This window comes from Stenotrophomonas sp. 10L48 (genome assembly GCF_056395105.1).
In genome coordinates this window covers 171,810-228,025 of sequence record NZ_JBFTIX010000008.1, presented here as the reverse complement: position 1 = coordinate 228,025, position 56,216 = coordinate 171,810, and the positions used below count along the sequence as shown (strand labels likewise).

Here is a 56,216-nt window from a genome sequence, read left to right as displayed (position 1 = left end):
ACGTCCGACCTGCTGGCCTTCGCCCTTGTCTCGCTGGCCATGGTGCTGACGCCCGGGCCGAACATGATCTACGTGATCTCGCGCTCGATCTGCCAGGGCCGCATGGCCGGGCTGATCTCGCTGGGCGGGGTGGCGCTGGGCTTCGTGTTCTACATGCTGTGCGCGGCGCTGGGCATCACCGCGCTGCTGATGACCGTGCCGTTCGCCTACGACGCGCTGCGCATCGGCGGCGCGCTGTACCTGCTGTACCTGGCGTGGCAGGCGCTGAAGCCCGGCGGCCGCTCGCCGTTTGCGGTGCGTGACCTGCCGGTGGACGGCCCACGCAAGCTGTTCGCGATGGGTTTCCTGACCAACGTGCTGAACCCCAAGGTCGCGGTGATGTACCTGTCCCTGCTGCCGCAGTTCCTGCACCCGGACAGCGAGGGCAGCGTGCTGATGCAGTCGCTGGTGCTGGGCTCCACCCAGCTGCTGGTCAGCGTGAGCGTGAACGCGGTGATCGCGATAATGGCCGGCAGCATCGCCGGCTTACTGTCTGCGCGCCCCACCTGGCAGGCGGTGCAACGGTGGTTCATGGGCACGGTGCTGGCCGGCCTGGCCGTGCGCATGGCGGTGGATGGGCGGCGGTAGCGGTAGGCCATGCCCGGCGGAATGCGCACGGCACCATGAATAACCTTCCGCGCTGCGCGCTCGCCAGGCGTGGCCCGGCGCTACCGTAAAAACGAAAAACCCCGGCGTTGGCCGGGGTTTTCGCGACAGACCTGATTGGATCGATCAGAAGTTCATGTCGAAGGCAACTTCGCCCTTCACGCCCACCTGGTAGGCCGAGGCGCGGCGTTCGAAGAAGTTGGTCAGTTCCTGCACGTCCTGCAGTTCCATGAAGCTCAGCGGGTTGCGCACGTTGTACTTGCGCTCCATGCCCAGGCGATGGAAATGGTTGTCGGCGCAGTGCTGCAGGTACTGGCGCATGTCACGGGTGGAGATGCCTGCCACGCCACCGGACAGCACGTCCTCGGCGAACTGCACTTCGCACTCGATGGCCTCGGCCAGCATGTCATAGACATCCTGCTTCATCTTGTCGTCAAACAGGTCCGGCTCTTCCTCGCGGATCACGTCCACGCACTCGAAGGCGAACTCCATGTGCGCGCTTTCGTCGCGGAACACCCAGTTGGTGCCCGAAGCCAGGCCGTTGAGCAGGCCGCGCGAACGGAAGTAGTACACGTAGGCGAAGGCGGCGAAGAAGAACAGGCCTTCGATGCACGCCGCGAAGCAGATCTGGTTGAGCAGGAACTGGCGGCGCTCTTCGCGGGTCTCGATGCGCTTCAGGTCCTGGATCGAATCGATCCACTTGAAGCAGAAATCGGCCTTCTTCTTGATCGAGTCGATGTTCTCCACCGCGGCGAAGGCTTTGACGCGCTCGTCCGGATCCGGCAGATAGTTGTCCAGCAGGGTCAGGTAGAACTGCACGTGCAGCGCTTCTTCATACAGCTGGCGCGACAGGTACATGCGCGCTTCGGGCGCGTTCAAGTGCTGGTACAGGTTCAGCACCAGGTTGTTGGACACGATCGAATCGCCGGTGGCGAAGAAGGCGACCAGGCGGTGGATCAGGTGGCGCTCGCCCGGCGACATCTTGCTGTGCAGGTCGCTGATGTCGATCTGGAAGTTGATCTCTTCCACCGTCCAGGTGTTCTTGATCGCATTCCGGTACATGTCATAGAACTGCGGGTAGCGCATCGGGCGCAGGGTCAGTTCAAAACCGGGATCGAGCAGCATCTGCTTGGGCTTGTCGGCCATGGGTGTTTCCTTGTCTTCTCGGGTCATAACGCCGGGCATGGCCCGGCGCTACCTTGGTATTTCCGTAGTCGGGCAGCAGTGCCGACCAACGGTCGGCACCCACCGCGCGTTAATCCACCGCGCGGTGTTACTGGCAGGCTTCGCAGGCTTCCGGGTTCTCCAGCGAGCAGGCGATGGCCTCCTCCGGGCTGAACACCTTTTCCGGCGCAGCGCTGGCCGTGTGGCTGACAGTGGTCTTGGCGATCTTGGTGGCCGGACGCGAACGCAGGTAGTAGGTGGTCTTGATGCCCTGCTTCCAGGCGTACATGTACATGGAGGACATCGCGCCGATGCTCGGGCTTTCCATGAACAGGTTGAGCGAGGCGGACTGGTCGATGAAGGCACCACGGTCGGCGGCCATGTCGATCAGCGAACGCATCGGCAGTTCCCATGCGGTGCGGTAGACGTGGCGCAGCGTTTCCGGAATCTGGGTGATGGCCTGGATCGAACCGTCGGCCAGCTTGATTGCATCGCGCATTTCCGGGGTCCAGTGGCCCAGCTTCTTCAGCTCGTTCACCAGATAGCGGTTCACCTGCAGGAAGTCACCGGACAGGGTCTCGCGCTTGAACAGATTGGACACCTGCGGTTCCACGCACTCGTAGCAGCCGGCGATGGAGGCGATGGTGGCGGTCGGGGCGATCGCGATCATCAGCGAGTTGCGCAGGCCGTGTTCCTTGATGCGTTCACGCAGGGCATCCCAGCGCGCGGCATCTTCCGGCACCACGTTCCAGGCGTCGAACTGCAGCTCGCCGCTGGCCGCACGGGTGTCGGCGAAGGACGGGTGCTTGCCGCGTTCCTGGGCCAGTTCGACCGAGGTTTCCAGCGCGTGGAAGTAGATGGTCTCGGCAATCTTCTTCGACAGCGCGCGGGCTTCGGCGCCATCGAACGGCAGGCGCTTGCGGAAGAACACGTCCTGCAGGCCCATGCAGCCCAGGCCGACCGGGCGCCAGCGCAGGTTGCCGCGGCGCGCCGATTCGATCGGGTAGAAGTTCAGGTCGATCACGCGGTCCAGCTGGCGCACGGCCAGGCGCACGGTGTCGGCCAGCTTGTCGAAATCGAACTCGCCGTTGCCGTCGAAGTGGTTGCCCAGGTTGATCGAACCCAGGTTGCACACCGCGGTTTCTTCAGCCGAGGTGACTTCCAGGATCTCGGTGCACAGGTTGGACAGGTGGATCACGTTGCCGGCGCGCAGGGTCTGGTTGCTGGCGCGGTTGCACTTGTCCTTGAAGGTCATCCAGCCGTTGCCGGTCTCGGCCAGGGTGCGCATCATCCGCGAGTACAGCTTGCGTGCGGAGATGGTGCGGTTGGCCTTGCCCTGTGCTTCGGCCTGCAGGTAGGCGGCCTCGAAGGCTTCGCCGAACAGGTCGGTGAACTCGGGCACCACGCGCGGATCGAACAGCGACCATTCCTGGTCAGACTCGACACGCTTCATGAACAGGTCCGGGATCCAGTTGGCCAGGTTCAGGTTGTGCGCACGGCGCGATTCGTCGCCGGTGTTGTCACGCAGCTCGAGGAAGTCCTCGATGTCGGCGTGCCAGGTTTCCAGGTACACACAGGCCGCGCCCTTGCGCTTGCCACCCTGGTTCACCGCAGCCACCGACGAATCCATGGTCTTCAGCCACGGCACGATGCCGTTGGAATGGCCGTTGGTCGACTTGATGAGCGAGCCACGCGAACGCACGCGGGTGTAGCTGACGCCGATGCCGCCGGAGAACTTCGACAGCTGGGCGATGTCGCCGTACTTGGAGTAGATAGATTCCAGCGAATCCTGCGGCGAGTCCAGCAGGAAGCACGAGGACAGCTGCTCGTGGGTGGTGCCGGAGTTGAACAGGGTCGGGCTGGACGGCAGGTAGTCCAGGTTGCCCATGCGCTTGTACAGCGCCAGGGTTTCCGGCACATCCTCGCTCAGCGCGCTGGCGATGCGCAGGAAGAACTGCTGCGGGGTCTCGATCACCTTGCGGGTGTGCGGGTGGCGCAGCAGGTAGCGGTCGTACAGGGTACGCAGGCCGAAGTAATCGAAGTTCAGGTCCAGCGAGATGTCGATGGCATCGTTGAGCTTGCGTGCGTTGGTCTGCACGAAGTTCAGCAGGCGGTCGTTGATCAGGCCCACTTCGTGGCCACGACCCACCGACTGCGAGAACGCGTGGATTTCCTGGTTGGACACTTCCTTGGCGATGAAGTTGGCCAGCAGGCGCGCGGCCAGGCGGCCGTATTCGGGTTCTTCGCCGATCAGCAGCGCCGCGGTGCGGATGGACAGTTCGTCCAGCTCCTGGGTGGTGGCGCCGTTGTACAGGCCGGAAATGGTGCGGGTGGCCACGCGCATCGGATCGACGGCGTGCAGGCCCTCGGAGGAACGCTGCACCGCGCGGACGATCTTGTTCAGATCCACCAGCTCGGTCGTGCCATTGCGCTTGGTCACACTCATCGCGTTGGACGTCGGCGGCGACGTCAACAGGAATTCGCTTTCCTTCTCGATGGTGGCGCTGGTCTCGGTGGTCACGGCGTGTGTCCTCTTGGCGTGATGGATGGTGGCTCGGAGCATCGGGTGACGCGGCCCGGGACATGACAGCCCAGGGTGGCAGACCGGTGTCGCAGGAATTGAGACCCTGCGCCTGTGGCTGCCGCTGGCAGTGCTGACCGGTGCCGCTGCGGGCATGGAGGGCGTATCACCGGAGGGTCCGGCGATCCATTCCATGGACCCGGCGGCTTGGGGTCCCCACAACCGACAGCCACAAGATAGTGGGGGTAGTTGGGTCCGTCAACGCCAAATGTAGTGAAATTCGGCAATCCCTTGCGCCGCAAGGATCGTGCCATCGGCGCCCGGTTTGGACGCTTTGGACCTGCTGGAACGGGCTGCGCAGTCAAGCCCGAAACACGTCATCGCGGTGGCAATCAGCGCCCCACCAGCGGAACGATGACAGCTTCACATGACAGGACCACGCAGGCGAGGGACAAGTCTGTGGATAGGTGGTGGGCAGACAGTGGGCAGCCGGTGGACGGGGCAGCATCAGGTAGTGCCGACCGCTGGCCGGCAGCCCATGACCTGCGGAAGCACCAGGCGGATGCCGGCCAGCGGCCGGCATCCGCCCCGGTTGTCACGCCCGGTGCGGGGTACCCAGGTACTCGGCGCTCTGCATTTCGATCAGGCGCGAGGCCGTACGCTCGAACGCGCCCTGCAGCCGGGTACCGGTGTACAGCTCGACCGGCGAGGTGCTGGCGGTGCAGACCAGGTTGACGTGGCGGTCGTACAGTTCGTCGATCAGGTTGACGAAGCGGCGCGCGGCATCCTCGTTCAGGCGATCGAAGGCCGGAATGCCCCCCAGCAGCACGGTGTTGAACTCGTGCGCGATCTCGATGTAGTCCGACGGCCCGCGCGGGCCTTCGCACAGGGCGGCGAAGTCGAACCAGGCAATGCTCTTGCCGCGCGCGCGCACCGGAATCTTGCGGCTCTCGATTTCGATGTTGCCCGCCTTGGCCGGCTGGCCACCGCTCAACTCGCCCCAGCGCGTGGACAGCCAGGTGTCACTGTCGGCGGCCAGCGGCGCGCGGTACACCGGCGAACGGGTCAGCGCGCGCATGCGGTAGTCCTCGGTGCCTTCGGCGTACAGCTCCACGCAGTAGCGCTGCAGCAAGCCGATGGCCGGCATGAAGCTCTCGCGCTGCAGGCCGTTGAGGTACAGGTTTTCCACCGCCGTGTTGGAGGTGGTGACCAGGGTCACGCCCTCGGCGAACATCCGCTCCAGCAGGCGCGCCAGCAGCATGGCATCGCCGATGTCGGTGACGAAGAATTCGTCCAGCACCAGCACGCGCAGGTTGCTGCGCCATTCCTGGGCGATCTTCGCCAGCGGATCGCTCTGGCCCTGGTGCTCGCGCAGGCGCTCATGCACGCTGCGCATGAACCGATGGAAGTGGGTGCGGTACTTCTGCTTGATCGGCAGGCCGTCGTAGAACAGGTCGACCAGGAAGGTCTTGCCGCGGCCGACGCCGCCCCAGAAGTACAGGCCCTTGACCGGCTCGGGCTTCTTCCAGAACGAGGACAGGCGGTCCAGCCAGCCGTCCTCGGCGCTGTCCACCAGGGCCAGATGGATCCGGTCCAGCTCGGCCAGGGCCGCATGCTGGGCCGGGTCGTTCTGCCAATCGCCGCGTTCCACCCCGGCCGCGTAGCGCTGCGTCGGGGTCAGTTCCGCCTCGCTCATGCCGCCGTGCCCAGCCAATGCTTGACGCCGTGGGTGAGCGCGCCGCGCAGGTCGATCAGCTTGCGGTGGAAGAAGTGGCTGGTTTCGGGCATGCGCACCAGTTCATGCGGGGCATCGAGGGTGTCCAGCCACTGGTACACGGCCTGCGGGTCGACGATTTCATCCTGCTCGCCCTGGATCACCAGCCAGCGGGCCGGCGGCGCGATGCCATCGAAGTCCCAACGGCCCGCCGGCGGCGCGATCGAGATCAGCGCTTCGGGCTGCAGCTCGGCGGCAGCCTTCAGCGAAACGAATGCGCCGAAGCTGAAACCGGCCAGCCACAGGCGGTCGTCCGGGCGCTGCTGGCGGACCCAGGCGGTGACGGCCTTGAGGTCCTCCTGCTCGCCCACGCCATGGTCGAATTCACCGGCAGAGCCGCCGACGCTGCGGAAGTTGAAGCGCACCGTGGCAATGCCCAGCTCGCGCAGGGTGGTGGCGGTCATGGTGACCACCTTGTTGTGCAGGGTGCCGCCTTCGGTGGACAGCGGATGGCAGATGATGGCCACGATCGGCTGCACCGGCACATCGGCCTTGGGCAGGTCGACGAGCACTTCCAGCGGGCCAACCGGGCCCTCCAGTGCAATGCAGGCGGTTTCGCCGGGGGCGACGGGGAACGAGGGCGTGTGCATGGCACCATGATAGCGTCCCCCGCCGCTGCCCTGTGCCCGCCCCATGCTCTACCTGTCCCTGGCCGTGATCTGCAGTGTGCTGGTTTCGGTGTTGTTGAAGCTGGCTGGCCGTCGCCAGCTGGACGTTGCGCAGATGGTGACCTGGAACTACCTGGTGGCCGCGACGATGACGGCGGTGGTGCTGCAGCCGCCACTGGAGGCACTGCGCGGACCGCATGCGCCGTGGCTGTCATTGCTGGCGCTGGCGGTGGTGCTGCCCTCGATCTTCCTGGTGCTGGGCCGCGCGGTGGCGGTGGCCGGCATCGTCCGCAGTGATGTGGCGCAGCGGTTGTCGCTGCTGCTGTCGCTGGCGGCGGCGTTCCTGTTCTTTGGCCAGAGCGCCAGCACGTGGAAGCTGGTGGGGCTGGGCCTGGGCCTGCTGGCGATGGTGGCCATCAGCCTGCGTCCGCGCGGCCCGGCAGTGGCCGCTTCCGCCGGCGGCTGGGGCTGGCTGCTGGGTGTGTGGGCCGGGTTCGCGGTGGTCGACGTACTGCTCAAGCAGGTGGCGCTGTCGGGCACGCCGTCGATGGCGGCGGTGCTGGCCAGTTTCAGCGTGGCCTTCGTGCTGATGCTGGCGCTGCAGTTGTGGCGGCATTTCAGTGGGCGCAGCCGCCTGGCCTGGCGCAACCTGGGTGCGGGTGCACTGCTGGGACTGCTCAACGGCGGCAACATTCTTTTCTATGTGCATGCGCACCAGTCGATGCCGGACAGCCCGGCCACCGTGTTCGCCGGCATGAACATCGGCGTGGTGGTGCTGGGTGCGCTGGTTGGCGTATTCGCCTTCGGCGAGCCTATGAGCCGGTGGAACCGCCTCGGACTGGCGCTGGCGGTAGTCGCGATCACCCTGATCGCGCTGGGTTGATGCGCACAGTTCGCGCCGTTGCCGATAGCCGGTGCAGAAGATTCCGATCCTGCTGCGCATTTCGATTGATACGTTGACGCCGCTCACAGTGCAGCTCCGTCGTGATGGGCATCCCGCTGCCTAGACTCGACCGGACCTGCATCTGGAGAGAATGTGATGAAACACGTGTGCGCTCTCATGCTGCTGGCCGCAACCCTGACCGGTTGCAGCAGCATCGGAGGCTATCCCGATTTCAGCGGCGGGATCGGCTATCCATCACATGAACCGGCCTATCCGCGCTATCCCGCCTATCCGCCCCCCGTACAAACCCATCGCGGCGATTCAAGCTCGGAAGTGGTGAGCTGCAGCAGCCGCGACCAGCGTCGCGCGCATTGCCATGTACAGGTCTCACAGAAGGACAGCGTGCACCTGATCAACCGCGAGTCACATGCCTCCTGCCTGCAGGGACGCGACTGGGGCGTGGACCGCGGCACGATCTGGGTCGACAACGGCTGCCGTGCAACCTTCCGCATCGAGCGCTACTACTGGCGATGAGCAGCAGGCCGTCCGGCCGGTCCGCACAGGGCCGGCCGGGCACCCACTCAGCGATCGAAGCCCAGCAGCAGCGGGTCGTGGTCGGAGCTGCGCCACGGGCCCTGCACGTTGCGGCCCTGGTAACCGCTGGCGTCCTGCTCGTCGGCATTGCTGTGCCACTCGGCGGCGCCGGCGAGGCGCTTGGCCATGGTCGGGCTGAGCAGCGCATGATCGAGGCGGCCGGTGTAGCCGTTGTAGACGTAGCTGTAGGGCTGTTCGACCTTGGCCACCTTGAAGGCATCCTGCCAACCGAGGTCGTGCAGGGTGCGGATCGGATCTTCCATGGCGTAGGCATTGAAATCGCCCATCAGCACCACGTCCTTCACCTTCAGGCGCGCGGCTTCGGCCTGCACCCAGGAGTTGAGCTGCCGGGCCGATTCCACGCGGGTGGCGTTCCAGCAGCCCTGCCCGTCATTGCGGTCGGCGTCGGCGCCGCTGGCATCGCGGCAGCCCTTGGACTTGAAGTGGTTGGCAACCACCATGAACGGCGCACCCTTGCCCTGGAAGGCCTGTGCCAGCGGCGCACGGCTGTGTTCGACGAATGGGCCGTCGAGCTTGGTCAGCGGCGTGCCGAGCGGCTTGAATTCGCTCTTGCGGTAGATGATGCCGACGCGGATCGGATTGCTGCCGGGGCCTTGGCCGGCATCGACGAACGCCCACTGTTTGTCTGCGGCGAGGCCGGCATTGAGCGCATCCACCAGTTCGGCGATGGCCGACTGCGGGCCGTAACCGTCGTTCTCCAGTTCCATCAGCGCGGCGATGTCGGCGCCCAGCGCGTTGACGGTGGCGACCAGCTTGCCGACCTGCGCCTTGTGCTCGTCCAGCGTGCGCGCGCCGCGCAGGGTCGGGAACCCACCGCCCTTGCCGTCACCATTGAAGAAATTCTCCAGGTTGAACGCAGCGATGTGCAGGCGGCCGGGCACGCTCGGCACGGCCGGGCGCTGCAGGTCCGGCAGCTTCAGTACACCATCCACCTGCAGGCTGGGCCGGCCCTGCGCGTCCACGCGCACGGTGCCTTCCACGTTGCGCAGCTGCATGCCGGTACGCAGCACCGGGTTGCCCGGCAGGTAGGCGACGCTGGCCGGATCACGCACATCGCTGCCATCGTCCAGCAGCAGGCGGCGGCGCTGGTTGTCGGCCATCACCTGTTCGATCCCGGCACTGCCGGGCGCGGCCACTTCGGTCGGCTGCCACAGGCGGCCATCGAAGGCGACGGTGAGCTGGCCGAAGCGTTCCAGGCCATCGGTGCCGGCCAGGGTGAGCGGCGCGGCGATGCGCACGTGCTGCCCATCCAGTGCACGCCAGTCGGCCGGCGCGGCGGCCAGGGTGACGGTAGCTGGGCTGCGTGGCGCAGGCGCCGAGGTCGGCGCAACCTGTGGCTGGGCCTGGGCGAAAGCGGATGCCGGCATCCCTCATGACCTCTGTGCGATGCGTGGTTGCCGGCCAGCGGCCGGCACTACCAAAGATCATGAGGCTGCCGGCCAGCGGCCGGCACTACCAGCGGACGCGGCGGCGTCCGCTACTTCAGATTGCCCAGCATCCAGTCCACGGTGGCGTGGATCTGCTCCTCGGTGAGCGCCGGGTTGCCGCCCTTGGGCGGCATGATGCCGCCGTCGGGGCCGGTGTAGCCCTCGATGGCGTGCTTGTAGAGGGTGTCCTTGCCCTGCGCCAGGCGCTTGTCCCAGTGCGAGTGGTCCAGCGTCGGCGCCATGCCCACCCCGGTGGTATGGCAGGCGGTGCACAGGTTGTCGAAGATCACCTTGCCATCCTTGGTGCCGCCGTAGGCCACCTGCGAAGCGGCCTTGGCCAGCGCGGCGGCCTTGGCCGCGGCCTGCGCGGCGGCGCCGGTGCTGCCGGCGTATACCGCGCCAGTGGGCGAGATGCGCTGTTCAGTGCGTTTGGCGGCGGTGGGCGACACCTCGGGCGGAATCCGGGTGTGGATGAACGCGGCCAGCAGGATCAGACCGAGGGTGATGGCCATCAACAGCGCGATCACCATGGAGAAGCGTTTCAGGAACTCCAGATCGTAATTCCGCACTCTTCGTTACCCCTGGCTGATAGTCGTTGGACCACGGCTGAGCGACTGCGTGATGGGCCGAGTATAGAACGCACGCCACGCACGACAACAGGCATCACGGCTGGTGCGGCGCAGCATGCGGCCGTGGCCGCGTGCGGGTGGCGCCGGGCCGCGCCCGGCGATCGCGAAGCGCGGCAGAAGCCGCCCGGCACGCGCAACGGCGGCATCACCCTGCGCCAACAGCCCGCAGGCAGAAACTGCAGATGGCCTCGACCAGTGCGTCCTCGTCGCGGTGCGCTTCGCGGCTGGGTGCGGTCGGGCCCACCATCGCTTCGGTGAAGGCACCCACCAGGCAGGCGGCGGCAGCGTGCGCGTCCTGTGCCGGCAGTTCACCGGCCGCCACGCCCTCTTCCACCAGGCGCAGGAACACGTCACCGAAGGCACGGCGGCCGCGCATGCGCTCGGCTTCCACGTCCGGGTCCACCGGTTCGACGATGAAGGCATGGGCCAGGCCCGGGCCGGCCAGGGCACGGCGCACGAAGGCGGTGATGGCCTGGCGCAGGCGCACGCTGGCCGGCTGCGGCGCACTGGCGATGCGCTCCATGATCGCCACCTCATGGGCCACGGCAGCGTTGAGCACTTCCACGAACAGCTCGGCCTTGGACGGGAAGTGGCGGTAGATCAGGCCGGTGGAGACCCCGGCCTGGGTGGCCACGGCGGTTACCGGCGCGTTGCGCCAGCCGCCGGTGGCGACCAGTTCGCGGGTGGCCAGCAGGATCCGTTCACGGGCCCCGGCCAGGCGTTCTTCCATCAATGCTGAGCGTTTGTAGGCCATGTTCTGAGTCTGGTTTCAATTTTTGAATTTGTATTCACTTCTTACCCGAACCCCGCTACGCTGGGGTCCAATCGCCCGCGCGGGCCGCTGCTGTGAACAGCCGCCCGCTTCCCCTTCCGGGTGCGTCCATTCCCCACCTTCCCTCGTGGAGCCATCGCAATGCACGTGCCATCCCTGAACTTCGACCTCGGCGAAGATATCGACCTGCTGCGCCAGAGCGTGGCCCATTTTGCCGCTGCCGAGATCGCGCCGCTCGCGGCCGAGGCCGATGCAACCAACCAGTTCCCGTTGGCACTATGGCCCAAGTTGGGCGAACAGGGCCTGCTGGGCCTGACCGTGGAAGAAGAATACGGCGGCACCGGCATGGGCTACCTGGCCCACGTGGTGGCGATGGAAGAAATCTCCCGCGCCTCCGGCGGCATCGCCCTGTCCTACGGCGCGCACTCGAACCTGTGCGTGAACCAGCTGCGCAAGAACGGCACCGAAGCGCAGAAGCAGCGCTTCCTGCCGGACCTGTGCAGCGGCGCCAAGGTCGGCGCGCTGGCGATGAGCGAACCGGGTGCGGGTTCGGACGTGGTGTCGATGAAGCTGCGCGCGGACAAGCGCGGCGACCGCTACGTGCTCAACGGCAACAAGATGTGGATCACCAACGGCCCCGACGCCGACGTGCTGGTGGTGTACGCCAAGACCGATGTCGAAGCCGGTGCCAAGGGCATCACCGCGTTCCTGGTCGAGAAGGGCATGAAGGGTTTCTCCACCGCGCAGAAGCTGGACAAGCTGGGCATGCGCTCCTCGCCCACCTGCGAACTGGTGTTCCAGGACTGCGAGATTCCCGAAGAAAACGTGCTGGGCGCGGTCGGCGGCGGCGTGCGCGTGCTGATGTCCGGCCTGGACTATGAGCGCGTGGTGCTGTCCGGCGGCCCGCTGGGCCTGATGGCTGCAGCCATGGACGTGGTGATGCCGTACGTGCACGAACGCCACCAGTTCGGTGAGCCGATCGGCAGCTTCCAGCTGATCCAGGCCAAGATCGCCGACATGTACGTAGGCCTGGGTGCCTGCCGCGCCTATGTGTATGCCGTGGCGCGCGCCTGCGACCAGGGCCGTACCACCCGCCAGGATGCGGCCGGCGCGATCCTGTACGCCGCCGAGAAGGCCACGTGGCTGACCGGCCAGGCGATCCAGATCCTCGGCGGCAACGGCTACATCAATGAATACCCGACCGGGCGCTTGTGGCGCGACGCCAAGCTGTATGAAATCGGCGCCGGCACCTCGGAGATCCGCCGCATGCTGATCGGCCGCGAACTGTTCCAGCGCACCCTGTAAGGCACCCCATGAGCATCCTAGGCAGCCAGCTGCAACCGGGCAGCGAAACGTTTGAAAGCAACCGCGCGGCGATGCAGGCCGTAGTCGACGACCTGCACGCCACCCTCGCCCGCACCGCCCTGGGTGGAAGCGAGGCGGCGCGCGCCAAGCACACCGCACGCGGCAAGCTGCTGGTGCGTGACCGCATCGATGCGCTGCTCGACCCGGGCAGCGCGTTCCTGGAGATCGCACCGCTGGCCGCGCACGGCATGTATGACGATGCCGTGCCCGCCGCCGGCGTGGTCGCAGGCATTGGCCGGGTGAGCGGCGTGGAGTGCGTGATCGTGGCCAACGATGCCACGGTCAAGGGCGGCACCTATTACCCGGTGACAGTGAAGAAACACCTGCGCGCGCAGGAGATCGCCGAGCAGAACCACCTGCCGTGCATCTACCTGGTCGATTCCGGTGGCGCCTTCCTGCCGCTGCAGGACGAGGTGTTCCCGGACCGCGACCATTTCGGCCGCATCTTCTACAACCAGGCCAATCTCTCCGCGCAGGGCATCCCGCAGATCGCCTGCGTGATGGGCAGCTGCACCGCCGGTGGCGCCTACGTGCCGGCGATGAGCGACGAGACGGTGATCGTGCGCGAGCAGGGCACCATCTTCCTCGGCGGCCCGCCGCTGGTGAAGGCGGCCACCGGTGAAGTGGTGACGGCCGAAGAACTGGGCGGTGCCGACGTGCACACGCGCATTTCCGGTGTGGCCGACCACATGGCCGACAACGACCTGCAGGCGTTGGCACGGGTGCGCGCGATCATCGCCCAGCTCAACTGGCGCAAGCCCGAAGCGGCGATGGCGCTGCAGCCGGTGGAAGAACCGCTGCTGCCGGCGCACGAACTGTACGGGGTGATCCCGGCTGATACGCGCAAGCCCTACGACGTGCGCGAAGTGATCGCGCGACTGGTCGACGGCTCGCGCTTTGACGAGTTCAAGCCGCGCTATGGCGCAACGCTGGTCACCGGCTTCGCCCATCTGCACGGCTATCCGATCGGCATCATCGCCAACAACGGCATCCTGTTCTCCGAGTCCGCGCTGAAGGGCGCGCACTTCATCGAGCTGTGCACCCAGCGCAACATTCCGCTGGTGTTCCTGCAGAACATCACCGGCTTCATGGTCGGCCGCAAATACGAACAGGGTGGCATCGCCAAGGACGGGGCCAAGCTGGTGATGGCGGTGGCCTGCGCCAAGGTACCCAAGTTCACCGTGGTGATCGGTGGTTCGTTCGGTGCCGGCAACTACGGCATGTGCGGCCGTGCGTACTCGCCCAATTTCCTGTGGATGTGGCCGAACGCACGCATCGGCGTGATGGGCGGCGAACAGGCCGCCAGCGTGCTGGCCACGGTCAAGCGTGATGGCATCGAAGCCAAGGGCGGGCAGTGGCCGGGCGAGGAAGAGGATGCGTTCAAGGCACCGATCCGCGACCAGTTCGAGCAGCAGGGCCACCCGTACTACGCCAGTGCGCGCCTGTGGGACGACGGCGTGATCGATCCGGTCGATACCCGCCGGGTACTGGCCCTGGCCCTGTCGGCCAGCCTCAACGCTCCCCCGCAGCAGACGCGCTTCGGCGTGTTCCGCATGTGACCTGTGCCATGACCGAGTCTGTTGCCATGTTCAGCAAAGTCCTGATCGCCAACCGCGGCGAGATCGCCTGCCGCGTCATCGCCACCTGCCGCCGCCTCGGCATCGCCACCGTGGCGGTGTATTCCGATGCCGACCGCAATGCGCGCCACGTGCGGCTGGCCGACGAAGCCATCCACATCGGCCCGGCGGCCGCGCGCGAGAGCTACCTGCGCAGCGATGCCATCCTCGACGCCGCACGCCGCAGCGGCGCGCAGGCCATCCATCCCGGCTACGGCTTCCTGTCCGAGAACGCCGACTTCGCCGACGCCTGCGTGGCGGCCGGCATCGCCTTCATCGGTCCGCCGGCCAGTGCGATCCGCGCGATGGGCGACAAGAGTGCTGCCAAGGCACTGATGGCCAAGGCCGGCGTGCCGTTGACGCCGGGCTACCACGGCGACCAGCAGGCGCCGGAGTTCCTGCGCGCCCAGGCCGACGGCATCGGCTATCCGGTGCTGATCAAGGCCAGCGCCGGCGGCGGCGGCAAGGGCATGCGCAAGGTCGAGCGCAGCGAGGACTTCGTCGATGCGCTGGCCAGCTGCCAGCGCGAGGCGGCCTCGGCGTTCGGCAACGACCACGTGCTGGTCGAGAAGTATGTCGAGCGCCCGCGCCATATCGAAATCCAGGTATTCGGCGGTGGCCATGGCGAGGCGGTGTATCTGTTCGAGCGCGACTGCTCGGTGCAGCGCCGCCACCAGAAGGTGCTGGAAGAAGCGCCGGCCCCGGGCATGAGCGCCGACCGCCGCGCCGCGATGGGCAAGGCCGCCGTCGATGCCGCGCGCGCAGTGGGCTACGTCGGTGCCGGCACGGTGGAGTTCATCGCCGGCCCGGACGGCGATTTCTACTTCATGGAAATGAACACCCGCCTCCAGGTCGAACACCCGGTCACCGAGTTCATCACCGGTACCGACCTGGTGGAGTGGCAGCTGCGCGTGGCTGCTGGCCAGCCGCTGCCCAAGCGCCAGGACGAACTGGCCATCCACGGCCACGCTCTCGAAGCGCGCCTGTATGCCGAAGATGCCGACCGCGGCTTCCTGCCCTCCACCGGCACCCTGCGCCGCCTGCGCCTGCCGACCCCGTCGGCCAACGTGCGGGTGGACACCGGTGTGGAAGAAGGCGACAGCATCACCCCGTACTACGACCCGATGATCGCCAAGCTGATCGTCTGGGACGTGGACCGCGACGCCGCGCTGCGGCGCATGCGCCAGGCCCTGGCCGACTGCCAGGTGGTGGGCGTGACCACCAATGCCGGTTTCCTGCGGCGCCTGGTGCAGACCGATTCGTTCGCCAACGCCAAGCTGGATACCGCGCTGATCGAGCGCGAGCAGGCCGCACTGGCGGTCACCGGTGACGGTGAGCAGGCGCTGTGGGAACTGGCAGCGATCGCCGCCGTAGCAAGCACACCTGCCGCTGCCGCCGATGCACGCGACCCGCATTCACCGTGGCAGGCACAGGATGGCTGGCGGCTGGGCGTGCCTGCCGCGCGCTCGGTGCCGCTGCAGCAGGCAGAGCGGGCACGCACGCTGAAGGTGTGGACCACTGCCGATGGCTGGCGCGTGCAGTGCGGTGACGCCGCGCCGAAACAGGTGGTCGGCCATGCCGATGGCCAGACCCTGTCGGTGCAGATGGACGAGCGTCGTTGGCGGCTGCAGCTGCAGCGCGACGGCGATCAGCTGTACCTGTTCGCCAGCGATGGCCAGCACCGCTTCACCCTGCACGACCCGGTGGGCGAATCCGAGCAGGCCAGCGCCGATGCCGGCAGCCTGCTGGCACCGATGCCCGGCAGGATCGTCGCAACGCTGGTGGCGGCGGGCACGCAGGTCAAGCGCGGCACGCCGCTGGTGGTGCTGGAAGCGATGAAGATGGAGCACACCCTGCAGGCACCGGCCGATGGCACGGTGAAGGGCTATCGGGCCAAGGCCGGCGACCAGGTGGGCGACGGCGCGGTGCTGGTGGATTTCGAAGCAGCGTGATGGAGGGTGGGCCGGGCGCTGCCCGGCCTACCTGCTGCCACGAGGTCAAGGTTGCGGAGCCGGATTCCCGCGCCAGACCTGCTGCAGCGGGTCGAATTCACTGGTGATCTGGGCGTCCGCGCGCCACCCCAGGCCGCATATCATCACCGGGCTGGCATCGATGCCATCCAGCCCCAGCGCCTTCTCCACGTCGATCTCGTTGATCGCCGCGGTCACATAAGCGGCCAGTCCAAGCTCGGTGGCTGACAGCATCCATTGTTGCGACAGGTGCCCCGCATCAAGCAGCACCGCCCGGTAGGCCTTTGGATGGTGGCGGTATTTCCAGAAGCTGCGTGGGAAGCGTGCCACCTGGATGAGGTGCAGCGGGGCGTCGGCGAACCAGTCCTGCCCGGAAACAAAACCCAGCATCAAGGTGCGCAGGTCGTCGGTGGCAACGGCGACCGGTCGCAACGCGTGTTCCATCGGGTGGTAGTGATAGACGCCCGGCGCAAGACCATCGACAGCCAGGGCGACCACATAGGTTTCCAACGGATGCAGACCGCCGCCGGAAGGAATGTGCTTCTTCAGGAACTCCATGCCATCCCCCGGCCGCAATGCGGCGTGTGCCTGCACGGTACGCTTGAGTACCTGCGCCAACAGCGGCAGCGCCAACGTGCGCTGCGCGTCGAAGTTTCGGCAGGTTGCACGCTTTCGCAGCAGCTCGTCGCGCGCATCGTCAGGTGTATAGGGCAACATCAAGGGGTCGGTACCGGGCGCATCCACTGCGGCGGGCGGTGCACCGAACCTGGCATGCAGATCCTGCGCCGTGACCAGCTTGTGCTCGCGCATCTCACGCGCGCTGTTGATGCCGCCCCAGCGTCCCATCCGGTGCTGCAACGCCGACAGCGGCCACCAGTTGGCGTCGCGCACGCGCTGGTCGCGGTCACGATGCGAAGCCTCACCTGGCTCCTGGCTGATCACCAGACCGATCTCCAGCAGGCGTGCCAGCGCGGCGCCTTCGAGGCCGACCTGTGCAGGCTCCACCCAGCGATCCGGCTCGATGCGGCCCAGCACATCGATTTCCTCGATGCTCACCTCCACGGGTGCGTCCAGATGGGCGGCAAGGGCCTGCCAATGCATGCGCGTTACCAGTCCCGCCTGGCCCTGCAGCAGCAGGGAGAGGTCCAGCGAGACCTCGCTGCGGGGTTCGAACATCACGATAGCGCAACGTCGGATCTGCATCTTTCATCATCCACCAGTGGAAACCGTAGTATGCGGGTTGCCCGCAACGGCCGCGGTACTGTGGAGGCGCTTCTGTGCAATGCACACATCGCCCTAAATGCCGAGCGTTGGTGGCCGATACCGTAAGTTCTACTCTGGATGATCGACATGGCTACCGACCCTCGCCTTTCCGCTGAAGATGCCGGCGTACTGCTGGACAACCTCATCAACGATACAGCCTTCCGCGAACGCTTCGCCGAATCGCCGGCCAAGGCCCTCTCCAGCATCGGTCTGGATGCTGCCTTGGGTGAGAAGGACTGCATGAAGATCGACTCGCTCGCCCCGGTGGAGGAGCTTCGCCGCGTTCGCGACGGCCTGCAGAAACACCTCGCCAGCTCGCTGACCGCGATGAATGTGGTGTTCTGCTTCGAAGCGGGCAAAGTCGACGATTGCATCGGCGGCTGATACCGGCTCAGGGCGCGCCGCCCGCCTTCACCGGCGCGGCCCAGCTCGATACATCGTGCACGTTCAGCGGCTGCCAGACCTGCATCGCCGAGACTTCGGCAATGGCCTGGCCACGGTGGCGGGCCAGCCATTCCTGCTCGCGGCGCACGCCTGTTTCATCGCTCTGCGCACGTAGCGCATGCAGCAGTACCACGTGCGCCTGCACCGGCTCGCTGCCATCTAGCATCGGCTCGATCAGGGCCCGCGCAGCGTCCGGCCGTTGCCTCTGCAGTTCGCCCATCGCCGCAACCACGCGCATCCATTTACCGACCATCGGGCTGCGCTGGGCGCGCAGCAGCGCCTCGTTGGCATGCAGCCAGGCTTCGGCAACATCGGTCTGTCCCTGCCGCTGAGCCAGATAGACAAGGGCCAGCCACTGCAGGCTGCGGGCCTGCTGCATGGGATCGTCGCGATCTTCCAGCAGCGGCTGCAGCTGCGCTGCGATGGCCTGCAGTTCGGCTTTGTCGCCCGCCGCGCACAACGTGGTCACGCTGGCGTGCTGCAATCGCTGCTGTACCTGCATGTCCGCAAGCTCAGGTGCCGGTGCGTCCGCGCGCACGGCCGCCTGCATCGACGCGCAATCACCTTGGTCGGCAGCCAGCAGCAGCTGTGCACGCAGCCGCATCCGCTGCGCCAGCGCATCTCCGGTGCGCAGCTTCACAAGCAGCTGGCCGGCCTGTACGTAACGGCGCTGCGCCACAAATACATCGACGCCAGTGTCATCGGGATCATCGCGGCCGCGCAGCCCTTGTGCCTGCATCAGCGTTTCGGCGGCCAGCTGCGGTTGGTTGTGGGCGATCTGGATGCGTGCCAACTGCACCATCGGATACAGCCGCAGCGGATCCTGCGGTACGGACGCCGCATGTGCGTAGGATTCGGCTTCGCTGAAACGATTGTCCTGCAACAGAAGCCAGGACGTATTGGACAGCCCGGCGAAGGAATCGGGATAGACCTTGGCCAGCGTCCGCCATTGCTCCAGGGCCCAGCCGCCCGGTTCCAGTTCTTCCTGCCAGGCCTTCAGGTACAGGCGCTCGCGCGGTGGCAGGCGTTCCTGCTGGGCGAGCGCATGCTGCATCGCCTCGCGGGCCTGCCGCCCTTCTTCGGTGCGCGCCAGCAGCTTGGCCACGCCCATGTAGGCCAGCGCGAAACCGGGATCGATGTCGATCGCAGCCTGGTAGAGATTGCGTGCTTCCTCGAAGCGGCGCTGGCCCAGGGCATTCTCGGCCAGGGCATAGGCGCGCAGAGCACGCAGGTCACGGGTAGAGGCTTTCGGCAGCGGCAAGGACTGCTCCAGGCTGGCCACCGATTCGCCCAGGCCACGGCGCAGACGACCGACGACATCGTCCACCGCGAACATCATCTGGTCGGGGCCGTCGGCGGCGACGGTGAAGCTGCGCACCACCTGCCCGCTGCCGGGGGCCACCACGTCGATTCCCAGCTGATAGCCCCCTGCCTTGGGACGTACGGTCGGCAGCAGGACCGCTCGAGCGCCTTCGCGCATGGCCACATCGATCGCTGCACCGCGATTCAAGCGGGTATCGCCGGACAAGCGCGCCATTTCCAGGCTTTCGCGGATCTTGCCTTCGGACAGCACATTCACGTAGCGCGACTGTTCCAGTGCGATCAGGATCGCATGGCGTGTCGATTCATCGAACACCGGCTCACCGGTGAAATTTTCAAGGTCGGCCAGCACCACCCAATCGCGCTCTGAGAATGCGATGGCCGGCTCCGGGCGCAGCAGGAACCAGCCCCCCACCACCACAGATGCCAGGATCAGGCTTTCCGCCAGCAATACCACCGGCTGCCGCCACAATGGCAGATCACGCCGTGCCTTGGCGTTGGCGCGCGGCGGGCGCAGCGGAGCAAAGCCGATCTCGCCAACTTCAATCACTTCCTGGACGGTCGGCATGCCTTTGAACCGCCAACGCCCGTGCGACTTCCATAGCAAGCGTTGGCCACGCTCGCCCAAGGCATCCGTGGCGCGTCGGGTCAGTGACTCGGCAACTGCCGACATCAGGATCTGGCCTGGGCGCGCCAGGGTCATCAGGCGCGCGGCCATCGGCTTGGCCAGGCCTTCGACTTCCATCGACTTGGCGCCGACCTTGACCGCTTCGGGACTGTTTTCCCAGGTCAGCACATCACCCACATGCAGGCCCGCTCGTGCGCGCAGCTCGACCCTGCGTTGCTCGCCCAGTGCCTGCAGGTCGCGCTGGTAATCCAGTGCAAACCCGAGCGCATCCACCGGGCGTTCGAACAGCAGGAACAGACCGTCGGAACGGTCGATCAACTGCCCATTCCAGCGATGCTGCAATACCAGCACCAGACGGTCGTGCTCCTGGAACAGGGTGGCTGCGGCAGCGTCGCCGATACGCTCCACCAGTTGCAGCGAATCACACAGGTCGGTGAACAGCAGCGCCCGCAGCTGGGCGTTATGCGGGGCCGACGTTCCGTTGTCGCCATTCATCGCCAGGATCTCCGCTCAGTGTCCATCCGGACCATCGGTCCACCGCAGGCAGTTGCCGCCTGCGCGCTTGGCTTGGTACAGCGCACGATCGGCGCGAGCGTACCACTCGCTCCAGTCCGCGTCAGGGGCCAGCAGGCTGGCACCGATGCTGGCCAGGCTGACGTGCGGGGTGCCATGGCTGCGCTCGAGCAGGCCGTGCACCGCGCTGAGGATGAATTCAGCCGCGTGCTGCACGATCTCGACATTGGCCCGGCGCAGGATCAGGCAGAACTCGTCGCCGCCCAAGCGGCAGGCCAGGTCATGTTCGCCGGCCATCGAGCGCAGGATGTTGCCCATGCTCTGCAGCACCCGGTCGCCGGCCTGGTGGCCGTGGCGGTCGTTGATCTGCTTGAAGCGGTCACAGTCGATCAGCAGCAGCGCCTGCGGCGGCCCCTCTTCCTGCGTGCGGCATTCCTGCAGGAACAGGGCCAGGCCACGGCGGTTGTGCAGGCCGGTCAGCTCGTCGGTGCGCACCAGCTCACGCGTGTGGGTCAGCTGGTGGGTGGTGATGTACAGGTTGTCCAGCGCGGCTTCCAGGTCATGGTTGCGCCGCCGCAGCTGGCTGATCAGGGCCTGCTCGTTGGTCAGCACACGCAGGATCGTGCGCCGCAGGAAGTAGGCCACCAGCCCCGGGTCGGACTCGACCAGGCGATGGAAATCAGCCGGTCCCAGCTCCAGCACGTGGCAGTCGGCCATCACCCGCGCGCTGGCGCTGCGCGGATGGTCGCCCATCAACAGGCCGAGCTCACCGAAGAACTCATGCCGGCCGAGTGTCTTGAGCACCAGGTCCTCGCCGAAATCCAGCTCGATCAGGCCTTCCAGGATGATGTACATGCACTCGCCGCGATGGCCGCGGTGGAACAGCCACTGGCCCGCCTGCAGCCGGCAGGGCTGGGCAAACCGGGCAAACAGGGCGACCTCTTCGTCGGAAAGCAGCGCATGCACGATCTCGGCCATCGCCACCTTGGCGATACCGGTTGTCGTGTCGATGTTCTCGGCCGCACCCCTGCCGGTCATTCCCTGCACCCGCCGCCAGCGTCCCCTGGTGAGCCGCGGAGCATATCAGTGAATCAAACTGTGCGCCGCTTCTCATTTTTGTGAAGACGCGGTGCCCCGCCCTGCATGACTCAACCGTGCCCATTCACACGCGTTGGGCGCAGGAAGAAAGAAAGCCATATCAATAGCTTACGGTGACCGCGACGCCCATTGTCGCAGCAGCCGCAGATACAACAACGCCGGCAGATCCCCCGATCTGCCGGCGTCGTCTGGCCCTTCCCTGGCCACCCTGATCAGTCCGAGCCCTGGTCGCGCCGGCCGCTGGCCGACAGCATCAAGGACTGCGGGAACACAAAGGGTTGCCGGCCAGCGGCCGSCACGACCAGATCACGCAGCCCGTTCGCTGCGCTCGCCATGGAACTGCTCTTCCTCGGTCGAGCCGGTCAGCGCGGTGGTCGAGGACTGCCCCTGCTGGATCGCCTGGGTCACCGCATCGAAGTAGCCGGTGCCGACTTCGCGCTGGTGCTTGACCGCGGTGAAGCCGCGCTCGGCCGCTTCGAACTCGGCTTCCTGCAGCTCCACGAAGGCGCTCATCTGCCGGCGCGCATAGCCGTGGGCCAGATTGAACATGCCGTAGTTCAGCGCGTGGAAACCGGCCAGGGTGATGAACTGGAACTTGTAGCCGTAGCTGCCCAGCTCCTTCTGGAACCTGGCAATGGTGGCGTCGTCCAGGTTCTTCTTCCAGTTGAAGCTGGGCGAGCAGTTGTAGGCCAGCAGCTTGCCCGGGAACTTCGCATGGATCGCCTCGGCGAACTTCCGCGCGAATTCCAGGTCCGGCTTGCCGGTCTCGCACCACACCAGGTCGGCATACGGTGCGTAGGCCAGGCCGCGGCTGATGGCCTGGTCCAGGCCGTTGCGGGTCTTGTAGAAGCCCTCCACGGTGCGCTCGCCGGTGGCGAACGGCTTGTCGTTGCCATCGATGTCGCTGGTCAGCAGATCAGCCGCCTCGGCGTCGGTACGCGCCACCAGCAGGGTCGGCACGCCCAGCACGTCGGCGGCCAGCCGCGCGGCGTTGAGCTTCTCGATCGCCTCGCGGGTCGGCACCAGCACCTTGCCACCCATGTGCCCGCACTTCTTCACCGAGGCCAGCTGGTCTTCGAAGTGCACGCCGGCGGCACCGGCTTCGATCATCGCCTTCATCAGCTCGAAGGCGTTGAGCACGCCGCCGAAACCGGCTTCGGCGTCGGCCACGATCGGCTGCAGGAAGTCGATGTCATCCTTGCCTTCGGCATGGTGCAGCTGGTCGGCACGCAGCAGCGTGTTGTTGATGCGCTTGACCACCGCCGGCACCGAATCGGCCGGGTACAACGACTGGTCCGGGTACATCTGCCCGGCCAGGTTGGCATCGGCCGCCACCTGCCAGCCGGACAGGTAGATCGCCTTCAGCCCGGCCTTCACCTGCTGCATGGCCTGGTTGCCGGTCAGCGCGCCGAGCGCGTTGACGAAGTCGCGCTCATGCAGCGACTTCCACAGCTTTTCCGCGCCCAGCCGGGCCAGCGAATGCTCGATATGGACGGTGCCACGCAGGCGCACCACGTCGGCGGCGCTGTAGTTGCGCTGGATGCCTTCCCAGCGCGGATTGGTGTCCCAGTCGTGCTGGATCTGTTCGGCAGTGGGCAGCGTGCTCATGTCTATCTCCAGTTCGGTTCGTGCGGATGCAGCGGGGAAGGAAGCGGCGGGAAAACCGGCATGCAGCGGTCAGTCGATGCGCGCGTACGCCGGCAGGGTCAGGAAGTCGGTCAGTTCGTTGCTGCGGCTCAACTCGGCCAGCAGGGTGATGGCTTCTTCGATGCGGCCGCCACCGGGCAGCGCCGAGGTGTCGCCGAGGCGCGCCGGCAGCTGCGCCAGGGTGGTATCGAGCAGCGCCAGATCGATGGCAGTGCCGTCGTCCAGCTGCTGGCCCGGGGTATGCAGCCACTGCCACAGCTGGCTGCGACTGATCTCGGCGGTGGCCGCGTCCTCCATCAGGTGGTGGATCGGCACGCAGCCGTTGCCATCCAGCCATGCGGCCAGGTAGCGCACGCAGACTTCGACATTGCCTTCGAAGCCAGCGCGGGTGATCGTGCCCGGCGGCCGCGCGATCAGTTCATCGCGACCCACGCGCACATCCTGGCGCAGCACGTGGTGCTGGTTGGGCGTGGGCATGTGCTCGTCGAAGATCGCCATCGCCACCGGAATCAGCGCCGGATGGGCGACCCACGTGCCATCGTGGCCAGCGCTCACTTCGCGCAGCTTGTCGGCACGTACCCGCGCCATCGCCTGCTCGTTGGCGGCGGCATCGTTGTTGATCGGAATCTGCGCAGCCATGCCGCCCATCGCATGTGCGCCGCGGCGATGGCAGGTCTGGATCAGCAGTTCCGAATACGCCTTCAGGAACGGCTGGGTCATGGTCACCTGGCCACGCTCGGGCAGCACGCGGTCAGCGTGGCGGCGGAAGGTCTTCAGGTACGAGAAGATGTAATCCCAGCGCCCGCAGTTGAGGCCGACGATGCGATCGCGCAGGGCGTGCAGGATCTCATCCATCTCGAACACAGCCGGCAGCGTTTCGATCAGCACGGTCACCTTGATCTGCCCGTGCGGCAGGCCGAGCATGCCTTCGATGTGCGACAGCGCGGTCTCCCACAGCGCTGCCTCTTCCATGCTCTGCAGCTTCGGCAGGTAGAAGTACGGACCGCGGTCCCTGGACTGCAGCGCGCGCGCATTGTGGAAGGCAAAGACCGCCGCATCGAACAGGCCGCCGGCGAGGAACTGGCCATCCACGCGCACATGCTTTTCGTCCAGGTGCCAGCCGCGCGGACGCACGATCAGCACCGCCTGCTCATCGTAGGGGCGCAGTGCGTAGTGCTTGCCATTGGGTGCGGTGTACTGCAGGTCGCCGCGAACCGCAGCGGCCAGCGACTGCTGACCGGCCAGCAGGTTGCGCCAGGTCGGCGAGGTCGAATCCTCGAAGTCGGCCATGAACACCTTGGCGCCGGAGTTCAGCGCGTTGATGACCATCTTCGGGTCGGTCGGGCCGGTGATCTCGACGCGACGGTCCTGCAGCGCGGCCGGCAGCGGCGCCACGGTCCAGTCACCGCTGCGGATCGCGGTGGTGTCCTGGCGGAAGTCCGGCAGGCCGCCTTGGTCGAAGAACGCCTGGCGCTCGCGACGGGCCTGCAGCCGCGCCTGCCGGCCGGGTTCCACTGCCCGGTGCAGGGACACCAGCAGGGCCAGCAACGGCGCCGGCAGCACGGTGGCCTGGCCCGCCACCTGGGTCGCCAAGGCAATGCCCGGCGTGGCCTTGGCGGCGGTGGAGGGAACAGCGGAAGCGACGGCGGACATGGCAGAACTCCAGCGTGGGGGAACGACTCCACCGTGCGGCCGCAGCCCTGTATTTGGCAAAACAGTTTTTGCAATGCTTTACATAACTTGTGCTAATACTTGTGACGCCATGACCACACGTAGCCCGCCAAGTCCTCGTTTTTCCTACAAATCCGATCGGCTGAAGCCGCTGCGCGCGTTCTGCCAGACGGTGCGCCTGGGCTCAGTCTCACGGGCGGCTGAGGCACTTTTCGTCAGCCAACCGGCCATCAGCCTGCAGTTGCAAGCGCTGGAGCGTGAGCTGGGGGTACCGCTGTTCGAGCGCAGCGGCCGGCGCTTGGTGCCCAGTCGCGAGGGCCAGCTGCTGTATGAAATGGCGCAGCCGCTGGTGGAGAGCCTGGACGGTCTGGAAGCACGCTTCCGCGACAAGGTGCGCGGGCTGGACGCGGGCGAACTGAACATCGCTGCCAACAGCTCGACCATCCTGTACCTGCTGCCGAAGATCGTCGAACGCTTCCGCCAGCATTACCCCGACGTACGCCTGACCCTGCACAACGCCATCAGCGCCGACGGCACCGACCTGCTGCGCGAGGATGCCGCCGACCTGGCGATCGGCTCGATGACCGATGTGCCGGCCGACCTCAGCTATGCGCCGGCCTACCGTTTCGAACAGGTGCTGATCGCCCCGCATGACCATCCGCTGGCCAGCGGTGGCGAGCTGGAACTGGCCGACATCGCCCGTTATCCGCTGGTGCTGCCGCCGAAACGGCAGATCACCTACCGGCTGGTGGACCAGGTGTTCCAGCGTCACCGCATCGCCTACACCGTTGCGCTGGAAGTGGGCGGCTGGGAGGTGATCAAGCAGTACGTGGCGATGGGCATGGGCATTTCCATCGTGCCGGCGCTGTGCCTGAACGATGCTGACCGCGAACGGTTGGCCGCACGGTCGATGAAGCGCTGGTTCCCGGAGCGCAGTTACGGGGTGATCGTGCGGCGCGGCAAGGCGCTGTCGGCGCAGGCGCGGGCGTTCATCGAGCTGATCCAGCCAGAGTTGTTCAGCCCGCGCGATTACGACCAGAGCGGGCATTCGGAGCGGTGAGGGGCTGTCGGCAGGGCTGCGCCCTGCACCTGCCGAATCTACGGCAACGGCAACGGCAACAGCGGGGATTCCGCGGGATGGCGGGGCGGTGTGGCCTGCTCTTGGTGGGTGTCGACCTTGGTCGACACGGTTGATCCACGCCATGCGTGGATGACGATTCCCGGCGTCGGGCTGGATAGACTGCATCCATGTCCATCGAACTTCGCCACCTGCGCTACTTCCTTGCCGTTGCCGATACCCTGCACTTCGGCCAGGCGGCCGAGCGGTTGGGGATGTCGCAGCCGCCGCTCAGCCAGCAGATCCGGCAGCTGGAGGAACTGATCGGTGCGCGCCTGTTCGTGCGCAGCCATCGGCGTGTGCAGCTGACCGCTGCAGGGGAACTGCTGCAGGAACGTGCGCGCAGCATCGTGCAGCAGGTGGAATCGGCGGTGGATGAAGTGCAGCGCGCGCAGCGTGGCGAGCAGGGTGAGCTGCGTATCGGCCTGACCCGGGCCACGCCGTTGTCACCGCAGATTCCGCGTTCGATCCTGCAGTACCGCCAGCAGTATCCGCAGGTGCGGCTGCAGCTGAGCGAGATGAACACCCTGCAGCAGATCGATGCGCTGCTCGATGGCAGCCTGGATGTGGGCATCATCCGCAAGCGCACGCTGCCGGCCGAGCTGGTGGCGCACAGCCTGTTCGTCGACCCGCTGGCGTTGATCGTGCATGCCGACCACCCTGCCCTGCGTCGCCTGTCGAAAGGCGGGACGCTGGCGTTGCGTGATCTGGCGCAGGAACCGTTCGTGGCGTTCCGCCGCAGCGCCGGGGCGGGCATCCATGACCACATGATCGCGCTGTGCGCGGCAGCGGGTTTCACCCCGCGCATCGTGCAGGAAGCCGGTGAGGCTTCAACGCTGATCAGCCTGGCCGCTGCGGGACTGGGTGCGGCGATCCTGCCTTCGTCGTGCGACCACATCCGGGTGGAAGGTGCGCGCTTCGTGCCGCTGGCCGATGCCGGCGCGCATTCGGAAGTGCAGTTGGCGTGGCGCCGCGAGGGGGTGACACCGTTGATCCGCAATTTCGCCGGGCTGCTTCGCGAGGCGTTTGCGGAAGCGTGAGGTGCCGCGCTGCGCGCTCGCCGGGCACGGCCCGGCGCTACCGCTGGCCCACCCAGGTAGCGCCGGGCCATGCCCGGCGGGCGTCAGGCGGTCACCGGCTGCGGCGCGCGCTGCTGCAGCGCCCACACGATGCCACCGCCGATCAGGGTCAGCAGCGCGGCGAACGCGCACACGCCCAGCCAGTCCCACGCGGCATAGGCCAGACCACCCACGCCGCCCAGCACGCTCGAGCCCAGGTAGTAGGCAAACAGGTACAGCGCCGACGCTTCCGCACGCATGGAGCCGGCACGGCTGCCGACCCAGCTGCTGGCCACCGAATGACCACCGAAGAAACCGAAGGTCACCAGCGCGATGCCCACTGCCATCGCCGGCAGCCACGGCATCGCCAGCAGCACGATGCCGGCGGCGATCAGGCCGAAGGAGATCGCCAGGATGCGACCGCGCCCATGGCGCGTGGCCTGCTGGCCCATCCACGCTGAACTGAAGGTGCCGACCAGATACACGCTGAAGATCAACCCGACCACGGTCTGGCTGAGGTGGTACGGCGGCGCCAGCAGGTGATAGCCGAGGTAGTTGTAGAGGGTGACGAACACACCCATCAGCACGAACGAGGTGGCGAACAGCCACGGCAGGCCGGGATCGGCAAACAGCGTGCGCCAGCGCGCGGGCAGCTGGCGCAGGCCACTGCGACTGGCCTGGAAGTGGCGCGACGGTGGCAGCTGCAGCCACAGCAGCACGGTGCTGGCCATGGCGATGATCGAGACCACGCCGATGCCCCAGCGCCAGCCCCAGTGGTCGGCGATGATGCCGGCCAGCAGGCGCCCGCTCATGCCACCGATGGCGTTGCCGCCGATGTACAGGCCCATCGCCAGGCCCAGCGCGCGGCTGTCCATCTCTTCCACCAGGTAGGTCATCGCCACCGCCGGCACGCCGCTCAATGCCAGCCCCAACAGGGTGCGCAGCACCAGCAGGGTGGCCCAGTCGTCGACCAGTGCGGTGCACAGCGACAGCGTGGCCGAGGCCAGCAACGCAACGATCATCAGCGGGCGCCGGCCGACCGCATCGGACAGCAGGCCCGCCAGCAGCATGGCCACGGCCAGGGTGCCGGTGGTCAGCGACAGCGACATCGCGCTGCCGGCAGCGGACACGCCGAAGTGGCGACTGAACTCGGGCAGCAGTGGCTGCACCGTGTACAGCAGGCCGAAGGTCGAAAAGCCAGCCAAAAACAGCGCCAGCGCGGTGCGGCGGAAGGCCGGCGTCCCCTGCTGGATGCGGGTGTCGACGGGAGCGTCGTCAGTACGGGGACGGTCGGCGAGGGCCGCCGGGGTATCGCCAGTCATGGGAGCGGTGGGCCGTGGGGGCGGCCGGAGTGGAGGGGACGGGCCCCAGACTAGGCCCGTCCATCCAGTCGATCCATAACCCGATAGGTCATGATTGATACTTCTGGCATATCGATAAGCTTACAGCCGCTGCCACTCAAAGCCGTCGCCACGGCGGTAGTACACCGCCACTGCGCGGCCATAGATCTTGTCTGCATCGACAAAGCCGAAGAAGCGACCGTCGAAGCTGTTGCCACGATGGTCGCCCAGCACCAGCACCTTGCCGGCGGGCACCTGCAGATCCGCGATGTCCGGGCCACCGCCGCTGTCCAGATCGAGGCTGGCGCGGCGCTCTCCGAAAGCTTCGGTGTCGGCCAGGTCGGCGATCTGCAGCGGCTGGCCGTTGATGCTCAGGTGGCCATCGCGCAGCTGCACGTGGTCGCCGGCCACGGCGGCGACGCGCTTGATCAGGCGGGTGCCATCGGCCGGCGAATCGAACACCGCCACCTCACCACGCTGCGGCGTGCCGGCAGCCAGCAGCTCCTGGCTGGTGAACGGCAGGCGCAGGCCGTAGGCGCGCATGTCCACCACCACCCGGTCACCCGGTTGCAGCGTCGGCTGCATCGAACCGCTGGGCACGACGTAGTGGTTGGCGAGGGTGTCGCGGGCGGCAGCGAGCAGGCCCAGCATCACCAGCAGCGGCAGTGCCTCCTTCTTCAGCCAGGTGAGCGCGCGCTCTGGGAACGGCGGACGGGCTACAGCATCCATGTCAGGCTCCGGGTGGTGGGTGGGCATCAGACCGCAAGGGCAGGCGTGAGGTTCCCGGGCATCATGCCGGTCTCCATGCCCGTGCCGATCAACAGTCGGCAGCCACCGGGTGCATTCCGGCCGGACGTTATGAAGGTTTTACGCCCGGGCCGGGCACTGGGCATCGCACCTTTACGGCCCCCACGCGCATCGTATGCCTACCGCGCCGCAGGGCGCTTTGCGCAAGGTGTTGTATGACCCTCCTGGTGATCCGGCATGCGTCGCCGTCGGTGCCGCGTCCGCTGCTGCCGGCCGAGTTGTCCGGCCATCCGGTGCTGTGCACCGACTGCGCCAGCTTGGCCGATGTGCGCCAGTGTCTGTGCCAGCCGCAGGCGCGCACCGCGGACTGGGTGCTGCTTGATGTCGGCGTCGCCGACGAGGCGCAATGGTGTGCCGAGGGCGGTGCGCTGCAGGCGGCGCTGGACGGTCTGCCGGCGGAGTACATCGAACTGCAGTCGCCGCACCAGCCCGGTCTGGAGGCGCGCCTGCGCCTGCAGCACGGCCCGGCCGCCGTGGTGGTCGACCAGCGCAGCCAGCAGGCGGGTTATCCGCTGTCATTGGCCATCGTCAGCCGTCGCCTGGCACGGGAGGGCTGAGCCATGTCGATCTTCATCATCCGTGGCCCGGAAGCGGCGGGCGCGTTGATCCGCACCGCCGCGCCGCTGCCGGCGCCGGTACTGAAATCACTGGTGCACCGTGCGATCGATGCGGGCACCAGCGTGGCGATCCGCGCCTGCGGTTCGGAGCAGGAACTGCTGGACGCGCTGCGCGTGGCCGACCACAGCCGTGGCGAGGTGACGCTGCTGGATCCGGGCGCATGTGCCGACAGCCTGCGCCTGCAGCGGCTGCTGCCCTACCTGCACAACGCGTACGTGGAAGTGCATGACGATGGCGCCGTGGCCGAGCCGTGCCTGCCGGCCGGTGTTGGCCAGCGCCTGGGCATCGCCGCCGGGTACGGCGCGCAGAGCTATGTACTGGCGCTGGATATCGCGCTGGATCACCTGGGGTTGGCCGAGCAGGCGAACCGGGTGCATGTAGGGACGTGATGGCCGGGCTGCGGCCGGCACCCGGTAGTGCCGGCCGCTGGCCGGCAACCTCAACAGCCAAAGCCGGTTTCCTGGGGGATGGCGGGGTGGGTCCGGTTGCGGGGGACGCCGTAAACCCGTCCATGGGGGCTTGGCCGCGGCATCCATGCCGCGGACACCCCCGCAACCGGAGCCACCCGCCTTCGACAGATTTCCGCGAACTGCAGTAGATCCACGCCATGCGTGGATGAGCGGCAAACTGCAGAATCTGTCGATGGCATCGACACAACGAAAAACGGCGGGGTTTCCCCCGCCGTTTTGTTTTTCGTACTTCAGGCCGCGCTTACTTCAGGCCGCGGAACTTCAGCAGCGGCTCCACCGACGGGTCCTTGCCGCGGAAATCGCGGTACAGGGTCGACAGCTCCACGCTGTTGCCGCGCGAGAGGATCTTGTCGCGGAATTCCTGGCCGTTGGCGGCGGTCAGGCCACCGTGTTCGGTGAACCACTGGTAGGCGTCATGGTCCAGCACTTCCGCCCAGAAGTAGGCGTAGTAGCCGGCCGAGTAACCGCCACCCCAGATGTGGTCGAAGTAGGTGGTGCGGTAACGCGGCGGCACCTGCGGCAGATCGACCTTGAACTTCTTCAGCGCGCCCGCTTCGAAGGCGCCGACGTCCTGCAGCGGGGCATCGGCTTTCTGCGTGTGCCAGGCCAGGTCGAGCAGTGCCGCCGACAGGTACTCGGTGGTCGCATAGCCCTGGTTGAAGCTGCGCGCCTTGAGGATCTTGTCGACCAGTTCCTGCGGCATCGCTTCGCCGGTCTTGTAGTGCTTGGCGTAGTTGGCGAACACCTTCGGGTCCAGCGCCCAGTGCTCGTTGAACTGCGACGGGAACTCGACGAAATCGCGCGAGGTGGCGGTACCGGCGATCGACGGGTACTTCACGTTCGAGAACATGCCATGCAGTGCATGGCCGAACTCATGGAACATCGTGGTGACGTCGTCGAAGCTGATCAGCGCAGGCTGGCCGGCGGCCGGCTTGGTGAAGTTGCAGACGTTGTAGACCACCGGCTTGGCACCGGTCAGGCCGTCCTGTTCGACGAACACGTCCATCCAGGCGCCACCGGACTTGCTGTCACGCTTGAAGTAGTCGGTGTAGAACAGGGCCAGCGAGGTGCCGTCCTTGTCGAACACTTCGTACACCTTCATGTCCGGGTTGTAGGTCGGAATGTCGGTGCGCGGCTTGAAGGTGATGCCGTACAGCTGGGTGGCGGCGTAGAAGACGCCGTTCTGCAGCACGTTGTCCAGCTCGAAGTACGGCTTGATCTGCGACTCGTCCAGATCGTACTTGGCCTTGCGCACCTGCTCGGCGTAGAAATCCCAATCCGAGGCGGCCACCTGGAAACCACCCTTCTGGGCGTCGATCACCTTCTGGATCTCACCGGCTTCGGCACGCGCCTTGGCGGTGGCGGCAGGCACGGTGTCGGTCAGCAGCTTCAGTGCGGCCGCCGGGGTCTTGGCCATCTGGTCGCCCAGCTGGTAGTCGGCGAAGGTGTCGAAGCCGAGCAGCTTGGCCTTCTGCGCACGCAGCTGGGCCAGGCGCTGCACGGTCTGCCGGGTGTCGTTGGCATCGCCACGCTCGGCACGGGTTTCCGAAGCCTTCAGCACGGCGGCGCGCTGGTCGCGGTCGGTCAGCGAACCGAGCACCGGCTGCTGGGTGGTGTTCTGCAGCGGCAGCAGGAACTTGCCATCCAGCTTGCGGTCCTTGGCGGCCGCGGCGGCATTGTTGACCGCGCCCTCGTCCAGGCCGGCCAGCTTGGCCTTGTCGTCCACCACGACCGCAGCCGCGGCGGTTGCAGCCACCAGGCGGGTGTGGAACTGGGTGGACAGCGTGGTTTCTTCCACGTTTAGCTTGCGCAGGCTCGCCTTGTCGGCGTCGGACAGCTGCGCGCCCGAGCGCACCAGGCCGTCGTAGTAATGCTCGACCAGGCGCTTCTGCACCGGATCCAGGCCCAGCGTCTCACGCTGGTCGTACAGCGACTTCACGCGCGCGAACAGCTTCGGATCGAGGTTGATCTCGTCCTGGTGCGCGGCCAGCTTCGGCGCCACTTCTTCCTGGATCTTCTGGCGGGCATCGTTGGTGTCGGCCTGGACCAGGCCGAAGAAGATGCGCGACACGCGGGTCAGGGTCTCGCCGCTGCGCTCCATCGCCACGATGGTGTTGTCGAAGGTGGCCGGCTCGGCGCTGTCGGCGATCTTGCGCACGTCGGCCAGATGCTGGCGCATGCCTTCTTCGAACGCCGGCAGGTAATCGCTGTCCTTGATCTTGTCGAACGGCGGTGCCTGGAACGGCAGGCTGCTGGCGGTCAGCAGCGGATTGGTGGAGGCTTCGGCCGGCTGCTGGGCCGGTGCATTCTGGGCTTCGGACACGGGGGTGGACTCCTTGCCGGAACAGGCCGCCAGCGCCAGGCTGATGGCGGCGGCCAGGACTACGGTACGCGACATGTAAAACGCTCCTTGGGCAGACGGTACGGGATGGCAGCCGTCCACCCTACTCCTGTCACGGGCGCCCGGCATGTGCCGGACGTGGCGTCTACGCTGCCAGCAGCGGCTGGCTCAGACCGTGCCGCGGGTCTTGCCGATCCAGGGCCGGTAGAACTCGCGGATGGTCGCCATGTCTGCGGCATCATCGCCGGTCGGCGTGAACAGCGGGCCGATGCCGATGGTCTTTTCCGGGTAGTGGAAATACGCGGCCAGGATCGGCACGTCGGCCATCCGCGCAATCTTCAGGAAGCCGGCCTTCCAGTCCTTCACGGCCTTGCGGGTGCCTTCGGGGGTGATGGCGAACCACATCTTCTCGTTGTTGCGCAGCAGGTCCACGGCCTGGCCGACAGTGCCCTGCGGCGAGCTGCGATCCAGCGGGATCACGCCCAGCTTGTGCAGCAGCGGGCCCAGTGGCCACCAGAACAGCGAGGCCTTGCCCAGCACCTTCACTTTCATGCCCAGTGCGATCTTGGCGGCCATGCCCCACAGCCCGTCCCAGTTGGACGAATGCGGAGCGATGATGAAGACCAGCCTGGGAACGTTCGGCAGCGTACCGGTCACTTTCCAGCCGCCCATGCGCAGCGTGCAGCGCGCCAGCCAGCGCAGGAAACGGTTGGGCTTGACCTGCGGCATGTTCGGCGGAATGGCCGGCAGCAACGGCGTCGGGTTGTTCAAGCAATCACTCCCAGTCACGTGATGAGCGCCCGCGCTTGATCTGCGCGCGCCCGCGTTTGGCGTCCAGACGACGCAGTTTCGACCCGAAGGTCGGCTTGGTGGCCTTGCGTGGTTTGGGCACGCTCAGCCCGGCCTGGATGAAGGCCGCCAGCCGCTCGCGCGCATCCTCGCGATTGCGATCCTGGGTGCGGAAACGTTGCGCGTCGATGACCAGCACGCCTTCGCCGGTCATGCGCCGGTCGCGCCGCGCCAACAGGCGCTCGCGCAGCGGCTCGGGCAACGAGGGCGAGCCGGCCACGTCGAAACGCAGTTCCACCGCGGTGGAGACCTTGTTGACGTTCTGGCCGCCGGCACCACTGGCACGCACGAAACGCTCGACGATCTCGCCGTCGGGGATTTCAAGCTGCGCGCTGATGATGACCGGTCCACTGCCCATCTACGCATTGTAGCGGCAGCCGCGTCGCCGTGGCTGCCATCACGCCCCGTATGCCGCCGATCAGGCACCGAACACGCCGCCTTCGCCTTTGCCGGGGGTATGCTTGCCATCCCGTGTACTGCAGGACGCTCCGCATGATCCGCTTCGTTCCCTCCCTGTTGCGCCGCGCGACCCTGCTGCTGGTGCTGGCCGCAGCAAGCACGCCGGTGCTGGCCGCAGCCCCCACCGATGGCGACATCAACCGCCTGCTGTCGGCCTCGCGTGCGCAGAGCATGATCGACACCATGCTGCCGCAGATCGAAGCGATGCAGCAGCAGCAGTTCCAACAGGTCGCCGCACAGCGCAAGCTCAACGCCCAGCAGCAGGAACAGCTGCAGCGCATCCAGGCCCGTACCAGCCAGACCCTGCGCCAGGCACTGTCGTGGCAGCAGCTGCGGCCGATGTACGTGGACCTGTACAAGAAGACCTTCAGCAAGGAAGACGTGCTGGCCATGGCCGAGTTCTACGAGAGCCCGGCCGGCCAGAGCCTGCTCGACAAGACCCCGGCGCTGATGCAGAACGTGATGGTGGCGATCCAGACGCGCATGCAGCCGCTGTTCGCCGATCTGCAGAAGGATCTGGAAGCGATCGTCAACGAGCCGGAAAAGAAGTGAGGCGGTAGCGCCGGGCCATGCCCGGCGAGCGCGAAGCGCGGCCGTTTCATCGCAGAAGCCGCCGGGCATGGCCCGGCGCTACAGCTACGGAACGTGCCAGCCGAACAGGTCCAGCGCCTTCTGGAATTCACCGTCGACCGGCGCGCACACATCCACCGTGCCACCATCCGGATGCGGAAAGCGCAGGCGCTCGGCGTGCAGCAGCATGCGGTGCACACCCTGCATGCGGAAGTTGCGGTTGTGCCGGCCATCACCATGGCTGGTATCGCCGATCAGGTGATGTGACAGGTGCTTGAGATGGCGGCGGATCTGCCGGAAGCGCCCGGTCAGCGGCTGGCAGCGCAGCAGTGCATAGCGCGAGCTGGTGAACTCGCCCACCGGTACCGACAGTTCGCCGGTAGCCAGGCGCTGGAAGTCGGTGACCGCCGGCTTCTTCACCGGCTTGCCGGGACCGCCATCCAGATCGTGGTCGACCTGCCAGGCCTCCTCGGCCGGCCAGCCGCGGCAGATGGCCAGGTAATCCTTGCTCACCTCGCCGCCCATCAACGACTTGCCCAGCGCACTGGCCGTATCACGGTCGAAGGCCAGCAACAGGCAGCCGCTGGTGGCGCGATCCAGGCGATGGACCAGGAAGATCGGCCGGCCCAGCTGCTCGCGCAGGCGATCGGCGAGGAAATCATCTTCGCCACGGGCCAGCTTGCTGTCATGGACCATCAGCCCGGCCGGCTTGTTGACCACGGGAGGTCGCCCGATGCCTGCGGTTGCCGGCCAGCGGCCGGCACTACCGCACCAAGCCAGCGACCCGCGCTACCGGGGTGACGCCCGGTCAGGTGTTGCGCAGCGCCAGCAGTTCGCCATTGCCCACCGGCACCAGGCTGGTGGTGAACGCCGCATCGGCGGCCAGCAGGGCGCGCAGCGGCGCCATCTCACCGGCATGCGAGGTGGCGTTGTCGACCACCAGCAGGCCGCCGGGGCGCAGTACCCGACGCAGCTGCGGCCACCAGCCCGCGTACTGCCCGCGATCCGAATCCAGGAACAGCAGGTCGATGCAGCCCTGCTCGGCCTGCGCCAGCCACTGACCGGCATCACCGTGGACCAGGTTGATGCGCTCGCCCAATCCACTGCGGGCGAAATTCGCGCGGGCCATCGCCACCTTGTCGGCAGCGAGCTCCAGCGTGGTCACCTGGCCATCGATCGCGGCCGCCGCTTCGGCCAGCCACAGCGTGGAATAACCGTTGGACGTACCGATCTCCAGCACGCGGCGGGCGTTGCCGAAACGCACCAGCACCGACAGCAGTTCACCGGTGTCGGCGGTGATGTTGAGCATGCGCCGACCGCGCTCGGTTTCGCACGCATCGTTGTCGCTGCCGAACTGCGCGAGCTCCTGTTTGAGCGCGCTCAGCGCATCCATCATCGCCACCACGCACGCGCCAGTGCGAACGCTCCAACCGCACCGGACACCCAGCTCCACGCCGGCACGTCGCCCCAGTACCAGCCCGGCGGCTGCAGCACGTACATCAATGCGGCGATCGCCAGCAGGCCGACGCCGGTGATCGCACCGACCGCATGCTTCTGCAGGCGCTGCACGCTGGCGTCCAGCGCAACCAGATCGCGCGAGCGCATCGCCAGCTCATGGCGACCTTCCACCTGCTGGGTCAGCCAGGCGTGCACCAGGCGCGGCATGTCCGGCGCATGGGTCATGATTTCCGGCAGGCGCTTGCCGATCTCGCGCACCACGCGACGCGGGCTGTAGCGCTCGCGCAGGATCTTCGCCAGCACCGGCTTGGCCACGGCCCAGATATCGATCTGCGGGTCCAGCTGGCGGCCGACGCCCTCGATGTTGAGCAGGGTCTTCTGCAGCAGGATCAACTGCGGCTGCAGGGTCAGCTGGTAGCGCTGGGCCACGCGGAACAGCTTCATCAACACTTCGGCCAGCGAGATCTGCGACAGCGGGCGGGTGAAGTACGGCTCGCACACCGAACGCACCGCCGCTTCCAGATCATCGATGCGCACGTTGTCGGGCATCCAGCGCGCCTGCACGTGCAGTTCGGCGATGCGGCGGTAGTCGCGGTTGAAGATGGCCATGAAATTCTCGGCCAGGTAGTACTGATCTTCCTGCGAGAGCTGGCCCATGATGCCGAAGTCCAGCGCGATGAAGCGCGGGTTGTCGCGGCGTGCCGGATCGATGTCGACCCAGATGTTGCCGGCGTGCGCGTCGGCATGGAAGAAGTTGTCGCGGAACACCTGGGTGTAGAACACCCGCACGCCTTTGGCGGCCAGCGCCTTGCGGTCGATGCCGGCCTTGTCCAGCGCGGCGATGTCATCGGAGGGGATGCCCCATACGCGTTCCAGGGTCAGTGCGCGCTCGGCGGTATGGCTCCAGATCACTTCCGGTACGTACAGGTCGTCGGAGTTCTCCCAGAAGCGGCGCAGCACGCTGGCATTGGCGCCTTCGCGCTGCAGGTCCAGCTCGGCGGCCAGGGTGTTCTCCACCTCGGCCACCACTTCGCGCGGGCGGATCTTGTCGGCGCGCGGATGGGTGCGCTCGACCAGCGTCGCCAGCGAGTTGAGCAGGGCGATGTCGGCGTCGATCTGTTTTTCGATGCCCGGGCGCAGCACCTTGACCACTACCTGGCGGCCGTCGGCCAGGGTGGCCGCGTGCACCTGCGCGATCGACGCCGAGGCCAGTGGCTCGGTATCGAAACTGGCGAAGGCTTCGCTGACCGGCAGGCCCAGCGCTTCCTCGACGATGCGGCGTGCGGTCTCGCCGTCGAAGGGCTTGACCCGGTCCTGCAGCAGGGTCAGCTCATTGGCCACGTCCGGCGGCACCAGGTCACGACGGGTGGACAGGATCTGCCCGAACTTGACGAAGATCGGCCCCAGGTCCTGCAGCGCCAGGCGCAGGCGTGCACCCCGCGACTGTGCCGCGATGGCGGCCGATGCGCGCGGCACGAACGGCTTGGCCAGGCGCAGCCAGCGCTCGGCCGGGGTGCCCTGCAGCAGGTCGTCGAGGCGGTAACGCAGGATCACCCGGCCGATGCGGCTGGCCCGCAGCAGCGCCTTCATGCGGCACCCCGCAGGCGCTGCACGCGTGCGCCGAGGCGCTCGACATCGTCGCGCAGCACGTCCACGTCATCGTGGAAGGCATCCAGCTCGGCACGTGGCACCACGTCGCGCGATTCCTCGGTGATGAATTCAGCGGCGCTGTGGGCGAGGTCGATCGCACCCTGGCGGGCATGCTGCAGGGCGCTGCGCAGGGTGTTGGCCACCTGCACGCCCAGCACGTCGCCGAACACGCTGACGAACGGCTGCTGCCAGTCCGGATCGAAGCCCTTGGCCAGCTGCTGCAGGCGGCGCGCCAGCTCGGCATCGCCGGCCACGCGAACGCGCCCCTTGCCGTTGTCAGCGCCCTGGCGGGCACGCGCCAGCAGCGGCAGCTGTGCCAGCACGCCGGCCAGGCTGCTGCGCACGGCCAGGTCGGCTTCCTGCGCATCCACCGGGCCGACACGCAACTGGTCGCCGTCGACGCTGATGCGCATTGCCAGCGGCGGCGCGTCCAGGGTCAGGTCGATATGGCGACCGTCGAGGCCGGCCAGTGCGTGGCGGGTATCCGGATCCAGCGCCAGCGCGCGGTTCAGGGCGATCTGCAGGGCACGGCCAGCGACCGGCTTGAGGGACTTGAGCAGGGAAAGAGCCATGTGCGCATTCTACCTGCGTGGGTGGGGGGCTTGGGCCGGGCTACCGCCCGGCACCCGCAGAAGCAACGGCAACATCAAAAGCCGAAGCAACAGCAACAGCGGGCATTCCGTGGGGAGGCGGGGGGGGTCCGGTTGCGGGGGCCGCTGCAAGTACGTCCCTGTAAGCTCGGTCGCCGCATCCATGCGGCTCACGCCCCCGCAACCGGACCCACCCCGCCTTCGACAGGTTCCTACTGCTGTTGGTGGGTGTCGACCTTGGTCGACACGGTAGATCCACGCCATGCGTGGATGGATTTCTGGTTCATCTGTGCCTCACGCGGAAGGCCGATGAAGGTTCATGCTATGGAACCACGCAACGCACAGGACATCGCATTTCCATGGCACGGACACGGGTTGGCATCATCTTCGGTGGCAGGTCTTCCGAACACGAAGTTTCGCTGCAGTCGGCGAAGAACATTCTCGACGCGCTCGACCGCGAGCGCTTCGAACCGGTGCTGATCGGCATCGACAAGCAGGGCCAGTGGCACCTGAGCCAGCCGGACACCTTCCTGCTCAATGCCGAGGATCCGGCGCGCATCGCCCTGCATCCTTCCGGTACCGCGCTGGCGGTTCTGCCCGGCACCGAGCAGGCCCAGCTGCAACCGACCGATGCGGGCAGCGCGCTGGGGCAGATCGATGTGGTGCTGCCGATCGTGCACGGTCCGCTGGGCGAGGACGGTGCGCTGCAGGGCCTGCTGCGCATGGCCAACCTGCCCTTCGTCGGCTCGCCGGTACTGGGTTCGGCGGTAGCCATGGACAAGGATGTAACCAAGCGCCTGCTGCGCGATGCCGGCCTGCAGGTGGCGCCGTGGGTCTGCATCCGCCGCCATGAAGCCGATACGGTCGATGTCGATGCCCTGATCGCGACACTCGGCCTGCCGCTGTTCGTGAAGCCGGCCAACCAGGGCTCATCGGTGGGCGTGAGCAAGGTCAAGGACGCCGACGGTTTCGCCGAGGCATTGCAGACTGCGCTGCGCTACGACCACAAGGTTCTGGTGGAATCGGCCGTGGTCGGCCGCGAGATCGAATGCGCGGTGCTCGGCAACGAGCGGCCGCAGGCCAGCATCTGTGGCGAGGTGGTGCTGCACGATGAGTTCTACGCCTACGACACCAAGTACATCAACGAAGATGGCGCCGAAGTGGTGGTGCCGGCCGCGATCGACGCGGCGACGCAGGCGCGTATCCAGGACATCGCGCTTCAGGCGTACCAGGTACTGGAATGCGCCGGTATGGCGCGCGTGGATGTGTTCCTGACCGCGGATGGTCGGATCGTCATCAACGAGGTCAACACGCTGCCCGGCTTCACCCGCATCAGCATGTATCCGAAGCTGTGGGGCGCCAGTGGCGTGGGCTACACGGCGCTGATCACGCGCCTGATCGAACTGGCGATGGAACGGCACGACGCCGATCGCCGATTGCACAGCGCGGTGCGCTGACCGCGCTTCGGCAGTGCCGGCCGCCGGTCGGCAACCCCGGGTAATCGAGGTTGCCGGCCAGCGGCCGGCACTACTGCTCAAGCGGTCATGTGCGCTTGCGGAACATCGAGATCACCGCCAGCACCAGGAACACCACGAACAGGATCCAGGCGATGTTGCTGGCGGCACCGGCGATGCCGGAGAAACCGAGCACGGCGGCGATGATGGCAATGACAAAGAAAATGACGGCGTAATGCAGCATGGTGCTCCTCGCAGGTGGTCGGCCGTGGGTGGCGTTGTGTCCATCCTGCGCATCTGCCGGTGTGCAACCGGTGATGGCGATCTCTGCGCGTAATGAAGGCTTCAGCGCGGTGATGCCGCCGTCATGATGCGGCCTTCAGTCGTCGCAGCCCTTCTTCGATGCTGACCTGCGGCACGTAGCCGAAATCACGGCGCGCTGGCTCCATGCTGTACCAGTGCGGCGTGCACAGCTGCTCGGCCAGGAAGCGCGTCAGCGGCGGCTCGCCACGCAGGCGCAGCAGCGGCCACAGCCGCTCGCAGATCGCGCCGATCCGATACGCCGTCTTGAAGCTGATCGCCTTGTCCACGGTTGGAGCGCCCACCGCCTGCAGCAGCTTGTTGACCAGCTCGCGCATCGGCAGCGGCTCGCCATTGGAAATGAAGTACGCCTTGCCGGCGCAGGCCGCGCCCGGTGCCAGCGCCTCGAAGGCGAGGAAATGCGCGAGCGCGGCGTTGTCGATGTAAGTGGTATCGACCTTGTTGTTGCCATCGCCCACCAGGCGCAAACGGCCAGCGCGTGCACGATCGGCCAAGCGCGGCACCAGCTGCTGGTCGCCCGGGCCCCAGATCAACCGCGGACGCAACGCCACAGTCGCCAGGCTCGCGTCATTGGCCGCCAGCACGCGCTGTTCGGCAATCGCCTTGGTCGCCGCGTACGGCGCCTGGAAATCCTCGCCATACGGCACTTCGTCCGCACCCAGTCCTTCCACCGGGTGCGTGGCGCGGTGGGTCACGCTGGGCGTGGAGGTGTAGACCAGCCTGCCGATGCCATGCGCACGGCAGGCGGCGATGACGTTGTCGGTGCCGACCACGTTGGCCTGGTGGTAGCTGTCATAGCTGCCCCACGCACCCGCCTTGGCACCGTTGTGGAACACCGCATCGACGCCGGCCACCGCATGCAGCACCGCCTGCGGATCGGCCAGGTCACCGCGGATCTGGCCCACGCCCAGCGCCTGCAGTTCCGGGTAGTGGCTGCGGTTGAACGCCAGCACCTGGTGGCCACGTTCGACCAGGCCACGGCACAGCGCCTGGCCAAGAAAACCACCACCACCGGTGACCAGGATCTTCATGCGCGCTTCTCCAGTTCGGCGCGTGCCCAGACGGCGAGCTTCTCGCGGCCGATCTTGGCGTTGTGACGGATATCGACGGGGAACGCCGGATGCATCAGCACGTGTTCCAGCTTCATCTCGGGCAGACGCGCAGCGGCCGTGGCATGCAGCGCCTCGCGCAGAGCAGGGCTGTCGGACTGGCCACGCTGCAGCTCCACGCACAGCACCGGCACCTGCGCACCGGCCGCGCCGACGCCCACCAGCGCAGTGCGTGCCACGCCGGGTACGGTGTTGAACACCGGCTCGACCTGTTCGGTGTACAGCGGTCCGTGGGCGGTTTCCACGCGATGGGTCTTGCGGCCACAGAACCACAGCCGTCCCTGCGCATCGAAGTAGCCGACATCGCCCATGCGATGCACGATGCGGACGCTGCCATCGACCAGGGTTTCGCTGATCTTCGCCGCCGCCGTCGCCTGCGGACGGTTGAAATAACTATCGGTGGCGGTCGGCCCGGCCACGGTGATCTCACCGATCTCGCCCACGGCCAGTACGCGCGCCTGCGACCAGTCCGGCAGCGGCGCATCGTCGATGGCGATGATGCGCACCTCGTTCGGTGCGACCACGCTGCCGACGCAGGTGCCGGCACCGCCCTCGGTGGCCGCGCGCGTACGCTCCAGCTCGCGCCCCTCGACCACCGCCACCGGCAGGCACTCGGTGGCGCCATACGGTGTCCAGAACTGGGCATCGGCCGGCAGCAGGCTGCGGATGGTGGCAACCACGTCCGGCGGCACCGGCGCACCGGCCGAGGTCACCCGGGTCACCGTCGGCAACGGCCGCCCGTGCCGCGCCAGGACCCGCATCAGCGCGGGCGAGCCGAACAGCTGGGTCACGCCGAAACGCTGGATGGCGTCATGCAGGCGCGCCGGGTCGGCCTGGGCCGGCCGGGTCGGGTCCATGTCCGGAATCACCGAGGTCAGGCCCAGTGCCGGATCGAACAGCGCAAACGGCGGGAAGGTCGGCAGGTCCACCCCGCCCGCCTCCATGCCGAAGGCGCTGCCCAGCAGCTCGATCTGGCCGACGAAGTGGCGGTGGCGGTAGACCACGCCCTTGGGCACGCCGGTGGAGCCGCTGGTGAACAGGATCGCCGCCGTGTCCTCGCCATCGGTGTCGGCCAGCATCGGGCCGCTGTTGGCGCCGGCACGCTCCAGCGCGGCCAGCGTGGTACCGCCCCAGCCCAGGCGGCGGCCAACCGTGACCAGACGGGTCGCCGAAGGCGCCCAGCGCAGCGCCAGCCGCGCCACGTGGGCCAGCGGGATGCCGATGAAGGCCTGCGGCTGTGCCTCGTCCAGGCACTGCTTCAGCGCGCGCTTGTCGATGCCGGGATCGACCAGCACCGGCACCGCGCCCAGCTTGAACAGGGCGAACATCAACAGGAAGAACTCCGGCGACGGCCGCACCATCACCACCGTGCGCACCCCACGGCCGATGCCGTAGCCAGCCAGGCCGGCCGCCATCGCATCGCTGCGGGCGTCCAGCTGGCGGTAATCCAGGGTCACGTCGTAGGCCGCCATGCCGTTGCCGGCGCCGCGGCGGCCCGGGCAGCGGATGGCGATCTGGTCGGGGCGTTCACGCGCCAGCTCGGGCAGCCGCGCGGCGATGTTGCAGGATCGGTTCATCCGTTCATTGTCGCCGCTTACGGAATTTCTTGCGCGGCGGCCGCCAGCGTGGAAAATCCGCATCCTCGTCCCTTTCCCGATGCCGCCCGAGGCGGCTTGCCCATGCAACATCCCTGCATGACCTGCGGCGCCTGCTGCACCCAGTACCGCGTGGCCTTCCACTGGATGGAATCGGACGAGGTCACCCCCGGCGGCGTGCCGCACCAGCTCACCGAGGTGCTCGACCCGCACCGCCTGTGCATGCGCGGCACCCATTCCAAGCCGGTGCGCTGCGTGGCGCTGGACGCCCAGATCGGCGTCTATTCGCGCTGCACGATCCACCCCAACCGCCCCAGCGTGTGCCGCGAGGTGGATGCATCGTGGGAGTACGGCAAGGCCAGCCCGCAGTGCGACAAGGCCCGCATCGCCTATGGGCTGGATCCGCTGACCCTGGCCGACTGGCGCTGGCGCGACGGTGCGGACAACGACGACGACCACCCGGACGACAACGGCAACAGCCCCTCGCCACAGGCGCCAATCGCGGCGTAGTGGTAGTGCCGGCCGCTGGCCGGCAACATCATGAACCCGGCGCGCATTGCGCGCTTGCCGGCCAGCGGCCGGCACTACCGGGATCCGACCCGGGAACCGATCAGATCGGGTTCGCGTCCAGGAACGCCCGGATCTCCGGCACCAGCACTTCATGCTTGTCTTCCAGCACGTAGTGGCCGGCATCCTCGAAGGCATGCACCTGCGCCTTCGGCAACGCCGCCTGGAAGCCCTTCAGGAAGTGGTGGTCGAACACGAAATCACGCAGGCCCCAGCCGAGGAAGGCCGGACGATCGGCGAACGACGGCAGCGCCTTGCCGGCGCGCTCCAGCAGTGACCACGCCTTGTCGGCCGGCGACAGCGGAATGTCCTGCATGAAGCGGATGGTGCTGATGCGGTTGGCGTAGCTGTTGTACGGCGACACGTAGGCGCGGCGCACATCGGCCGGCATCTTCCGCTCCACGCCCAGCCACGAGGCACCGGAGGAGAACGCATTGAAGGTGCGGATGATCCACTCGCCGATCTTCCAGTGCCGGCCCAGCGCGATCTGCCACGGCATCTTCTTGGCCGCCGGCATCGGGAACGCGGCGGTGTTGAGCACCACCAGGCGCTTGACCTGGTCGTGGTGCGACAGCGCCCAGCCGAAACCGATCATGCCGCCCCAGTCGTGCACGGCCAGCGTCACCGGGCCGGTGATGCCCAGATGCTTCAGCAGCGCATCCAGATCATCCACCCGCGACTGCAGCGTGTACTCGTAGCGGCTGTCGTCAGGCTTGTCCGACAGGCCCATGCCGATATGGTCCGGCACGATGCAGCGGTACCTGTCCGACAGGCCGGCCACCAGCGTGCGCCAGTAATAGCTCCACGACGGGTTGCCGTGCACCATCACCACCACTTCGCCATCGCGCGGGCCTTCGTCGAGATAGTTCATCGACAGGCCGGGGCGGACCTCGAAACGCTGCGGGTGGGCGGGGTAACCGGGAAGCTGGGACATCGGATCGCACCTGTAGAAAGGGCCGGTAGAACCGGCCCTTGGACACTTGGAAACATCATCGCTGTCCGTCGCGAGCGATTGGCTGGCAGGTGCGGACGGCGCGCAGCAGGTCAGCGGTGACTTTTTTACCAGACCACTTCGGCCATCGAGCAGTTCAGGCCCGAGCCGATGCCCAGAAGCGCGATGCGGTCGCCCTTCTTCAGCTTGCCCAGCTGCTTGAGCTTGCTCAGCACGATCGGCACCGAGGCCGGACCGATGTTGCCGTGCTCGCCGAAGATGGTCATGACCTTCTTCGGGTCGATGCCGAAATTCTTGATGAACGCCGCAGTGTGCGGCTGGCTGACCTGGTGGATGACGAACTGGTCCAGCTCTTCCACGGCCCAGCCCAGTGCGATCTTGGCGGCGGTGAAGGTCTTCTGGGCCAGCTTGATGCCCTCGATCAGCAGCATGCGGGTGTCGGTGACCATGCGGTCCAGGTTGCCCAGGCACAGCTGGTTCCACTCGGTGGCCGAGCGGGTCACGCCACCCTTGTAGCGCGGCGCGTCGGGCACCAGCTCCGAACGGGCCATCACCATCGCGGCTGCACCGGACCCGGTGGTCAGCGCCGCCAGCTCGTTGCGGAAGTCGTCAGCGGTGACGTCCGGCGCGGTCATCCGCTCCAGGGTCTTTTCGTACACCAGGTTGGCGGTCTCGCCATCCACCACCAGCGCATAGTCGATCTCACCGCGCTCAAGCATGCGCGCAGCGATGTCCATGCCGTTGATGAAGGCCAGGCAGGCATTGGCGACGTCGAAGGTCATGCACTCGTCGCTGACACCGAGGTTGCCGGACACGATGGAAGCCGTGGACGGCTCCAGGTAGTCACGGCTGACCGAGGTGTTGATCAACAGGCCCACCTGCGTCGCATCGATGCCTGCGTCTTCCAGCGCCTTGCGGCCAGCCATGGTGGCCGCATCGGACGCCAGGACGCCGTTGTCCCACAGGCGGCGCGCGTGGATGCCGGCGATGTCGCCGAGGACGTCGGTACGGATACCAAGGCGATCCAGCGTCGGCTGCAGGCGTTCGTTGATTTCCTTGGTCGTCAGCGTGTGCGGCGCATCAACGTGAGCCAGGCCGGCAATCGAGACATTCTTGAAGAGCATCGAGGTTAGCGCCAAGGCTCAGGCAAAGGGGGCGCTATTCTATAACCCCCCGGGCCTTCACCGCATCTTTACGAATTCAGCCTTGGCCGTATGGTGAAGGATTCAGCGCGGCGGGCACTGGAAGGCGGCGAAGCGCTGGCTGCCATCGGCAGGGGCCGCAGCGGCCTGCACGGCGTTGGCGCCGGTGGTCGGGGCCTCGTTGCGGGCCAGGGTTTCCAGCTCTTCCTGCACGCGCAGCGGGTTGCGGTTGTAGAAGCCGACCTTGCTCTTCACGGTCACCACCACTTCGCCCTTGGAGATGCAGCCGGCCGGTACCGGGCCTGCCGGCAGCACGCGGGTCGCCTTGCCGGCCGGTTCGATCGGCACCCAGGTGCAGGCGGTGACGGTGAGCAACAGGGACGACAGCAGCAGAACGCGCATGGGCAGGATCCTGGAAGGGAATGTCAGGAGTGTGCCTGAACCGTCTGAATCAGGGATAGCCGGAGAGGGCTGCGGTAGCGCCGGGCCATGCCCGGCGGTTCTTCGAAGGCGTCCAGATGCCGCGCTGCGCGCTCGCCGGGCACGGCCCGGCGCTACCACCAGAGGCCTGCCCGCCGGAGCGGGCAGGCACATCACTTACTTCTTGACCGGGTTGCCTTCGGCATCGATCACGGTCACTTCGCCCAGGTTCAAGGCGCGCACGGCCGCTTCGGTCTGCTTGAGGTCACCCACCACCACCCAGGTCAGCGCCTGCGGCTTGATCTCCGCTGCCGCCTGCTGCACCTGTGCCGGGGTCATCGCTTCGATCTCGGCCTTGCGGCGCAGCACGTAGTCGTCCGGACGCTTGAACTGCACGATCGTGCCGATGGTCGAGGCCACCGCGCTGGCGGTCTCGTAGGCGCCGGGCAGGCTCAGCGTCTGGATGTTGCGGATGCGCGCCACTTCCGCGTCGGTCGCCGGCTTGCTGCCGTTGGCGAACTCGGCGATCTCCTTGCGCATTTCCGCCATGGCCGGGCCGGTCTTGTCGATCTGCACCGGTGCCATCGCCATCCACGGGCGCTGGCCCACGGTGTTGCTGGCGCTGGTGCGGGCACCGTAGGACCAGTGCTTGTCCTCGCGCAGGTTCATGTTCAGGCGCGAAGTGAAGTCACCACCGATCACGCCGTTGGCGATGTCGAAGCGGGTCGAGCTGGCGTCGCTGGACGGCGGCACGACCTGGCCGGCGAACAGGTTGGCCTGCACCGCGCCCGGCTGGTCGATCAGGAACACGCGCGGGCTCTTCGGAAGCGCCACGGCGGTGGTGGCCTTGATCGTCGGCGCATCACCGGTGGCCTTCCAGTCGCCCAGCTGCTTGTCCAGCAGCGGCACGATCTCGGCCAGGGTGGTATCGCCCACCACGATCAGGGTGCCGTCCTGCGGGCGCAGCCAGTCGCGGTGGAAGTCAACCAGGTCCTCGCGGCCCAGGCTGCTGATCGCCGCTTCGTCACCGCTGCCGGTGAACGGGATCGCGTACGGGTGGCCCTTGCCGTACAGCAGCGGCGGCAGCACGCGCATCGCTACCGCACCCGGGTTGACCTTCTCCTGCTGGATGCCGGCGATCCAGGTCGCCTTGACCCGGTCGATCTCGCTCTGCTCGAAGCGCGGCTCGCGCAGCAGGCTGGCATACAGCGCCAGCGACGGCACCAGGTTCTCCTTCAGCGCGGACAGTTCCACATCCACCGAATCCAGGCCTGCGGACGCATCGAGATCCGCACCCAGCGCATCGGCTGCATCGGCGAAGGCCAGCGAGCCGAGCTTGCCGGCGCCTTCGGTCATCAGGCTCATGGTGAAGTTGGCGGTGCCCGGCTTGCGGCCCTGGTCGGCGGTGAAGCCACCCGGGAACTGGTAGCTGAACTGCACCACCGGAATCTCGTGGCGCTCGGCCAGCACCACCTGGGTGCCGTTCTTCAGCGTGGCGCGCTGCAGGGCCGGGAACTTCAGCTGCGGGAACTCGCGGGTCTGCGGCACGCCGGCCTTGCGGTCCACCTGCTCGGGCAGGGTGCTGTACCTGCTGTCGACCGCCGGCACGTTGAACGGCTTCGGCGCCTGCGAGGGGTCTTCCTTCAGCGCCACGCGTTCACCCGGCTCGACCACCAGGGTGTGGCTGCCCTTGTCCAGCCACTGCGCGCCCAGGCGCTTGAGGTCGGCAGCGGTGGCCTTGTCGATGTTGGCCAGCGAGGTGCGGAAGCAGCCCGGGTCGCCGGTGTAGACCGTGCACTCGGCCAGCGCATCGGCCTTGCCACCGAAGCCGCCGATGCGCTCGATGCCACGGATGAACGCCGCGCGCGAGCCGGTCTTGGCGCGTGCCAGTTCTTCGGCGGTCGGGCCCTCCTTGAGCAGGCGCTCGATTTCCTCATCGATGATCTTTTCGACCTTGGCCGGATCCTGGCCCTGCTTCACCGTGGCCATCACCATGAAGTTGGAACCCAGCTGCGAGGCGTAAGCGCCGGCGCTGATGTTGTCCACCAGTTTGTCCTGGTGCTGCAGGCGCTGGCTCAGGCGCGAGGACTTGGCGCCGCCGAGCACATAGGCCAGCAGCTGCAGCTGGTCGACGTCGGTGGTGCCGACCTGCGCCACGTTCCAGGCGCGGTAGATGCGTGCCTGCGGCACCTTGTCGGTCATCACCTCGCGGGTGTCGGCCAGCCGCTTGGCCACGTCCACCTTCGGCTGCGCCATGGTCGGGCCGGCCGGGATGCTGCCGAAGTACTTGGCGGCCTTTTCCTTGGCGGTGGCCAGGTCGATGTCACCGGCCAGCACCAGTACCGCGTTGTTCGGGCCGTACCAGGTGCGGAACCAGGTCTTGACGTCGTCCAGCGAGGCGGCGTTGAGATCGTTCATCGAGCCGATCACGCTGTGGTGGTACGGGTGGCCCACCGGATACAGCGCGCGGTTGAGCTGTTCCCACACCTGGCCATAGGGCTGGTTCTCGCCCTGGCGCTTCTCGTTCTGCACCACGCCACGCTGTTCGTCGAGCGCAGCCTGGTCGATCGCGCCCACCAGATGGCCCATGCGGTCCGATTCCATCCACAGCGCCATGTCCAGCGCGGTGGTCGGCACGTTCTCGAAATAGTTGGTGCGGTCGGTATTGGTGGTGCCGTTCTGGCCGGTCGCACCCACCTGCTTGAAGGGTTCGAAGTACTCGCCGTCGTGGTTCTCGCTGCTCTGGAACATCAGGTGTTCAAACAGATGCGCGAAGCCGGTGCGACCGGCGGGCTCGTCCTTGCTGCCGACGTGGTACCAGATGTTGACCGCAACGATCGGTGCCTTGCGATCGGTATGCACCACCACGCGCAGGCCGTTGGGCAGGGTGAACTGCTCGAACGGGATATCGACCTTGCTGGTCGCGGCCGGCTTGGCCGCCAGCGCGTAGGTCGGCGCGAGCGTGCCGAGGGCAGTACTGAGAGCAACAGCGAGCAGCGCGGCGCGCGGGCGCAGGGTGAGCGACATATCCGGGTCCTTGGTCACGAAGGTGAATCCCGATCCTAGCGCGGGCGTGCGGCCACCGGTATCGGCCACCAGTCACTGGGGGTGATCGGCCCCATCGGCCTTCGTGATTGGCCGTCCCCGGGTCACGAACGGTGGTGATTCACGTCCGGACAGTGTCCGCAGCCCCCCGAATGGACAGGTGTCCGCCCTGCGGACACTTTCGGTGAGTCATAAAACCCTTATGAATCAACGACTAAAAGTTGGCACGGGGATTGCTTCGTACTTCCTGCGCCAGGAAGGGCTTCAGACGAAAGCTGACTGAAGACTGAACAAAAGCAGGAAATCGAAAATTCCGCTTGCATCCCCAGAACTGGTGTTCTACCTTACTACCACACCACTGATCACCAACACTAAACAGGCCCCGTCATGAACGCCAAGACCATTGCCATCGCCATCGCCCTGATCGCCGGCACCGCGGTTGTTTCGTCGGTGCAGGCCTCCGAATCCATCAAGACCCTGTCCACCGTGCAGGTCCGCCCGGCCGCCGACCAGCTGGTCCAGCAGGCCTGGGAACAGGCCAGCGGCATCCCGACCCTGGCCACTGTCGAAGTGCGCCCCAGCGTCGACCAGCTGGCCGAGCGCGACGGCTTCATCGCCAGCCCGGTCGCCGCCGCGCTGCCGATCACCACCCTGGCCTCGGTTGAAGTGCGCCCGAGCCTGGAGCAGCGTGTCGCCCTGGCTGCCGAGCAGGAAGCCCAGCGCTACGCCGCCACCCTGGCAGCGGCCGCCACCAGCGTCGCCAACCAGGTGATCGTCAACCTGCCGGCCCTGCAGGTGCGTCCGAGCGCCGCCCAGCTGCAGGCCTTCGCTGCCGAAACCGCCCAGGTCCTGCTGCGCCCGTAAGCGACGTCCGCCCTGCCCCGCGCGGGGCGTGCGTCGTAAAGGCGGCCGCCGTCGCAGGTACACTGCGCCGATGAATGCCGCGCCCCAGTTCCACGTGATCCTGTTCCAACCGGAAATCCCGCCCAACACGGGCAATGTGATCCGGCTCTGCGCCAACACCGGCGCGCAGCTGCACCTGGTCGAGCCGCTCGGCTTCGCACTGGAAGACAAGCAGCTCAAGCGCGCCGGCCTGGACTACCACGAGTACTCGCGCCTGCAGGTGCATCCGGACCTGGACACTGCGCTGGCGCGGATCGCACCGAAGCGGTTGTTCGCCCTGAGTACGCGTGCCAGCGTCCGCTATGACAGCGTGGCGTTCGACGACGGTGATGCCTTCCTGTTCGGCCCGGAAAGTCGTGGCCTGCCGCAGGACGTGCTTGATGCCCTGCCCGATGGTCGCCGGCTGCGCCTGCCGATGCGGCCGGACAACCGCAGCCTCAACCTGTCCAACACCGTTGCGGTGGTGATGTACGAGGCGTGGCGCCAGCATGGGTTTGCCGGCGGCGCGTGAGGCCATGCTTCTCCCTTGCGCCCGATTGCTGAAGCGCGCGCATGCGTTCATGGGCGTTACTTTTCTTTCCGCGCGGAAAGAAAAGTAACCAAAAGAAACGCGCCGCCATCCGCGAGCCGGTGCTGCGCACCGGTACCCTGCGCTCCTCGGCCCGCCGGGGACGGCGCGGAACTCGCTGCGCTCAGACACCCGCGCCTCTCCGCCCCCGCCGGACCTGCGGTGCTCGGCTCGCTTCAAGGCGGACCCAACAGCCGCGCAGTAGATCCACGCCATGCGTGGATGTCTTCCGCCTGGATCAATCAGTTGCGGGCGCCATGGCGTTACCTGGAACTCGTGCGATTGCCCACAGAAGAAAACTCCAGACCATCAATATCAGCATGCGTGCCGCACAATGCCAAACCCGTTGCCGTCGGGTCGATCCCGCCGGATGAGACTCTCAGCGCACCTGCATGTTGCTCGATAGCCACTGTGCCTAGTTCGGACTGATGAATCAGCTTTCCGCCCTCTGGCTTCATGTGCAGCACAAAGGAGCAGACGTGCTGCATCGCCTGGGTACTGTGCAGCTAAACCCTGTAGCCCAGTGATTCTTCGACAATCGACAGGCTGTCCCTGAATCCATCGCGGCAACTACGCCCGCTGCCCGGTTCGGTACACAGATCGCTCGCCTGCGAATAGCTGCCTGCCCATGCCCCATCATCCCTGTTGCCTCCCCACGCCATCTGCAGCACCGAGGCTTGGAAGAGCAGCGGGAGGCACAGCAGCCTTACAGAGGGATTGTTCTTCATTCAGCTTGCATCTCCGGATAGGCGTCCTTTGCCGCCCACCCTACTCGGCAACGCCGGCCAGCGGCCGGCACTACCGGTGCACTCAGAACGCGTTGATCCCGGTCAGCTCACGTCCGATCACCAGCTGGTGCACGGTTTCGGTGCCTTCATAGGTGATCACCGATTCCAGGTTCAGCGCATGGCGGATCGCCACGTGCTCGGTGGTGATGCCGGCGCCACCCAGCAGATCGCGACACTCGCGGGCGATGTCGATCGCCATGCGGCAGTTGTTCCACTTGGCCAGGCTGACCTGCTGCGGTTGCACCTGCCCGGCTTCCTTCAGTCGGCCGAGCTGCAACGCCAGCAGCTGCGCCATGGTGATGCGCCGGGCCATGTCGGCCAGCTTGATCTGCGCGCTCTGCGTGGCCGCCAGCGGACGGCCGAACAGCACGCGCTCCTTGGCATACCCCAGCGCTTCATCCAGGCAGGCGATGGCCGAGCCGATCGGGCCCCAGCTGATGCCGAAACGCGCCTGGGTCAGGCAGCCCAGCGGCCCCTTCAGCCCCTTCACGTTCGGCAGGCGGTGGCTGTCGGGTACGCGTACGTCGTCGAAGAACAGCGCGCCGGTCAGCGACGCGCGCAGGCTCATCTTGTGCTTGATTTCCTGGGTGGTGAAGCCGGGCATGCCCTTCTCCAGCACGAAGCCCTGGATGCCGTCTTCGGTCTGTGCCCAGACGATGGCCAGGTCGGCCACCGGCCCGCTGGTGATCCACATCTTGCTGCCGTTGATGCGCCAGTCGCTGCCATCGCGCACCGCGCGGGTCTTCATGCTGGCCGGGTCGGAACCGCCATGTGCCTCGGTCAGGCCGAAACAGCCGATCAATTCGCCGCGCGCCATCGCCGGCAACCATTGCCGGCGCTGTTCTTCGCTGCCGTAAGCAAAGATCGGGTACATGCACAGCGAGCTCTGCACCGACACGAAGCTGCGCAGGCCCGAATCGCCGCGCTCCAGCTCCTGGCAGATCAGCCCGTAACTCACCGCCCCCATGTCGCCGCCGCCGTACTCACCCGGCAGCGTGGCACCGAGCAGGCCCAGCGCGGCGATCTCCGGCACCAGTTCCGACGGGAACCGTGCCTGGTCGAAGGCATCACCGATGATCGGCAGCACGCGCTCGTTGGTGAAGCGGGCCACGCTCTCCTGTACCGCGCGCTCTTCCTCGCTGAGCAGGGAACGGACATCGAACAGGTCGTACGGATCCAAAGCCATGGCACTCACACGCAGTCGGGACTGCCGCCATTGTCGGCCATCCGGGCGGAGTTGGTGTGCGGGTAGAGGCCGACCTTGGTCGGCGCTGGTGTTTCCGCTCACGCCAACCAAGGTTGGCACCTGCCAGACCACGCGCATTACGCTGCATTGCAGCAATTGCGATGTGAACATCGGCGATCTAGCTCGATCACGCCCGTCCCGGTACCCTGACACATTCAAACAACCGTTTCGCCCGTGGCTGCACGCGCGATTCCCAGGCAACCGCCGGTGGCCCCGATGCCGGCACTACCCACGAGTCATGCAATCGATGAGTGCTGAAGCCAACGCCCTGCCCCAGCGTGAAGTCATGGAATTCGACGTGGTCGTCGTCGGTGCCGGCCCGGCCGGCCTGGCCACCGCGATCCGCCTGCGCCAACGTGCGATCGACGCCGGCCGCGAACTGTCGGTATGCGTGCTGGAGAAGGGCTCCGAACCCGGCGCGCACGTGCTGTCCGGCGCGGTGATGGACCCGCGCGCGCTGACCGAACTGTTCCCGGACTGGGCCGAGCGCGGCGCACCGCTGAAGCAGAAGGTCACCCGCGACGAGTTCCTGTTCCTCAGCGAGACCGGCGCGCGCACCACCCCGCACGCGCTGTTGCCCGAGTGCTTCCACAACGAAGGCAACTACATCATCAGCCTGGGCGAAGTCACCCGCTGGCTGGCGCAGCAGGCCGAGGCGCTGGAAGTGGCGATCTTCCCCGGCTTCGCCGCCGCCGAAGTGCTGTACGGCGATGACGGTGCGGTGATCGGCGTGGCTACCGGCGACATGGGCATCGAAAAGGACGGCACGATCGGTCCGGCCTTCGAGCGCGGCATGGCCCTGCATGCGAAGTACACGGTGTTCGCCGAAGGCGCGCGCGGCCACCTCGGCCGCCAGCTGATCAGCCGTTTCAAGCTGGACGAAGGCAAGGATCCGCAGGCCTACGGCATCGGCATCAAGGAACTGTGGCAGATCGACCCGGCCAAGCATGAGCCGGGCCTGGTGGTGCACGCCGCCGGCTGGCCGCTGGATACCGATACCTACGGCGGTGCCTTCCTGTACCACGCCGACGGCGGCAAGGTCGCCATCGGCTACGTGGTCGGCCTGGACTACAAGAACCCCTGGCTGAGCCCGTTCGAGGAATTCCAGCGCTTCAAGACCCATCCGTCGATCCGCAAGCATCTGGAAGGCGGCACCCGCATCGGCTACGGCGCGCGTGCGATCACTGCGGGCGGCCTGATGTCGCTGCCCAAGACCGTGTTCCCGGGCGGCGCGCTGGTTGGCTGCGAAGCCGGCTACCTCAACGTCAGCCGCATCAAGGGCAGCCACGCCGCGATCAAGACCGGCATGCTGTGCGCCGATGCCGCCTTCGACGCGCTGGTGGCCGATCGCCAGCACGATGAGCTCAGCGCCTACCCGGCCGCCTTTGAAACCAGCTGGCTGCACGACGAACTGAAGCTGTCCAAGAACTTCAAGCAGTGGTTCAAGAAGGGCCAGACCGTGGCCACGCTGATGACCGGCATCGAGCAGTGGCTGCTGCCGAAGCTGGGCGTGCGCAACCCGCCGTGGACCCTGCGCCACAGCATCCCGGACCACGCCTGCCTGGAGCCGGCATCCAAGCACACGCGCATTGCCTATCCCAAGCCCGATGGCGTGCTGACCTTCGACCGCCTCAGCTCGGTGTTCCTCAGCAGCACCAACCACGACGAGAACCAGCCCAGCCACCTGACGCTGAAGGATGCGAGCATCCCGGTGAAGGTGAACCTGGCCGAGTACGCCGGTCCGGAAGCGCGCTACTGCCCGGCGGGCGTGTACGAATTCGTCGGCGACGGCAACGATGCGCGGCTGCAGATCAACGCGCAGAACTGCGTGCACTGCAAGACCTGCGACATCAAGGATCCGACCCAGAACATCGTCTGGGTGACCCCGCAGGGCGGCGGCGGCCCGAACTACTCCGGCATGTGACCGGCGATGGGGCTGCGACGGCCGGTCGCAGCCCCACGGCGCGTGCGCCCGTTATCCTGCTCGCCCATGCGTGCCCTTCGTCTGCTTCCCGCTGTTGCCACGATCCTGGTCGCCAGTGCGTGCCAGCGCCCGCCCGCTGCGCCCAGCACGCCCGAACAAGCGCGCCAGCAGGCGATGCAGCGCGCGTTCGAACTGTGCGCGGGCTGCCATACCGTCAATGCCGGCGGCATCCACCGCTTCGGTCCCAACCTGCATGGGGTGATCGGCCGCCGTGCGGGCAGCCTGCCCGACTACGCATACTCGCAGGGCATGCGCCGCGCCGACTTCGTCTGGAGTGCGCAGACCCTGGACACCTTCCTGCAGTCGCCCACCCATCTGGTACCCGGCACGCGCATGTACAACGCCTTCCCGAGCGCCGAGCGTCGCGCGCTGGTGATCGCTTACCTGCAGGAGCACGCGGCTCAGTGAGCCAGGCGCTGCAGCTGGTGCTGCAGGTGCGCCACGAACTGCCCGGCGTCGGCAACCGCCGATGCGACCTCTGCATCGCCCGCGGCCTGCAACCGTTCCACCAGCGCGTTGGCGCGATCGGCCAGGCCGCGTGCACCCACCGCCCCCAGCGCACCGGCCTGCCGATGCAGGTGCAGCGCGGCCGTCACCCGGTCGCCTTCGTGCAGCGCGCGCTGCAGGGCCGCGATGTCCTCGTTGCTGGCCTTGACCAGGCTGTCGTGCAGCTGCCGGGCGATCTCGCGCGAACCGAAGCGCCGTTGCAGGGTCGCCAGGTCGGGTAGCCCCTCGTCGCCCTCGGGCTCATCGTCGCTGTCCACCGCGGCCTGGTCATCTTCAGCACCCTCGGCGCGCGGCAACCAGCGCAGCAGCGCTTGCCGCAGCGTCGCCAGCGACAATGGCTTGGCCAGCACGTCGTCCATGCCGGCTTCGCGGCAGCGGCGTGCGTCATCGTCAAGCACGCTGGCGGTCAGCGCCAACACCGGCATCCGCGGCTGGCCGTTGCGCCCCTCGCGCTCGCGCAGCAGGCGGGTGAAACCAAATCCATCCAGCACCGGCATGCGGCAGTCGGTGATGACCAGATCGAAGGATTCCTCCGCCAGCCGGTCCAATGCCTGCTGCCCGTCATCAACCAGCACATGCGGCACGCCCAGCTGCTGCAGGCGCCAGGCCATCATCGCCTGGTTGGTGGGATGGTCTTCAATGATCATCACCCGTGCCTGGCGCAGATCAGGGGGCAGCAGCGCGATCTGCTGGTGCTCGGCCTGCAGCGCGATCACATCCTCGCTGCGCGCCTCCACCAGCGACAGCAGCACGTCAACCCGCGTTCCTTCGCCCAGCGTGCTTTCCAGCTTCAGTTCGCCGTCCATCTTCTGCACCAGGCGCCGGCAGATGCTCAGGCCCAGCCCGGTGCCCCCATGGTCGCGCTGGATGTACGCACCGGCCTGGGTGAAGGGTTCGAACAGGGTCGGCAGCTGCTCCGGCGCGATGCCGATGCCGGTGTCGGTGACGCTCAGGCGCAGCGGCTGGCTGCCATCCTCGGCAGTAGGCCCCAACACTTCCAGCTGCAGCCGCACCGAGCCCTTCACGGTGAACTTGATGGCATTGCTGAGCAGGTTGAACACGATCTGGCGCAGGCGCACGCCGTCCACCTCATGGGCCTGTGCCAGCTGTTCGTCAATGTCCAGCTGCAGGTCCAGGCCACGCGCCGTGGCCTGCGGCAACAACAGTCGATGCACACCCTCCAGCAGTGGCCGCACCGGCAGCGGCACCGGCTCCAGGCGCAGCGCGCCCGCTTCCATCCGCGAATAGTCGAGGATGTCGTCGAGGATCTGCCGCAGCATCTGCGCCGAGTCTTCGATCACGCCGAGGATGCGTTGCTGTTCGGCGTCCAGCGGCGAATGCGCCAGCACTTCCAGCATGCCCAGCACACCGCTCATCGGTGTGCGGATTTCATGGCTCATGGTGGCCAGGAAGCGCGATTTCGCTGCTGCAGCCTGCTCGGCTTCGACCATCGCCGCGGCCAGCGCGTCGGCCTGCGCGCGCGCTTGGCTCACGTCCACCCAGTAACCACTCCAGGTTACCGCGCCTGCTTCCGTTGAATACGGGTGCGCCTGGCTGCGCACCCAGCAGGGCGCGCTTCCGTCGCGGTGGATACGGAACTCGAAGGACAGCGGGGCGAAATTGCGTGCCGCCCGTTCCATCGCACGCAGCACCTTTTCGCGGTCGTCGGCATCGATGCATGCCAGCAGCGCCTGCCCGTCCGACTCCGCCTGCTG

The 56,216-nt window shown here is 67.0% G+C and carries 48 protein-coding genes (2 of these 48 cut by a window edge); 18 read left to right on the top strand and 30 right to left on the bottom strand.

Annotated features, from left to right (window positions below; genetic code table 11):
- On the top strand, positions 1–627 hold the 3' portion of the coding sequence (locus tag AC1DCU_RS15170) for a LysE family translocator (RefSeq protein ID WP_442251484.1). Its footprint begins 9 nt before the window's first position; only the last 627 of its 636 coding nucleotides appear in the window; the start codon falls outside the window, past its left edge; it ends in the stop codon at positions 625–627.
- A 144-nt stretch (positions 628–771) separates the two neighbouring features.
- On the opposite strand, the gene AC1DCU_RS15165 is transcribed toward AC1DCU_RS15170, so the two are convergent.
- The 4 genes from AC1DCU_RS15165 to AC1DCU_RS15150 all read right to left on the bottom strand — a co-directional run bounded on the left by AC1DCU_RS15165 (position 772) and on the right by AC1DCU_RS15150 (position 6,694).
- Complete coding sequence (locus tag AC1DCU_RS15165; protein WP_025875781.1) at positions 772–1,791, bottom strand: ribonucleotide-diphosphate reductase subunit beta; 1,020 nt, start codon at positions 1,789–1,791, stop codon at positions 772–774.
- Positions 1,792–1,918: 127 nt separating this feature from the next.
- Positions 1,919–4,330, bottom strand: a complete 2,412-nt coding sequence (locus AC1DCU_RS15160) for a ribonucleoside-diphosphate reductase subunit alpha (RefSeq protein WP_099786250.1) — start codon at positions 4,328–4,330, stop codon at positions 1,919–1,921.
- 595 nt (positions 4,331–4,925) lie between these two features.
- Positions 4,926–6,026 (bottom strand): cell division protein ZapE, encoded by a 1,101-nt coding sequence (gene zapE / locus AC1DCU_RS15155; RefSeq protein WP_442251485.1) that lies wholly within the window; start codon positions 6,024–6,026, stop codon positions 4,926–4,928.
- Positions 6,023–6,694 (bottom strand): alpha/beta hydrolase, encoded by a 672-nt coding sequence (locus AC1DCU_RS15150; protein ID WP_025875785.1) that lies wholly within the window; start codon positions 6,692–6,694, stop codon positions 6,023–6,025. The genes zapE and AC1DCU_RS15150 overlap by 4 nt, the downstream gene beginning before the upstream one ends.
- Before the next feature lie 43 nt (positions 6,695–6,737).
- Here AC1DCU_RS15150 and AC1DCU_RS15145 point away from each other — a divergent pair, with 43 nt between their 5' ends.
- A complete protein-coding gene (locus AC1DCU_RS15145; RefSeq protein ID WP_313116515.1) occupies positions 6,738–7,595 on the top strand; it encodes an EamA family transporter in 858 nt (285 codons plus the stop codon).
- 177 nt (positions 7,596–7,772) lie between these two features.
- Entirely contained in the window at positions 7,773–8,129 is a 357-nt protein-coding gene (locus AC1DCU_RS15140; RefSeq protein WP_051501705.1) for a DUF3011 domain-containing protein, read from the top strand.
- Between the two features lie 47 nt (positions 8,130–8,176).
- On the opposite strand, the gene AC1DCU_RS15135 is transcribed toward AC1DCU_RS15140, so the two are convergent.
- The 3 genes from AC1DCU_RS15135 to AC1DCU_RS15125 all read right to left on the bottom strand — a co-directional run bounded on the left by AC1DCU_RS15135 (position 8,177) and on the right by AC1DCU_RS15125 (position 11,020).
- Positions 8,177–9,577 carry an ExeM/NucH family extracellular endonuclease gene (locus AC1DCU_RS15135; protein ID WP_478014207.1) on the bottom strand — a complete coding sequence of 467 codons (1,401 nt, stop codon included), beginning with the start codon at positions 9,575–9,577 and terminating at the stop codon, positions 8,177–8,179.
- Between the two features lie 110 nt (positions 9,578–9,687).
- Entirely contained in the window at positions 9,688–10,206 is a 519-nt protein-coding gene (locus tag AC1DCU_RS15130) for a c-type cytochrome (RefSeq protein WP_025875793.1), read from the bottom strand.
- 205 nt (positions 10,207–10,411) lie between these two features.
- Positions 10,412–11,020 (bottom strand): TetR/AcrR family transcriptional regulator, encoded by a 609-nt coding sequence (locus tag AC1DCU_RS15125; protein WP_025875794.1) that lies wholly within the window; start codon positions 11,018–11,020, stop codon positions 10,412–10,414.
- A gap of 159 nt (positions 11,021–11,179) precedes the next feature.
- On the opposite strand from AC1DCU_RS15125, the gene AC1DCU_RS15120 reads away from it, so the two are divergent.
- Genes AC1DCU_RS15120 through AC1DCU_RS15110 form a run of 3 tightly spaced genes read left to right on the top strand, consistent with a single transcriptional unit; the run spans position 11,180 to position 15,971 of the window.
- On the top strand, positions 11,180–12,343 hold the full coding sequence (locus AC1DCU_RS15120; RefSeq protein WP_025875795.1) for an isovaleryl-CoA dehydrogenase: 1,164 nt from the start codon (positions 11,180–11,182) through the stop codon (positions 12,341–12,343).
- An 8-nt stretch (positions 12,344–12,351) separates the two neighbouring features.
- A complete protein-coding gene (locus tag AC1DCU_RS15115; RefSeq protein WP_032978141.1) occupies positions 12,352–13,962 on the top strand; it encodes a carboxyl transferase domain-containing protein in 1,611 nt (536 codons plus the stop codon).
- Positions 13,963–13,988: 26 nt separating this feature from the next.
- Positions 13,989–15,971: an acetyl-CoA carboxylase biotin carboxylase subunit gene (locus AC1DCU_RS15110; RefSeq protein ID WP_032978138.1), complete on the top strand. Its 1,983-nt coding sequence runs from the start codon at positions 13,989–13,991 to the stop codon at positions 15,969–15,971.
- A 45-nt stretch (positions 15,972–16,016) separates the two neighbouring features.
- Here AC1DCU_RS15110 and AC1DCU_RS15105 read toward each other — a convergent pair whose 3' ends face one another.
- Entirely contained in the window at positions 16,017–17,192 is a 1,176-nt protein-coding gene (locus tag AC1DCU_RS15105) for a putative peptide maturation dehydrogenase (protein ID WP_032978135.1), read from the bottom strand.
- Between the two features lie 147 nt (positions 17,193–17,339).
- Between AC1DCU_RS15105 and AC1DCU_RS15100 the strand changes: the two genes are divergently transcribed.
- Positions 17,340–17,636, top strand: a complete 297-nt coding sequence (locus AC1DCU_RS15100; protein ID WP_025875803.1) for an NHLP-related RiPP peptide — start codon at positions 17,340–17,342, stop codon at positions 17,634–17,636.
- A gap of 7 nt (positions 17,637–17,643) precedes the next feature.
- Here AC1DCU_RS15100 and AC1DCU_RS15095 read toward each other — a convergent pair whose 3' ends face one another.
- The 4 genes from AC1DCU_RS15095 to aceB all read right to left on the bottom strand — a co-directional run bounded on the left by AC1DCU_RS15095 (position 17,644) and on the right by aceB (position 24,555).
- The gene (locus AC1DCU_RS15095; RefSeq protein ID WP_195762980.1) at positions 17,644–20,139 is read right to left on the bottom strand and encodes a putative peptide modification system cyclase; all 2,496 of its coding nucleotides are present in this window, start codon (positions 20,137–20,139) and stop codon (positions 17,644–17,646) included.
- A gap of 15 nt (positions 20,140–20,154) precedes the next feature.
- Positions 20,155–21,195, bottom strand: coding sequence for a GGDEF domain-containing protein (locus AC1DCU_RS15090; protein ID WP_080150337.1), 1,041 nt, complete (start codon positions 21,193–21,195; stop codon positions 20,155–20,157).
- 366 nt (positions 21,196–21,561) lie between these two features.
- Positions 21,562–22,863, bottom strand: coding sequence for an isocitrate lyase (aceA, locus tag AC1DCU_RS15085; RefSeq protein WP_025875808.1), 1,302 nt, complete (start codon positions 22,861–22,863; stop codon positions 21,562–21,564).
- A gap of 69 nt (positions 22,864–22,932) precedes the next feature.
- Positions 22,933–24,555 carry a malate synthase A gene (gene aceB / locus AC1DCU_RS15080; RefSeq protein ID WP_117309266.1) on the bottom strand — a complete coding sequence of 541 codons (1,623 nt, stop codon included), beginning with the start codon at positions 24,553–24,555 and terminating at the stop codon, positions 22,933–22,935.
- Positions 24,556–24,664: 109 nt separating this feature from the next.
- On the opposite strand from aceB, the gene AC1DCU_RS15075 reads away from it, so the two are divergent.
- Together AC1DCU_RS15075 and AC1DCU_RS15070 are read left to right on the top strand one after the other, a co-directional pair.
- Positions 24,665–25,633 (top strand): LysR family transcriptional regulator, encoded by a 969-nt coding sequence (locus AC1DCU_RS15075; RefSeq protein WP_025875812.1) that lies wholly within the window; start codon positions 24,665–24,667, stop codon positions 25,631–25,633.
- 188 nt (positions 25,634–25,821) lie between these two features.
- Entirely contained in the window at positions 25,822–26,730 is a 909-nt protein-coding gene (locus AC1DCU_RS15070) for a LysR family transcriptional regulator (RefSeq protein ID WP_032978127.1), read from the top strand.
- Positions 26,731–26,813: 83 nt separating this feature from the next.
- On the opposite strand, the gene AC1DCU_RS15065 is transcribed toward AC1DCU_RS15070, so the two are convergent.
- Together AC1DCU_RS15065 and lepB are read right to left on the bottom strand one after the other, a co-directional pair.
- Positions 26,814–28,070, bottom strand: a complete 1,257-nt coding sequence (locus AC1DCU_RS15065) for an MFS transporter (protein ID WP_080150334.1) — start codon at positions 28,068–28,070, stop codon at positions 26,814–26,816.
- Positions 28,071–28,190: 120 nt separating this feature from the next.
- Entirely contained in the window at positions 28,191–28,817 is a 627-nt protein-coding gene (lepB, locus tag AC1DCU_RS15060) for a signal peptidase I (protein WP_099786261.1), read from the bottom strand.
- A 233-nt stretch (positions 28,818–29,050) separates the two neighbouring features.
- On the opposite strand from lepB, the gene AC1DCU_RS15055 reads away from it, so the two are divergent.
- Entirely contained in the window at positions 29,051–29,452 is a 402-nt protein-coding gene (locus AC1DCU_RS15055) for a hypothetical protein (RefSeq protein ID WP_032978120.1), read from the top strand.
- A gap of 3 nt (positions 29,453–29,455) precedes the next feature.
- A complete protein-coding gene (locus AC1DCU_RS15050) occupies positions 29,456–29,902 on the top strand; it encodes a hypothetical protein (protein ID WP_025875822.1) in 447 nt (148 codons plus the stop codon).
- A gap of 322 nt (positions 29,903–30,224) precedes the next feature.
- Here the strand turns inward: AC1DCU_RS15050 and dcp are convergent, their stop codons facing one another.
- From dcp to arfB, 3 genes are all read right to left on the bottom strand, one after another.
- Positions 30,225–32,381, bottom strand: coding sequence for a peptidyl-dipeptidase Dcp (dcp, locus tag AC1DCU_RS15045; RefSeq protein WP_442252317.1), 2,157 nt, complete (start codon positions 32,379–32,381; stop codon positions 30,225–30,227).
- Positions 32,382–32,492: 111 nt separating this feature from the next.
- Positions 32,493–33,095, bottom strand: a complete 603-nt coding sequence (locus AC1DCU_RS15040) for a lysophospholipid acyltransferase family protein (protein ID WP_025875827.1) — start codon at positions 33,093–33,095, stop codon at positions 32,493–32,495.
- Between the two features lie 4 nt (positions 33,096–33,099).
- On the bottom strand, positions 33,100–33,531 hold the full coding sequence (arfB, locus tag AC1DCU_RS15035; RefSeq protein ID WP_025875829.1) for an alternative ribosome rescue aminoacyl-tRNA hydrolase ArfB: 432 nt from the start codon (positions 33,529–33,531) through the stop codon (positions 33,100–33,102).
- Between the two features lie 134 nt (positions 33,532–33,665).
- On the opposite strand from arfB, the gene AC1DCU_RS15030 reads away from it, so the two are divergent.
- Entirely contained in the window at positions 33,666–34,184 is a 519-nt protein-coding gene (locus tag AC1DCU_RS15030; protein ID WP_140227919.1) for a DUF2059 domain-containing protein, read from the top strand.
- 84 nt (positions 34,185–34,268) lie between these two features.
- Here AC1DCU_RS15030 and AC1DCU_RS15025 read toward each other — a convergent pair whose 3' ends face one another.
- Genes AC1DCU_RS15025 through AC1DCU_RS15010 form a run of 4 tightly spaced genes read right to left on the bottom strand, consistent with a single transcriptional unit; the run spans position 34,269 to position 37,882 of the window.
- Positions 34,269–34,982, bottom strand: a complete 714-nt coding sequence (locus AC1DCU_RS15025) for a pseudouridine synthase (RefSeq protein WP_478014212.1) — start codon at positions 34,980–34,982, stop codon at positions 34,269–34,271.
- Positions 34,983–35,010: 28 nt separating this feature from the next.
- On the bottom strand, positions 35,011–35,595 hold the full coding sequence (locus AC1DCU_RS15020) for an O-methyltransferase (protein ID WP_425541464.1): 585 nt from the start codon (positions 35,593–35,595) through the stop codon (positions 35,011–35,013).
- The gene (gene ubiB, locus AC1DCU_RS15015; RefSeq protein WP_033832742.1) at positions 35,595–37,250 is read right to left on the bottom strand and encodes a ubiquinone biosynthesis regulatory protein kinase UbiB; all 1,656 of its coding nucleotides are present in this window, start codon (positions 37,248–37,250) and stop codon (positions 35,595–35,597) included. The genes AC1DCU_RS15020 and ubiB overlap by 1 nt, the downstream gene beginning before the upstream one ends.
- The gene (locus AC1DCU_RS15010; RefSeq protein ID WP_032978107.1) at positions 37,247–37,882 is read right to left on the bottom strand and encodes a ubiquinone biosynthesis accessory factor UbiJ; all 636 of its coding nucleotides are present in this window, start codon (positions 37,880–37,882) and stop codon (positions 37,247–37,249) included. Before AC1DCU_RS15010 ends, ubiB begins: the two co-directional genes overlap by 4 nt.
- 377 nt (positions 37,883–38,259) lie before the next feature.
- Between AC1DCU_RS15010 and ddlA the strand changes: the two genes are divergently transcribed.
- A complete protein-coding gene (ddlA, locus tag AC1DCU_RS15005) occupies positions 38,260–39,357 on the top strand; it encodes a D-alanine--D-alanine ligase (protein WP_140227922.1) in 1,098 nt (365 codons plus the stop codon).
- An 85-nt stretch (positions 39,358–39,442) separates the two neighbouring features.
- Here ddlA and AC1DCU_RS15000 read toward each other — a convergent pair whose 3' ends face one another.
- The 3 genes from AC1DCU_RS15000 to oleC form a co-directional block, all read right to left on the bottom strand.
- Positions 39,443–39,598 carry a DUF1328 domain-containing protein gene (locus tag AC1DCU_RS15000; RefSeq protein WP_025875842.1) on the bottom strand — a complete coding sequence of 52 codons (156 nt, stop codon included), beginning with the start codon at positions 39,596–39,598 and terminating at the stop codon, positions 39,443–39,445.
- A 121-nt stretch (positions 39,599–39,719) separates the two neighbouring features.
- Positions 39,720–40,706 (bottom strand): 2-alkyl-3-oxoalkanoate reductase, encoded by a 987-nt coding sequence (gene oleD / locus AC1DCU_RS14995; protein WP_033832739.1) that lies wholly within the window; start codon positions 40,704–40,706, stop codon positions 39,720–39,722.
- Positions 40,703–42,361, bottom strand: coding sequence for an olefin beta-lactone synthetase (oleC, locus tag AC1DCU_RS14990; protein WP_442251522.1), 1,659 nt, complete (start codon positions 42,359–42,361; stop codon positions 40,703–40,705). Before oleC ends, oleD begins: the two co-directional genes overlap by 4 nt.
- A gap of 102 nt (positions 42,362–42,463) precedes the next feature.
- On the opposite strand from oleC, the gene AC1DCU_RS14985 reads away from it, so the two are divergent.
- The gene (locus AC1DCU_RS14985) at positions 42,464–42,889 is read left to right on the top strand and encodes a YkgJ family cysteine cluster protein (RefSeq protein WP_025875849.1); all 426 of its coding nucleotides are present in this window, start codon (positions 42,464–42,466) and stop codon (positions 42,887–42,889) included.
- Between the two features lie 100 nt (positions 42,890–42,989).
- Here the strand turns inward: AC1DCU_RS14985 and AC1DCU_RS14980 are convergent, their stop codons facing one another.
- From AC1DCU_RS14980 to AC1DCU_RS14965, 4 genes are all read right to left on the bottom strand, one after another.
- Entirely contained in the window at positions 42,990–43,880 is an 891-nt protein-coding gene (locus AC1DCU_RS14980; protein WP_033832736.1) for an alpha/beta fold hydrolase, read from the bottom strand.
- A 125-nt stretch (positions 43,881–44,005) separates the two neighbouring features.
- Positions 44,006–45,022: a 3-oxoacyl-ACP synthase III gene (locus AC1DCU_RS14975; RefSeq protein WP_025875853.1), complete on the bottom strand. Its 1,017-nt coding sequence runs from the start codon at positions 45,020–45,022 to the stop codon at positions 44,006–44,008.
- Between the two features lie 102 nt (positions 45,023–45,124).
- The gene (locus AC1DCU_RS14970) at positions 45,125–45,442 is read right to left on the bottom strand and encodes a DUF4156 domain-containing protein (protein WP_025875855.1); all 318 of its coding nucleotides are present in this window, start codon (positions 45,440–45,442) and stop codon (positions 45,125–45,127) included.
- Positions 45,443–45,637: 195 nt separating this feature from the next.
- A complete protein-coding gene (locus AC1DCU_RS14965; RefSeq protein ID WP_032978097.1) occupies positions 45,638–48,487 on the bottom strand; it encodes a M16 family metallopeptidase in 2,850 nt (949 codons plus the stop codon).
- A 405-nt stretch (positions 48,488–48,892) separates the two neighbouring features.
- Between AC1DCU_RS14965 and AC1DCU_RS14960 the strand changes: the two genes are divergently transcribed.
- Together AC1DCU_RS14960 and AC1DCU_RS14955 are read left to right on the top strand one after the other, a co-directional pair.
- Positions 48,893–49,369 carry an XAC0231 family protein gene (locus tag AC1DCU_RS14960; protein WP_025875859.1) on the top strand — a complete coding sequence of 159 codons (477 nt, stop codon included), beginning with the start codon at positions 48,893–48,895 and terminating at the stop codon, positions 49,367–49,369.
- 70 nt (positions 49,370–49,439) lie between these two features.
- A complete protein-coding gene (locus AC1DCU_RS14955; RefSeq protein WP_032978095.1) occupies positions 49,440–49,919 on the top strand; it encodes a tRNA (cytidine(34)-2'-O)-methyltransferase in 480 nt (159 codons plus the stop codon).
- Between the two features lie 867 nt (positions 49,920–50,786).
- On the opposite strand, the gene AC1DCU_RS14950 is transcribed toward AC1DCU_RS14955, so the two are convergent.
- Entirely contained in the window at positions 50,787–51,950 is a 1,164-nt protein-coding gene (locus AC1DCU_RS14950) for an acyl-CoA dehydrogenase family protein (protein WP_059063190.1), read from the bottom strand.
- Positions 51,951–52,257: 307 nt separating this feature from the next.
- Here AC1DCU_RS14950 and AC1DCU_RS14945 point away from each other — a divergent pair, with 307 nt between their 5' ends.
- Together AC1DCU_RS14945 and AC1DCU_RS14940 are read left to right on the top strand one after the other, a co-directional pair.
- Positions 52,258–53,934 carry an electron transfer flavoprotein-ubiquinone oxidoreductase gene (locus AC1DCU_RS14945; protein ID WP_032978093.1) on the top strand — a complete coding sequence of 559 codons (1,677 nt, stop codon included), beginning with the start codon at positions 52,258–52,260 and terminating at the stop codon, positions 53,932–53,934.
- Positions 53,935–54,000: 66 nt separating this feature from the next.
- Positions 54,001–54,402 (top strand): c-type cytochrome, encoded by a 402-nt coding sequence (locus tag AC1DCU_RS14940; RefSeq protein WP_442251521.1) that lies wholly within the window; start codon positions 54,001–54,003, stop codon positions 54,400–54,402.
- Here the strand turns inward: AC1DCU_RS14940 and AC1DCU_RS14935 are convergent.
- A protein-coding gene (locus AC1DCU_RS14935; RefSeq protein ID WP_442251520.1) for an ATP-binding protein crosses the window boundary here: on the bottom strand, positions 54,396–56,216 show its 3' portion. It continues 1,788 nt past the right edge of the window; 1,821 of the gene's 3,609 nt are visible here — the last part of the coding sequence; its start codon lies off the right edge, out of view; the stop codon is at positions 54,396–54,398. The two genes, AC1DCU_RS14940 and AC1DCU_RS14935, sit on opposite strands and share 7 nt — an antisense overlap.

Coding starts and splice junctions, on each gene's coding strand:
- AC1DCU_RS15110 (WP_032978138.1), top strand. CDS start 13,989: ATGTTCAGCAAAGTCCTGATCGCCAACCGCGGCGAGATCGCCTGCCGC.
- AC1DCU_RS14960 (WP_025875859.1), top strand. CDS start 48,893: ATGAACGCCAAGACCATTGCCATCGCCATCGCCCTGATCGCCGGCACC.
- oleC (WP_442251522.1), bottom strand. CDS start 42,361: ATGAACCGATCCTGCAACATCGCCGCGCGGCTGCCCGAGCTGGCGCGT.
- AC1DCU_RS15100 (WP_025875803.1), top strand. CDS start 17,340: ATGGCTACCGACCCTCGCCTTTCCGCTGAAGATGCCGGCGTACTGCTG.
- AC1DCU_RS15030 (WP_140227919.1), top strand. CDS start 33,666: ATGATCCGCTTCGTTCCCTCCCTGTTGCGCCGCGCGACCCTGCTGCTG.
- arfB (WP_025875829.1), bottom strand. CDS start 33,531: ATGGGCAGTGGACCGGTCATCATCAGCGCGCAGCTTGAAATCCCCGAC.
- AC1DCU_RS15150 (WP_025875785.1), bottom strand. CDS start 6,694: ATGCACACGCCCTCGTTCCCCGTCGCCCCCGGCGAAACCGCCTGCATT.
- AC1DCU_RS14965 (WP_032978097.1), bottom strand. CDS start 48,487: ATGTCGCTCACCCTGCGCCCGCGCGCCGCGCTGCTCGCTGTTGCTCTC.
- aceB (WP_117309266.1), bottom strand. CDS start 24,555: ATGTCCGCCGTCGCTTCCGCTGTTCCCTCCACCGCCGCCAAGGCCACG.
- ddlA (WP_140227922.1), top strand. CDS start 38,260: ATGGCACGGACACGGGTTGGCATCATCTTCGGTGGCAGGTCTTCCGAA.
- AC1DCU_RS14985 (WP_025875849.1), top strand. CDS start 42,464: ATGCAACATCCCTGCATGACCTGCGGCGCCTGCTGCACCCAGTACCGC.
- AC1DCU_RS15135 (WP_478014207.1), bottom strand. CDS start 9,577: ATGCCGGCATCCGCTTTCGCCCAGGCCCAGCCACAGGTTGCGCCGACC.
- AC1DCU_RS14940 (WP_442251521.1), top strand. CDS start 54,001: ATGCGTGCCCTTCGTCTGCTTCCCGCTGTTGCCACGATCCTGGTCGCC.
- lepB (WP_099786261.1), bottom strand. CDS start 28,817: ATGGATGCTGTAGCCCGTCCGCCGTTCCCAGAGCGCGCGCTCACCTGG.
- AC1DCU_RS15020 (WP_425541464.1), bottom strand. CDS start 35,595: ATGGATGCGCTGAGCGCGCTCAAACAGGAGCTCGCGCAGTTCGGCAGC.
- AC1DCU_RS15140 (WP_051501705.1), top strand. CDS start 7,773: ATGCTGCTGGCCGCAACCCTGACCGGTTGCAGCAGCATCGGAGGCTAT.
- AC1DCU_RS15050 (WP_025875822.1), top strand. CDS start 29,456: ATGTCGATCTTCATCATCCGTGGCCCGGAAGCGGCGGGCGCGTTGATC.
- AC1DCU_RS15120 (WP_025875795.1), top strand. CDS start 11,180: ATGCACGTGCCATCCCTGAACTTCGACCTCGGCGAAGATATCGACCTG.
- AC1DCU_RS15070 (WP_032978127.1), top strand. CDS start 25,822: ATGTCCATCGAACTTCGCCACCTGCGCTACTTCCTTGCCGTTGCCGAT.
- oleD (WP_033832739.1), bottom strand. CDS start 40,706: ATGAAGATCCTGGTCACCGGTGGTGGTGGTTTTCTTGGCCAGGCGCTG.
- AC1DCU_RS15090 (WP_080150337.1), bottom strand. CDS start 21,195: ATGACCGGCAGGGGTGCGGCCGAGAACATCGACACGACAACCGGTATC.
- AC1DCU_RS15145 (WP_313116515.1), top strand. CDS start 6,738: ATGCTCTACCTGTCCCTGGCCGTGATCTGCAGTGTGCTGGTTTCGGTG.
- AC1DCU_RS14950 (WP_059063190.1), bottom strand. CDS start 51,950: ATGGCTTTGGATCCGTACGACCTGTTCGATGTCCGTTCCCTGCTCAGC.
- AC1DCU_RS15055 (WP_032978120.1), top strand. CDS start 29,051: ATGACCCTCCTGGTGATCCGGCATGCGTCGCCGTCGGTGCCGCGTCCG.
- dcp (WP_442252317.1), bottom strand. CDS start 32,381: ATGTCGCGTACCGTAGTCCTGGCCGCCGCCATCAGCCTGGCGCTGGCG.
- AC1DCU_RS14955 (WP_032978095.1), top strand. CDS start 49,440: ATGAATGCCGCGCCCCAGTTCCACGTGATCCTGTTCCAACCGGAAATC.
- AC1DCU_RS15075 (WP_025875812.1), top strand. CDS start 24,665: ATGACCACACGTAGCCCGCCAAGTCCTCGTTTTTCCTACAAATCCGAT.
- AC1DCU_RS15125 (WP_025875794.1), bottom strand. CDS start 11,020: ATGGCCTACAAACGCTCAGCATTGATGGAAGAACGCCTGGCCGGGGCC.
- AC1DCU_RS15105 (WP_032978135.1), bottom strand. CDS start 17,192: ATGCAGATCCGACGTTGCGCTATCGTGATGTTCGAACCCCGCAGCGAG.
- AC1DCU_RS15095 (WP_195762980.1), bottom strand. CDS start 20,139: ATGAATGGCGACAACGGAACGTCGGCCCCGCATAACGCCCAGCTGCGG.
- AC1DCU_RS14970 (WP_025875855.1), bottom strand. CDS start 45,442: ATGCGCGTTCTGCTGCTGTCGTCCCTGTTGCTCACCGTCACCGCCTGC.
- AC1DCU_RS15115 (WP_032978141.1), top strand. CDS start 12,352: ATGAGCATCCTAGGCAGCCAGCTGCAACCGGGCAGCGAAACGTTTGAA.
- AC1DCU_RS15000 (WP_025875842.1), bottom strand. CDS start 39,598: ATGCTGCATTACGCCGTCATTTTCTTTGTCATTGCCATCATCGCCGCC.
- AC1DCU_RS15165 (WP_025875781.1), bottom strand. CDS start 1,791: ATGGCCGACAAGCCCAAGCAGATGCTGCTCGATCCCGGTTTTGAACTG.
- AC1DCU_RS14945 (WP_032978093.1), top strand. CDS start 52,258: ATGAGTGCTGAAGCCAACGCCCTGCCCCAGCGTGAAGTCATGGAATTC.
- AC1DCU_RS14975 (WP_025875853.1), bottom strand. CDS start 45,022: ATGCTCTTCAAGAATGTCTCGATTGCCGGCCTGGCTCACGTTGATGCG.
- AC1DCU_RS15010 (WP_032978107.1), bottom strand. CDS start 37,882: ATGGCTCTTTCCCTGCTCAAGTCCCTCAAGCCGGTCGCTGGCCGTGCC.
- AC1DCU_RS14980 (WP_033832736.1), bottom strand. CDS start 43,880: ATGTCCCAGCTTCCCGGTTACCCCGCCCACCCGCAGCGTTTCGAGGTC.
- zapE (WP_442251485.1), bottom strand. CDS start 6,026: ATGAGCGAGGCGGAACTGACCCCGACGCAGCGCTACGCGGCCGGGGTG.
- AC1DCU_RS15065 (WP_080150334.1), bottom strand. CDS start 28,070: ATGACTGGCGATACCCCGGCGGCCCTCGCCGACCGTCCCCGTACTGAC.
- ubiB (WP_033832742.1), bottom strand. CDS start 37,250: ATGAAGGCGCTGCTGCGGGCCAGCCGCATCGGCCGGGTGATCCTGCGT.
- aceA (WP_025875808.1), bottom strand. CDS start 22,863: ATGAGCACGCTGCCCACTGCCGAACAGATCCAGCACGACTGGGACACC.